This window comes from Candidatus Vallotiella adelgis, from assembly GCF_020541305.1.
In the GTDB taxonomy this organism is placed as follows: Bacteria; Pseudomonadota; Gammaproteobacteria; order Burkholderiales; family Burkholderiaceae; genus Mycetohabitans; species Mycetohabitans adelgis.
The window spans coordinates 865,073-922,743 of record NZ_CP047396.1 but is presented as its reverse complement, the minus strand read 5'-3'; the positions used below and the strand labels follow the sequence as shown (position 1 = coordinate 922,743).

Annotated in this window: 33 protein-coding genes, 2 tRNA genes and 5 pseudogenes (2 of these 40 running past the window's edge); 17 read left to right on the top strand and 23 right to left on the bottom strand. The window is 45.8% G+C overall.

The genetic code is table 11. The features are described 5' to 3' along the window. The 5 genes and pseudogenes from GJV44_RS03365 to waaA all read left to right on the top strand — a co-directional run. Window positions 1-1,206: the 3' portion of a phosphomannomutase/phosphoglucomutase gene (locus GJV44_RS03365; protein WP_226806337.1), read on the top strand. The gene continues 186 nt to the left of window position 1, outside the view; the window shows 1,206 of its 1,392 coding nt (coding positions 187-1,392); its start codon lies beyond the left edge, outside the window; it ends in the stop codon at window positions 1,204-1,206. A 170-nt stretch (window positions 1,207-1,376) separates the two neighbouring features. Continuing rightward, window positions 1,377-2,375: a lipopolysaccharide heptosyltransferase I gene (gene waaC, locus GJV44_RS03360; protein WP_226806336.1), complete on the top strand. Its 999-nt coding sequence runs from the start codon at window positions 1,377-1,379 to the stop codon at window positions 2,373-2,375. Window positions 2,376-2,631: 256 nt separating this feature from the next. Continuing rightward, a pseudogene (locus tag GJV44_RS04555) lies at window positions 2,632-2,856 on the top strand (Kdo hydroxylase family protein); the annotation flags it as partial. Then, window positions 2,807-3,112, top strand: coding sequence for a Kdo hydroxylase family protein (locus tag GJV44_RS04550; protein ID WP_420885741.1), 306 nt, complete (start codon window positions 2,807-2,809; stop codon window positions 3,110-3,112). The pseudogene GJV44_RS04555 and the gene GJV44_RS04550, both read left to right, overlap by 50 nt. A gap of 147 nt (window positions 3,113-3,259) precedes the next feature. Then, complete coding sequence (gene waaA, locus GJV44_RS03350) at window positions 3,260-4,594, top strand: lipid IV(A) 3-deoxy-D-manno-octulosonic acid transferase (protein WP_226806335.1); 1,335 nt, start codon at window positions 3,260-3,262, stop codon at window positions 4,592-4,594. 723 nt (window positions 4,595-5,317) lie between these two features. Here waaA and trmB read toward each other — a convergent pair. The 10 genes from trmB to ribD all read right to left on the bottom strand — a co-directional run bounded on the left by trmB (window position 5,318) and on the right by ribD (window position 15,225). After that, a complete protein-coding gene (gene trmB, locus GJV44_RS03345) occupies window positions 5,318-6,100 on the bottom strand; it encodes a tRNA (guanosine(46)-N7)-methyltransferase TrmB (RefSeq protein WP_226806334.1) in 783 nt (260 codons plus the stop codon). A 985-nt stretch (window positions 6,101-7,085) separates the two neighbouring features. Further along, the gene (locus GJV44_RS03340; RefSeq protein WP_226806333.1) at window positions 7,086-7,649 is read right to left on the bottom strand and encodes a YggT family protein; all 564 of its coding nucleotides are present in this window, start codon (window positions 7,647-7,649) and stop codon (window positions 7,086-7,088) included. Between the two features lie 284 nt (window positions 7,650-7,933). Then, a complete protein-coding gene (locus GJV44_RS04490) occupies window positions 7,934-8,092 on the bottom strand; it encodes a UbiD family decarboxylase domain-containing protein (protein WP_276310867.1) in 159 nt (52 codons plus the stop codon). A gap of 7 nt (window positions 8,093-8,099) precedes the next feature. After that, window positions 8,100-8,402, bottom strand: a complete 303-nt coding sequence (locus tag GJV44_RS04545) for a UbiD family decarboxylase domain-containing protein (protein ID WP_276310866.1) — start codon at window positions 8,400-8,402, stop codon at window positions 8,100-8,102. A 363-nt stretch (window positions 8,403-8,765) separates the two neighbouring features. Further along, the gene (locus tag GJV44_RS03330) at window positions 8,766-8,927 is read right to left on the bottom strand and encodes a UbiD family decarboxylase domain-containing protein (protein ID WP_420885754.1); all 162 of its coding nucleotides are present in this window, start codon (window positions 8,925-8,927) and stop codon (window positions 8,766-8,768) included. 1,172 nt (window positions 8,928-10,099) lie between these two features. Continuing rightward, window positions 10,100-10,564: a transcription antitermination factor NusB gene (gene nusB, locus GJV44_RS03325; protein WP_226806902.1), complete on the bottom strand. Its 465-nt coding sequence runs from the start codon at window positions 10,562-10,564 to the stop codon at window positions 10,100-10,102. A 2-nt stretch (window positions 10,565-10,566) separates the two neighbouring features. Beyond that, a complete protein-coding gene (gene ribH, locus GJV44_RS03320) occupies window positions 10,567-11,079 on the bottom strand; it encodes a 6,7-dimethyl-8-ribityllumazine synthase (protein WP_226806332.1) in 513 nt (170 codons plus the stop codon). An 88-nt stretch (window positions 11,080-11,167) separates the two neighbouring features. Then, window positions 11,168-12,310, bottom strand: coding sequence for a bifunctional 3,4-dihydroxy-2-butanone-4-phosphate synthase/GTP cyclohydrolase II (ribBA, locus tag GJV44_RS03315; protein ID WP_226806331.1), 1,143 nt, complete (start codon window positions 12,308-12,310; stop codon window positions 11,168-11,170). A 1,113-nt stretch (window positions 12,311-13,423) separates the two neighbouring features. Then, window positions 13,424-14,059, bottom strand: coding sequence for a riboflavin synthase (locus GJV44_RS03310; protein WP_226806330.1), 636 nt, complete (start codon window positions 14,057-14,059; stop codon window positions 13,424-13,426). Between the two features lie 14 nt (window positions 14,060-14,073). After that, a complete protein-coding gene (gene ribD, locus GJV44_RS03305; protein WP_226806329.1) occupies window positions 14,074-15,225 on the bottom strand; it encodes a bifunctional diaminohydroxyphosphoribosylaminopyrimidine deaminase/5-amino-6-(5-phosphoribosylamino)uracil reductase RibD in 1,152 nt (383 codons plus the stop codon). 2,185 nt (window positions 15,226-17,410) lie between these two features. Between ribD and zwf the strand changes: the two genes are divergently transcribed. The 3 genes and pseudogenes from zwf to glk form a co-directional block, all read left to right on the top strand. After that, window positions 17,411-18,868: a glucose-6-phosphate dehydrogenase gene (gene zwf, locus GJV44_RS03300; RefSeq protein ID WP_226806328.1), complete on the top strand. Its 1,458-nt coding sequence runs from the start codon at window positions 17,411-17,413 to the stop codon at window positions 18,866-18,868. Between the two features lie 83 nt (window positions 18,869-18,951). Beyond that, window positions 18,952-19,641, top strand: a complete 690-nt coding sequence (gene pgl, locus GJV44_RS03295) for a 6-phosphogluconolactonase (RefSeq protein ID WP_226806327.1) — start codon at window positions 18,952-18,954, stop codon at window positions 19,639-19,641. Then, window positions 19,622-20,629 (top strand): annotated as a pseudogene (glk, locus tag GJV44_RS03290) (glucokinase); the annotation flags it as partial. The gene pgl and the pseudogene glk, both read left to right, overlap by 20 nt. A 1,382-nt stretch (window positions 20,630-22,011) precedes the next feature. On the opposite strand, the gene GJV44_RS03285 reads toward glk, so the two are convergent. Then, a complete protein-coding gene (locus GJV44_RS03285) occupies window positions 22,012-22,275 on the bottom strand; it encodes a double-stranded DNA-specific endonuclease (protein ID WP_226806326.1) in 264 nt (87 codons plus the stop codon). Between the two features lie 214 nt (window positions 22,276-22,489). Here GJV44_RS03285 and GJV44_RS03280 point away from each other — a divergent pair. Then, window positions 22,490-24,259 (top strand): annotated as a pseudogene (locus GJV44_RS03280) (ABC transporter permease). Between the two features lie 7 nt (window positions 24,260-24,266). Then, a pseudogene (locus GJV44_RS03275) lies at window positions 24,267-25,414 on the top strand (ATP-binding cassette domain-containing protein); the annotation flags it as partial. A 367-nt stretch (window positions 25,415-25,781) separates the two neighbouring features. On the opposite strand, the gene GJV44_RS04510 reads toward GJV44_RS03275, so the two are convergent. Both GJV44_RS04510 and GJV44_RS03260 read right to left on the bottom strand, forming a co-directional pair. Further along, the gene (locus GJV44_RS04510; protein WP_320412813.1) at window positions 25,782-27,626 is read right to left on the bottom strand and encodes a glycosyltransferase; all 1,845 of its coding nucleotides are present in this window, start codon (window positions 27,624-27,626) and stop codon (window positions 25,782-25,784) included. Between the two features lie 847 nt (window positions 27,627-28,473). Further along, window positions 28,474-28,548 (bottom strand) — tRNA-Arg (locus GJV44_RS03260). A 423-nt stretch (window positions 28,549-28,971) separates the two neighbouring features. Between GJV44_RS03260 and GJV44_RS03255 the strand changes: the two genes are divergently transcribed. From GJV44_RS03255 to parC, 3 genes are all read left to right on the top strand, one after another. Beyond that, window positions 28,972-30,960 (top strand): ATP-binding cassette domain-containing protein, encoded by a 1,989-nt coding sequence (locus tag GJV44_RS03255; protein ID WP_226806325.1) that lies wholly within the window; start codon window positions 28,972-28,974, stop codon window positions 30,958-30,960. A 118-nt stretch (window positions 30,961-31,078) separates the two neighbouring features. After that, window positions 31,079-33,073 (top strand): DNA topoisomerase IV subunit B, encoded by a 1,995-nt coding sequence (locus tag GJV44_RS03250; RefSeq protein WP_226806324.1) that lies wholly within the window; start codon window positions 31,079-31,081, stop codon window positions 33,071-33,073. Window positions 33,074-33,162: 89 nt separating this feature from the next. Continuing rightward, window positions 33,163-35,505, top strand: a complete 2,343-nt coding sequence (gene parC / locus GJV44_RS03245) for a DNA topoisomerase IV subunit A (protein WP_226806323.1) — start codon at window positions 33,163-33,165, stop codon at window positions 35,503-35,505. A 303-nt stretch (window positions 35,506-35,808) separates the two neighbouring features. Here the strand turns inward: parC and GJV44_RS03240 are convergent, their stop codons facing one another. After that, entirely contained in the window at window positions 35,809-36,273 is a 465-nt protein-coding gene (locus tag GJV44_RS03240) for a RidA family protein (protein WP_226806900.1), read from the bottom strand. Between the two features lie 710 nt (window positions 36,274-36,983). Between GJV44_RS03240 and htpG the strand changes: the two genes are divergently transcribed. Further along, window positions 36,984-38,876, top strand: a complete 1,893-nt coding sequence (gene htpG, locus GJV44_RS03235; protein WP_226806322.1) for a molecular chaperone HtpG — start codon at window positions 36,984-36,986, stop codon at window positions 38,874-38,876. A gap of 924 nt (window positions 38,877-39,800) precedes the next feature. Here htpG and tal read toward each other — a convergent pair. From tal to rsxB, 4 genes are all read right to left on the bottom strand, one after another. Then, on the bottom strand, window positions 39,801-40,754 hold the full coding sequence (gene tal / locus GJV44_RS03230; protein ID WP_226806321.1) for a transaldolase: 954 nt from the start codon (window positions 40,752-40,754) through the stop codon (window positions 39,801-39,803). Between the two features lie 193 nt (window positions 40,755-40,947). Then, window positions 40,948-41,181 carry a benzoate/H(+) symporter BenE family transporter gene (locus tag GJV44_RS03225; RefSeq protein ID WP_226806320.1) on the bottom strand — a complete coding sequence of 78 codons (234 nt, stop codon included), beginning with the start codon at window positions 41,179-41,181 and terminating at the stop codon, window positions 40,948-40,950. A gap of 1,534 nt (window positions 41,182-42,715) precedes the next feature. Then, on the bottom strand, window positions 42,716-43,390 hold the full coding sequence (gene nth, locus GJV44_RS03220; RefSeq protein ID WP_226806319.1) for an endonuclease III: 675 nt from the start codon (window positions 43,388-43,390) through the stop codon (window positions 42,716-42,718). 217 nt (window positions 43,391-43,607) lie between these two features. Further along, window positions 43,608-44,405 (bottom strand): electron transport complex subunit RsxB, encoded by a 798-nt coding sequence (rsxB, locus tag GJV44_RS03215; RefSeq protein ID WP_226806899.1) that lies wholly within the window; start codon window positions 44,403-44,405, stop codon window positions 43,608-43,610. 1,096 nt (window positions 44,406-45,501) lie between these two features. On the opposite strand from rsxB, the gene GJV44_RS03210 reads away from it, so the two are divergent. The 3 genes from GJV44_RS03210 to msbA all read left to right on the top strand — a co-directional run bounded on the left by GJV44_RS03210 (window position 45,502) and on the right by msbA (window position 53,427). After that, window positions 45,502-47,001 carry a DEAD/DEAH box helicase gene (locus GJV44_RS03210; RefSeq protein WP_226806318.1) on the top strand — a complete coding sequence of 500 codons (1,500 nt, stop codon included), beginning with the start codon at window positions 45,502-45,504 and terminating at the stop codon, window positions 46,999-47,001. 1,031 nt (window positions 47,002-48,032) lie between these two features. Beyond that, window positions 48,033-51,638, top strand: a complete 3,606-nt coding sequence (gene dnaE / locus GJV44_RS03205) for a DNA polymerase III subunit alpha (protein ID WP_226806317.1) — start codon at window positions 48,033-48,035, stop codon at window positions 51,636-51,638. Window positions 51,639-51,711: 73 nt separating this feature from the next. Further along, a complete protein-coding gene (gene msbA, locus GJV44_RS03200; protein WP_226806898.1) occupies window positions 51,712-53,427 on the top strand; it encodes a lipid A export permease/ATP-binding protein MsbA in 1,716 nt (571 codons plus the stop codon). A gap of 773 nt (window positions 53,428-54,200) precedes the next feature. Here the strand turns inward: msbA and GJV44_RS03195 are convergent. From GJV44_RS03195 to purD, 5 genes and pseudogenes are all read right to left on the bottom strand, one after another. Next, window positions 54,201-54,274: transfer RNA gene (locus tag GJV44_RS03195), tRNA-Met, on the bottom strand. A gap of 701 nt (window positions 54,275-54,975) precedes the next feature. Continuing rightward, window positions 54,976-55,179, bottom strand: coding sequence for a 23S rRNA (pseudouridine(1915)-N(3))-methyltransferase RlmH (locus tag GJV44_RS04540; protein ID WP_226806897.1), 204 nt, complete (start codon window positions 55,177-55,179; stop codon window positions 54,976-54,978). Between the two features lie 328 nt (window positions 55,180-55,507). Further along, window positions 55,508-55,822, bottom strand: a pseudogene (gene rsfS, locus GJV44_RS03185) (ribosome silencing factor); the annotation flags it as partial. Between the two features lie 2 nt (window positions 55,823-55,824). Then, complete coding sequence (locus GJV44_RS03180; RefSeq protein WP_226806316.1) at window positions 55,825-56,718, bottom strand: nicotinate-nucleotide adenylyltransferase; 894 nt, start codon at window positions 56,716-56,718, stop codon at window positions 55,825-55,827. A gap of 730 nt (window positions 56,719-57,448) precedes the next feature. Next, window positions 57,449-57,671, bottom strand: the 3' portion of a protein-coding gene (gene purD, locus GJV44_RS03175) for a phosphoribosylamine--glycine ligase (RefSeq protein WP_226806315.1). Its footprint extends 1,052 nt past the window's final position; the window shows 223 of its 1,275 coding nt (coding positions 1,053-1,275); its start codon lies beyond the right edge, outside the window; the stop codon is at window positions 57,449-57,451.

The following is a 57,671-nucleotide window of genomic DNA, read 5'->3' as shown; positions in this document are numbered from 1 at the left end:
TGTGGCCTACGCTCAACAGGCGTTGACGTGATTGATATTGGCTTGGTACCGACGCCGCTCGGATATTTTGCAGCGAGCGTGCCGCTCTCGGGGCGGCAGGTAGATTCGTGCATTATCGTTACGGGAAGTCATAATCCGCCAGACTACAATGGTTTCAAAATGATGTTGCATGGGACAGCGATGTATGGCGCAAACATTCAAACATTATATAAACGTGTTGTCGACAAAAATTTTTCTACAGGCTCTGGCAGTTACAGCAAACATAATCTACTCGATGCCTACGTCGAGCGGATTGTATCTGATATTAAACCAGCTCGGTCGCTGAAGATCGTTATCGATGCAGGCAATGGCGTGGCAGGATCGCTTGCACCACGACTGTTTAAAGCGCTTGGATGCGATCTGGTCGAGTTATTTTGCGATGTAGACGGAAATTTCCCGAATCACCACCCAGATCCAGCTAGTCCAGGAAACCTACAGGATGTGATTCGGGCGCTCAAGGAAACTGATGCGGAGGTCGGCTTAGCATTCGATGGCGACGGAGATCGGCTTGGCGTTGTGACTAAGGACGGACAGATTATTTATCCGGATCGGCAACTGATGTTGTTCGCGCAGGAGGTACTATCGCGTAAGCCAGGCGGAAAGATTATCTATGACGTAAAGTGTACGCGTTATCTTGCTCAGTGGATACGCGATCAAGGCGGTGAGCCGGTGATGTGGAAGACTGGCCACTCACTAGTAAAGGCGAAACTTCGCGAAACTGGTGCGCTACTAGCTGGCGAAATGAGCGGGCATATGTTTTTCAAAGATCGCTGGTATGGTTTCGACGACGGCCTCTATACTGGTGCAAGGCTACTAGAAATCTTGTCTCGCGTAGCTGACCCAAGTCAATTGCTCAACAGCTTGCCAAATTCAATCTCGACGCCCGAATTGCAGATCACTCTCGATGAGGGTGAAAGCTTTGAGCTGATCAGAAAGCTGCAAAAATATGCGTCGTTTGACGACGCCATTGATGTAATTACGATCGATGGGCTACGCGTGGAATACTCAGATGGTTTTGGGCTTGTGCGCTCATCTAATACTACACCTACGGTTGTGATGCGCTTCGAGGCAGATAACAATGCTGCGCTCAAGCGAATCCAAGGGGATTTTGGGCGTGCAATTATTGCACAGAAGCCGGAAGTGAAGTTGCCATTTATTTTAGGCTAGCCAGCGATCTGTGTAATCTATTTTCTACTATCGATATTTTTATCTCATGCGGTAGCAGTGCATATCTGCGATAGAATTAGCTATTCTATGTTCACGAAAGTCGAGAATTTACCGAGTATCTTTTATACCGGCAATATAGCCGGATTGACTACCGTAACCAATTTATTCTATTGTATAAAATATTAATCGTTCGGCTGTCGTCACTAGGCGATATCGTTCACAACATGCCAGTAGTCGCAGATATTCGGCGATATCATCCCGATGCAATCATTGATTGGCTAGTTGAGGAAGATTTTGTCGAACTTGTCAGCCTTGTTCAAGGCGTGCGCCGAGTTATTCCGTGCTCCCTGCGTCGCTGGCGTAAGCGACCGTTATCAGTAACAACCTGGCGTGGAGTGTGGAAATTTAGGCGCACATTAGCCGCAGAGAGGTACAATATAGTAATTGATTGTCATGGATTGATCAAGAGCGCGTGGGTTGCTAGCTGGGCATACGGCGACCTTTTCGGGCTAGGAAATCGTACTGACGGATCTAGCTATGAATGGCCAGCATGCTGGTTCTATCATATATGTGTGCCAATTCAATCGCGCATACACGTTGTTGAGCGATCTCGGCAATTAGTTGCTCGTTCGCTAGGTGATCCACTGCCAGGATCAGAAAGCCGTGACATTAATTTCGGAATTGACCGGCGCCGCGCCGTGCTTGAGCTGGCGCGCATAGGGCTGAACTTATCGATGGTATATGTGATATTCGTGCATGCAACGTCCCGCGAAGACAAGAAATGGCCACAGAGTTGCTGGATTGAGTTAGGCCGAGTTCTTATTTTTCGCGGTTACTCGATCGTGCTGCCCTGGGGCAGTGATGTGGAACGTATCACTAGCGAACGGCTCGCACAACAATTTGGTTCCGCTGCACTTGTTCCGCCGCACCTATCGCTTACGGCAATCACAGGGTTAATTGATGGCGCGTCAGCAACTATTGGCGTTGATACTGGCCTAGTCCATATTTCCGCAGCACTTAGGCGGCCAACAATCGAGTTATACAATTTCGCGACAGCATGGCGCACTGGTGGCTATTGGTCGCCAAATATTATTAATCTAGGAACAGAAGGCGCGCCACCGAGCCTTGCTGACGTAAAGTGTGCACTATCCAGCTTTGGATTGCTGTAGCGATTTTTGCATGAGCAAATCACAAATTACCACGGCTTAAATTGCTGATTAGCACAGATAATATTCTCTATACCGCGCGAGATACTGTTATCCGGAGCAGCGTTCGGCTCATGTTATATTTTCTACTCTTTTCTTGTTTAGTAAAAAGCGAATAAGTCCCTTTAGATTTAGTGATCGCTAATCTAACCAAAAGAATGCAGCTGGAAGCGGGATAGCAGGGGTTATATGGCCTCTTAAGCGATGCCTCTATGCAGAGTTGTTAGCTATACATTCGTTGACGGCGCATTATCAACTCTATACACGTGAATTAGTTAAAGGATGGTTCCTAATATATAAGAATAAGCTCTGCATCGCGCCTACCAGGATGTGCTTGCATTGTGCCGAAACGTATAAGCTATTATGGCATAAATACGCTAGTCGGTTGCATGTAGATGTGCTGCCCTTTCGAGCAAATTATGATGAGCGAATTCTATGCATATTCACAATATTTAACCTGTACAGTAAGGATGAACGAGCTTTTTCAGGAGGTTGCACACCGGTTCTCTTGCCTTATATCCAGACACTTTATATGTCTTCTGAAAACGCTAAACGTGACTCAAGCGCAGTGCAGCGAATACGACCATCTGATGTTACATCTGTACGGAGCGATTAAAGTAGACCTAGATGACCTGCACAACGCATTACAGCAAATAATGCTATTTTTACTGGGTAGCGTCTGGGTATGCTGTTCAAGCTAGACTTCGCGTGCTGTGATTTCTAGCCAATTCATATTTGAGCAGACCGTGTTGTGCCTATTTGCTTAATAGAAAATCCACAGTGTACCCCAAGGTGTCTTAGCACATCCTGTTGGTTACCCAATCAACTAACCTGTTAGCTAACAATTGATGTTAAGGATTTTATATCGCACACTCTGGTATATTGCAGCGCCGCTGGCTGTGGCACGTCTGTTAGTTCGATCACGGCATGAACGCGGCTATATCGAGCACATCGTTGAACGATTTGGCTATACAGCGAGCTATGCAGCGCGGAACAAAGCTCCGCTGATTTGGATTCATGCGGTTTCCCTTGGCGAGACGCGTGCTGCTGAGCCACTGATTCTAGCAATGCTCGAGGAACATCCAGACGCGCAGATACTAATCACGCATATGACGCTGGCTGGTCGGATGATGAGCGAAAAACTATTCGGCGCGCGTGTGTTGCGCTGTTATTTACCATATGATATGTGTGGCCCAGTGCGGCGATTTCTTCGCGCATGGCGTCCAACCCTAGGCATCGTACTGGAAACTGAAGTCTGGCCAACGCTGATCGATGAATGTCGCTACGCGGGTATTCCGCTAGTGCTAACAAATGCACGAATGTCGGAGCGCTCATATCAGCGCGCAGCGCGCTTTAGCTCGGTGGTGCGCCATGTATTCGGTGGTTTTTCGCGTGTTCTGGCGCAGAGTGCGGCTGACGCGCAGCGTCTAAGTGCGCTCGGCGCGCATGACGTGGTGGTACTCGGAAATCTGAAGTTCGATATTGTTAGAGCGGCTGAGTTGAGCGATCAAGGCCGCGCCTGGCACGCGGCAATTGGTCAGCGTCCCGTATGGGTAGCAGGTAGTACGCACGAGGGCGAAGAAGCGCTGGTGTTAGACGCATACCGCCAGCTCCATATTGCTGATGCACTGTTAGTGCTCGTGCCTCGACATCCCCAGCGTTTTGATGCGGTTGCAGAGCTGGTTAAGTGCACTGGACTTAAGCTAGCACGCCGCTCACAGTGGCCTAAAACATCGATGCAGGCGAGCGCATCCAGGCCAGTCGCTATCGATCCGCTGCCAGACGATGTGCAAGTACTACTCGGCGATTCAATGGGTGAAATGAGCGCCTACTATGTCGCGGCAGATGTAGCCTTCATCGGCGGAAGCTTGCTACCGATCGGTGGTCAAAATCTAATTGAGGCATGTGCTATCGGCGTTCCAGTTGTAATCGGACCACATACGTTTAATTTTGAGCAGGTGTGCTTTGACGCGATCACGGCCGGCGCTGCGCTACGTGTGCGAGATCCAGCTACGTTAGCGCAGGCTGTGCACACGGTACTCACCAATCGAGTGTATCGTGTGACGATGGGCGCTGCCGGGGCTGCCTTTGCGGCGCGCCACCGTGGTGCAACCCGTCGCACGCTCGATGAGTTGGAGGCGCTGCTACCCGCCCCACGGCAGCGAATAAGCGATTCTTCTTAAAGAAATATATTTCCTGCGCTGAATTGCCTTACGTCTTTAGATTGATTATTAAAAATCGGTCGCCTCGCATTTTCTGAAACTTATACGCTATCGTGCTAAGGAAGATATTTCTTATGTATTAGCAAGACAATAGAGCATGCACTAAACATCTTCAGTCTAGAAAAATAGGTTAGTATTAAAAATACGTATATTATGTGATATCAACGCACTGTTTACAGATTCTGCCCATTAGATATTAATCCGTAGGCGATTTTCGCTATCATCTCTACCAAGAAAATTTTTATAACCGCGGTACTAAATTAACTGGAGGCAAAAGAATAGACCTGTGCCGTAAAAATAGAAGGTAGTTCGAGGTCAGATCGAACTGATAGCGGTATCATGCACAACATTAATATAAAAAGTGATTAAACTTTTTCTTTATATAAAAGAATACCGTTAAAACAAATTTTTCGTCTAAAAACTATCTTTAGATAACCTAAGAATGACTATGACTCTGCTGTTGTAGCATATAAACGGATTATTTAGCTTGTAATCCGTGAACGTTTTCTTCTAGCAGGTTTAGAGTGTGCAATTCTTTGAATACAGATATGGTTCTAGATATTTAGCTAGATTACATCCGTTACTGAATTTGTAGGGATATATCTGCATTTTTGATCGTAGCAGATTAGCTATAGACTACTTAATGCTAGTTTTTCGCTATCCGGTGAGAGATATGTTTAGATACTAACCACTATTTTTAATTCGCCTCGTGAATACAAGATCCCATACGCTGTGACCAAGCTCTAGTCCACGTTGTTCGAATTTTGTCACCGGACGGCAATTAGGACGTAGCATATAACCACTTATCTCGTCTGTTTGATTAACGAGTTCTGGCTCTGCAAGTAGTACGTTCAGCATCTGCTCCGCGTAGTTTTGCCAGTCTGTTGCCAGATGCAAATATCCGCCAGCACGGAGTCGCGACGCGAGCAGTTTGATGAATAACGGCTGAATTAGTCGGCGCTTATGGTGCCGTTTCTTAGGCCATGGGTCAGGAAAAAAGACGTGTACACCATCCACGGTATCTTTATCGAGCATATACTTGATTACCTCGACAGCGTCGTGCTGAATAATACGGATATTACTTAATCGTCTTTCCCGAATAGATCTTAATAGCGCTCCTACACCCGGCTCGTAAACCTCGATGCCGAGAAAATCTTCCATTGGGCGCTGTTCGGCAATATCAGCAGTTGTCGCTCCCATACCAAAGCCAATTTCAAGCAGGCGAGGCGCATTGCGCCTAAAGATTGCCTCCCAGTCGATCGGGACGCCGGTATAAGGCAGTTTGAATTGAGGACTTAGTTCGTCTAACGCTTGTTTCTGGGCTGTAGATAAACGCCTTGCTCGAGTTACGAAGCTCGGGATATGCTGTAGAGTCAAGATTACATTAGTAGCACGCCCGACGCCGCATCTTCTTTTTTGGGCGTTCGGAGTATTATCGTCGGGATAATTTAAAACTCTATGAGTCATCTCTCAACTTCCTCGCATTCTATTCTTCTTGGCCGGTACATGGAGTTGGAATTCGGATAAGAAGGAAAATGTTTTTGTTTGATGAATAAATATTACACAGTTTTTAACCAATTAAGATAATTAAAATTAATATATCTTGGTTCGAGTATCTCGTCTAGCAGATAGATATTTTTATTGCTTTTTAACAGCAATGCGTGCTAGTAGAGCACTGAGCTTATGCCAGTTAAGTACAACGCAATACTATTTCTTATTTTCCCACCAGCCTCCATTTTTACCCAATGGCTACCTTGGGTTAGACAAAAGATCTAATACTGCAATAAAAAAGGATTTCGGAAGCGGCTTCGTCAAAATATTATATATCCATTTAAGAGATAAGAAATCAGCGTGTTTTAGATATTAAGTAGGAGACAAGATTCTTGAAGAATAGATTCAGATTCATATCTAAAAAATCTATTTTTTAAAAATTTTTATTCAGTTTATAACGACTAGCTGTATTCGTTGTGCACAAATTTTTTTGAAGTGATTCTATATCATGGCCAGATTTTATCTTTATAATTTAGAGAAATTTATTCAGACTAGCGTTATTTTCAACAGAAATTCGAAAGATAAGATTTCGATTAGTCTACTGCGTAACTAGTAAGAAAAATCGCTAGGCAGAAAAAGCAGTGCGCGATTTAGGTTGCAGTAAGTGCATATTTAGGGAGAAATTAATATGAGGAGGACGATGACTTATCAGATCAATCCGACATGATAGAGGGCTGAATTAGGTCTTGCATAATCACACTCGTTTAAGGGAGATGATGATACTTGTGAGGGCTTTAGGAAACCATACTTTTTCTTGACTGTAGTAGAGCCATTTAATCTGGTTAACAACCAGTGTGCTGAGTTTAATTTCAACAAAAAATGTCATACGAAATTCAACGGAATCCGTCCCGTAGTCTAGTTCTACGCGAGAACCAATAGCGTAGCTATCCCTCTCCCGAGCTTAGATCTTAAACATTGTTATTGATACGGTAATTCGTGTAATAAGCATTAATAATAACTCAACAATTATAAGCAGAACTAACGGCGAGAGGTCGATTTCGCTGAGAGTTGGTATCGCACGGCGCAGTGGATTTAGAAGTGGTGCAGTTAATTGCAGCAAGATTGCTATCGCTGGGGATCGTGGGTTAACCACCGCAAGCAGTGCTAAGATTAACGTCAGCCAGATCGTTAGATTTAACGCCCACTTGACTGTTGTTAACAGCGCGATAATAAATCCAGCAGGAAACAGTAAGGCTGGGTTACCGCCAGAGATAGCTACCATCAGGCTTATGAATATAATTGCAGCAAGCCAGGCGGCAAATAGACTTATCCAGTCAATGCCACGGGCAGCTGGAATGATTCGGTGCAACGGCGTCACTAACCAATTAGTTGCTCGGAAGATAGCCTGTGATAACGGGTTGTACGGCGTAAGTTGAATTACAGTGAGCCACGTCCGCAGTAGCAGCGCAGAACCAAATACTGTAAAAATTATATTGAGTAAAAAATGGATAATATCGTCGAACATCTTATTTTCTCTTTAAGTGGTACAACCGACGAGTTGTAGGGAAATTGTGACTACGCAGCATATGATCTCTTATAAACCATATAGTTTTTAGTAGGATAATAATTTAGTAGGATAATAAAAAAGATTGATCCAATCTGCACTTGAAGCGAGCAGCAGATCTTTGTAATTATAGTAATAAAAACAGCGCTACCCTAGGCCAATCTCCGTTCATAGTACGTCGACTCGATGTTTAACAGACTCGCTCATTATGAGCGGCCGACCCCTATTCGAGAGGTTACACTAGGCTACTTATTGGTTACGTCGATGCCCATCTTAGAGTTAAGTCTAAACACCAGTGATGCCAAGTTAAGATAGTCAATTGGTGTGTTGTTGACTAATACCATGTCGCGCTTTGGATCTAATTGTGTGGTTAGAGCCCAAATCACATCTTTCCAGTTGCGCATATTTACATCATCGTCTACCTAATGAACTTCGTATACGTATACTGCCGTAAACACTCCAGGTACCGAACATTACGCATTTAGCGCGGCTAACATAGCCGTTCTTTATCTGTATGACGGCCATACGGTAACTGCTTCCTTCAGAAAGAAGATAGCAATTGGTGAGCTCGAGAAACTGTTTTAGCAACAGAGGTACGAATATCTTGCTTAGCGCACTGCTAATGCCAAGGATAGCCGATTCATCTGGCGGTTTACCTGCATATGTCGCGTGGTAAATCGAAAATTGGGAATGACTGGATTGTAATGAGCTCAATAGTAAATCTAGAAACCATTTCTATTCGTAGCAATAACTGGTCTAATCCCCATAGAAACCCTCCAAGGCATGTTCGTAGTAGTTAGTTAGTTAGTCCGATTACATGGGTACGTTGTGATATAGATCCTAGTTGTGTCGAAATCTCTTGCGCTGCGCTGATATCTAGAATCTAGATAGACGAATCTTTCTAAGATAATTTTAGTCCGAGCTGGCACTTGTAAATGTGCTAGCCCGGGCGGGCGTCCAGCAATTAGTTCACTCGGTTTTGCTACCGCGCATCAAATTAGGCACTGGCGTGATAGCACTCTGAGAATTGTCAATTGTCGCTGGATCGGCACCGAGCGCGACAGAAACTAGATAAGGCTAGATAGGATGAGTTAGTGCAAATTCGCGACAATCTAATGCACCGCCGCGATAGGTGAGCCAGCGCATAATTAGTTTGTTCCGTCTAATTACTTGTTGCCGATAGATGCCCAAGTTTTGACGTGGCTTGTGCAGCCCCTGCGTGACGGTATGAGACCTCAGGTGTAATTAGCGGCGCTACGTCGTTCGACCAGCAAGTTTGTATGGGAAGCTGTGCCAGGTCGATATTACTATCTTCAGTCACGATTTCTTAGTAAGGTGATGCGCTGACCGTGCGGGGTAATATGTCCTATATGACCGGCCCTCAGCAGAAAAAATCTTGTTTTTCAACCTTAAAGCCTTTCGGTAACTTAGTCTTCTTCAGAGAGGTCAATAAATGACCGATGTCGCGTAGCGATGTTAAAGTTTGTTATCGGCATCGATACCTATACCAAGCGCGATGTGACGTATTGTACTAAATAGGTTGCTAAGCACGAGCATCGCATACCTTGCTGGATTTTTATAGATATTGCCAGTTATTCCGGAAAAAGGAATATATTCCAGCTTAGGCTAGAGCTGCATGACGCATTGCTTTAGATGGGTCCCGCGCGCCTCAGAGGCGTTCCGCATACTTTTCTCTCATTTATTTATTATTTCTTATAACTCAAGTGTTGCTTTTTTGGCCGTGAGTATTCGGATCTATATAACCTTACTAAAACATATCCCTATTAGTAACTGCAATCCTGTGACTTGTAACTTTGTTTGACGGGTCGCATGATACCGGCTGATAATGGAAGCGCATGCAGCTTGATTAATATCATTCACGTTATATAGAGGTATACGCTAAGTTATAAAAACAGACAGTGTTTAATGCCGATTGCGCGATTAAGAGTTACTCGATACTGTTTCTAGTAATCACGGCGATTAAATTAAGACTTAATCTATATTTAAGATATTTTGAGATCGCATAGCATCGGTATTAATTATAGAATCGGCGCTAATAATCTGATGTGGGTGATATCTCTGCAGTACATTCTAGTACATTCGATTAGTATCGATAAATAAGATGCCCTGTTGTATCCGATCGTCAAGATATCTACCAGGCAAGACCACAGACTCCAGCCTTGTCGCTAAAAAATTTTTATGCTTGTACCGGTTTGGTAGCTGGCGGATGAAGATGATATGATTGAAAAATGATGCCGAGACGGCAGATGTGGCTAGCAGTCACAGGAGTTAATATAATCGGACTTGCTAATACTTAAGCCAAATAAATCACATTATCAGCCCATCCTCTATATGTACGTAAAGCGAGTGAGAGCGGGTATATAGCGGGTTCGGCATTGAGTCAATATCGATTATTGAGAATTCTTAGCGGCGGCGGCCGCGCACGTTTTATCTCGCGCCCTTACTTCTTCGGTGCGCATTGTTACCGAAAGCCTGTCGAGAACACCATTTACATACTTGTGTCCATCAGTGCCACCAAATGTTTTAGCTAGCTCTACAGCTTCGTTTATTACCACTCGGTATGGAATTTCCGGATGATTTTGTAATTCATATGCCGCGATTAGTATCACTACCCCCTCGACTGGCGATAACTGATTAAAGGGGCGATCTAGGAACTGTATCAACGCTGCAGTCAGTGTTGATGCTTGTTGAATGACACCATGCAGTAGATCTGTAAAATGTTCGCAGTCCGCCCTATTAAAACTAGGTTGGTTGCGCATAGCTGCATCGATCTCGCTCACTGCTGCACCTGACAGCATCCACTGATATAAACCCTGCGTAGCTAATTCGCGCGAGCGGTGACGAGCACTTCTTATTGTCATGCCAGATCCTTGTCTGCTGCCTTGGCTTCCTGATCGTTATCAGGATTGAGTTGAGCGAGTGAAGGTAATAAATTTGCCATTTCTACCGCGACGCGCGCGGCATCGCGGCCTTTCTCGGTCATCCGCTCAAGTGCCTGTTCATCATTCTCTGTACTTAATACAGCGTTGGCGATTGGCACGCCGTGGTCTAGTGCAATCCGGCTAATACCCGTGCTGCTTGCGTTAGACACGAGTTCGAAGTGATGTGTCTCGCCTCGAATCACTGCGCCGAGTGCGATCAGCGCATCGAACTGACTACTTTCAGCAAGCTTGTGCAGCGCGAGTGGTATCTCAAGTGCGCCAGGAACTGTAATGAGTAGAACGTCTTTACCTGCTACACCAAGACTCTCAAGCTCCTCAATGCACGCATCGACTAATCCGTTGCAGACTGACTCGTTAAAGCGGGATTGAACGATACCGATCCGTAGTCCGTCACCATTGTAATCTGGTTGAGATTGTCCGATTTCCATAAATATTCCATTATATGTCGGGCTAAGTAAATATCAGCCGCTAGTGTATGTTTAGAATAAGAGATACTTGTGTGCTGATTTATTCGTGTCAACGAAGTCTTCTGCTCGCGAATCTGTGTTCAGCTGCTGGCATAGGCTCGAAACCAGTTACCTCAAGGCCGTAGCCTGAAATACTGCCTATCTTACGAGGATTTGACAAAACCCGCATTTTTCCAATATGCAACTCATGTAAGATTTGTGCGCCAACGCCATACGACTTGAAGTCAACCGGACGGCGCTTAAGTTCATCTGCTTCGTCTTGTCGTTTGAATTCCTTGAATACATCCAGCAGCCGCTCGCCGGATGTGTGCACGTTTAACAAAACAACAACGCCAGTTTCTCGCTGGGCAATCTCGCGTAGCGCCGCATCTAATGTCCAGGAGTGTGTGCTGATATTTGTTTCGAGTAAATCTAGAACTGACAGCGACTCATGTACTCTTACCGGCGTTTCGACTTCAGGCGATGGTTGACCGCGCACCAACGCCAAATGCGGAGCATTGCTCAGCTTATCATGAAATAACACCGCATTAAATGGTCCGTACGCGGTATGTATTGTACGCTGTGCTACACGCTTGATGATCGATTCGGTGCGACTACGGTATTGGATTAGATCCGTAATGGTACCAACCCTTAACCCGTGCTGTGCAGCAAACTTGATGAGGTCGGGCCATCGGGCCATTGTTCCATCATCCTTAATTATCTCGCAGATTACCGATGCCGGTGTGAGCCCACCTAGCGCCGTTAGATCGCAACCGGCCTCAGTATGGCCAGCGCGCACCAGAACACCACCAGGCTGTGCCATGATTGGAAAAACATGTCCGGGTTGCACAATATCCTCAGCACGCGCTCCGCGTGCGACGGTCACCTGAATCGTGCGTGCACGATCGGCAGCGGAGATGCCGGTGGTCACGCCTTGAGCAGCCTCAATGCTGACCGTGAACGCTGTGCCATATTGCGTGCCATTACGATGCGTCATCAGGGGCAAATTCAATGTGCGGCAGTGCTCCTGCGTTAACGTCAGGCAGATAAGCCCACGGCCATAGCGGGCCATGAAGTTAATCGCTTCCGGCGTGACAAAATCAGCAGCCAGCATCAAATCTCCCTCGTTCTCGCGATCTTCTTCATCGACGATGATGATCGTGCGGCCGGCCTTGAGTTCGGCAATAATCTCTTGCGTGGAAGCGAGTGTCATGGTGGAACGATAGCAAAACCGCTATTCTACGTCACACTACGTCAAGAGCCGATTTCTATATCGTTCGTACATTAATATCGGTGGCACAAAACTTTGTGATAATTCATTCTTTTATTCGGCATCCGGGGATACATATTGCATATCGGGGAAAAATTTGTCGCAATTTACGGATGACGTCGTGATACTCACAATGTTAGTGTACACACTTAGCATTGTGCTAAGTTAGAACGACAAGAAGATGATTTGTATGCGCCAGTAACTGTTCATACTCTTTATGATGAGTAGCGCCCCACGCGATGAAAGATCTTTCGACAGCATTGTTGTGTGGCGACCCAGCAATGCTCTCATAACCTAATAAAGTCGCCAGTTAACCATATTAACGTATTGCGCTAGCGCACATTTGGCAGCGGCTTTGCTCATTAATTCAGACAGCTTGCTAGAGGAACACAGCCAGATTCTAGATCAGTAAGCTTCATCCTCAAAATGAGAGAGACAAGCTACTGACCTAAAGAATCTGTTGGCGCAGTGCATTAATGTCTACGTAAATACAGTTGAGTGTAAAGATAATTTCGATGCTCAATCTAATAGCAAATGCTCCTACCTAATTCCGTAGGACATAAAAAGAAATTTATCTCTATCAGAATACTGTCTTGTACTATAAGTGCAGGGAAATTCTAACAAACGTCAGTTTTCTGTGGTTTAAAAAAGAAACTAGACCTACTCTTTCTAGCTTGACTAGGTTGGAAATATCACGTGAGCAATTACTCACCAGATATGGTTAGAGTCAGTAACGAGCTCTGCTCGTTAACCTATCAACTAGTATTAACTTTTAAAATATTATCAGTATTGAGTAATAGGCATATACGTTGTTAATCTATATTTTATAGCATTGTCGCAGCGACTGGGGGGCTATATGTCTTTCCTCTGAAGATGCCTGGTGTCGGCTTCGTATGAGGCATGACATACGATGTATTTCTGTCGTTCTAAGTATAAAGAACCGAGATTTTGATTGCACATTTACTGATATCGCATAATGTAGCTGTCGAGGCTTGGTTTCCGCCTAAATCTGATATTTAGCACGATTCTAGTAGATTATTCTGGAGTAGTGCTACTCTACCTTAATAAATTACAACTATTTTCAGATGCACTGAGCATCCGTCCCACATAGCGTGCAATCATATCCACTTCGAGATTAACTGCTTCTCCAATACGCAGTTGCCGTAGCGTAGTCATCTGTATCGTGTGTTGGATTAGGTTGATCGAAAATTCACACGCATCATCTCGATCGTGAACAGTATTAACTGTTAGGCTAACACCGTTAATCGTAACAGACCCCTTGTACGCGAAGTACTTCGCAAGCGAAGACGAAACGACAATGCACAATTGATATGATTCACCTACTGGATTGAAGTGAATAACTTCACCGCGCCCATCCACATGTCCGCTCACTAAGTGTCCACCCAAGCGCTGATTCGCACACAACGCTTTTTCGAGGTTTACCCAGCCGAGCTGTGCGAGTCCAACAGTACAGTTTAGCGTTTCTCGAGATACATGGGTCTCGAACTGTCGAGATGTCTTATCGACGACTGTCAAGCATACGCCTTGCACCGAGATACTATCGCCTAATTCTATATCGGATAGATCAAGCGCGCCGGTGGCAATCGATAAATGCACGCCACTCTCGCTAGACTCGCCTAGCGGAGTGACCGATTCAATGCGCCCGATCGCTGCGATAATGCCTGTAAACATACCAAAAGATCCCCTTATTGTAAGTGCAGATCATTGATTCTCCGTACGTTGTTAGATGTATTCGATGCAAGCCTAGCAAGGACCCGTAGATCCTCACCGATTCGCTTGATTGAATAATAGTGTAGCAACATCCGTTGATCTAGTGCTGACGGCGGCTCGAAATTAAACATGCCGGTCGTATTTCCGAGGATAGCTGGAGCAATGTAGAGGAGTAGCTCGTCGACACAGTTTTCTTGTAACAAGGCTCCGTTAAGCGTGTGACCTGCCTCGACATGCAATTCGTTCACACCTCGCGTCGCGAGCAGTCGTAGTACCGCTGGAAGGTCTACCCCCCTGCCGCACGAGTTTGGTAACGCAATTACTTCAGCGCCCGCCGCGCGTAACGCATGTGCCTGCGTTATTAATTCTTTATTATCATGCTCGCAGATAATCAGCGATGGCGCACCGGTTAAAATTCTTGCATCCCGGCGAACATTTAGTTGGCTATCTACCAGAACACGTAGCGGTTGACGAGGCGTAAGCACTCCGCGTACAGTCATCTGCGGATTGTCCACGCGGACTGTGCCAATGCCAGTAAGGATCGCGCATGCGCGGGCACGCCATGCGTGTCCGTCTATGCGTGCAGCATACGAGGTAATCCACTGGCTTTGACCGTCCGGCAAGGCTGTGCGACCGTCTAATGTCGTGGCCATCTTGAGGCGAACCCATGGAACGCCGCGCGTCATTCGTGACACGAAGCCAATATTTAGCTCTTGAGCCTCATGCGCAAATAGTCCGCAGTGTACATCTACACCTGCATCGCGCAGCATGGCTAAACCACGTCCACTGACTTGGGGATTTGGATCTTCCATTGCGACAATTACTCGATGAATCCCGGCTTCGATCAGCGAATTTGCACATGGAGATGTTCGACCGAAATGACTACAAGGCTCCAGCGTCACATAGGCGGTAGAGCCAGTAGGAGTATACCCGCGCATACGGGCGTCTTTCAGTGCGCAGATTTCCGCATGATCTTGCCCAGCTGGCTGCGTGAAGCCTTCGCCAATGACTGCATTATCCTTGACAAGGACGCATCCTACGCGTGGGTTCGGCGATGTCGTGTATAACCCGCGCTTCGCGAGCAAAAGCGCGCGCTGCATCTGTCGGTGATCAAGATCCGAGATCATAGCATGAAAGGGTATTTTGTATTTCAACGCAGCAAACACGATGCAAGCGTTTCACAGCGTTTCGTTAATGAATGACTCCATCGGGCACGCGATGGACACAAAGTTAGTCTCGTATACCGAAGGGGCAAAATACATGTTCGCATCAGGTATCGCGTTGAGAAACGCGATATAAAGTGAAACATGTTATATCGTATCCTCTTGTTACGGCGGAGCGATATATGCAAGGCAAAATTCAAGCTGAACATGCTGTTCCAACGAACTTCGATAAACAATATTTTGGCGCTTCACGCAGTCTCATGTGATGAGCAAAGCATAGAAGCTTCCGGGCGAGTGAATCTGGTGCAGAATTTCGAGACCAGCAGAAACTTTACATGGTTTTCCGCCTGGCATTCTGCCAGGCGGATAGATACTGCCCAGTAGTACTAGGTGTACTATGATCTCGAGCTAGCTCACCGTTTTCGAGAGCAGTTAGGGATTAGGTTCGATACTCGCCCGAGGTAACGCTCGTTCGATAAGTGGTAGCATGACCGTCCAAACTAAGCGGAAATCTTGTACTAGCGAGTTAACGTCAGCAGGAATTATGCATTGGAGTTGTTCGAAGAGAATTGGCTTTTAGACATCGAATTTATCTTGCGCTACAGCAATGACAGCTATTGATTACACTAGAACGGTTAGTGAACTGTTGCCTATTATAATAAGGCTTTTAATACATCAAAATTTATATAATAGCTTCATGTCTAGCTCTTAATTTCCGGCTACTCATCTGGGTTGGCGCTAAATTCTCTAGATTGATGCGCTTGTTGCAGAATTGCGCGCTATTAGCGTATCGACTTTATGTTTAAGGTCGACCAATTCTATGGTCAATTTCTCAATTTCCATGCTTTTTATAGAGCACTATTCGATATCTATAATCGGGCGGTATCATAATATCGATTGATCAAATTTATATCGCATGCACTATTCGTTATGCCCTGCGACAACAGGGCAATACATATTTTCATATCTATAGTCTTAAGTAGTCTGCTGCATACAAGCGATATGAAAATATGCTCAGTGCGTAATTCGCCTGCATGTTTTTCTAAAAATAGAGTGAATCTACATATTATGTGGTATGCCTATTCGGTATAAAGATCACGCTGCACTGACGTGCGATAGATAGCCCGTCCTACTTATCTATTCAAATGCGCTAGACGGGATCAAATGTACACGATTTTTGCCATCACTTTCCGATGTGAATTGTCATTTATCGCATGCATGATGTGCTATTGTTACTCGGCTAGCAAGTATGTCGTAGGTGTCAGGAAAACATGCTGATCACGCTTTTGCGATTTTGGACGATCCCGGAAGCGGATTATCGCACAGCATAATGCCGGCTAGTGATGCCTGTTCTTTGTGTGAGTCGAAGAAATAGTTGTAAGCCAGATATCATGCAGTATACCACTCTTCGTGGGTGGGTCGAACAACACCGCTTTAGATACTGTGAATAGCAGTACTATAAATTCTAGTCGCAGACGAAAAGCTAGCCATAATAAGATCGCTCAGTATGTTTGGCTATTATGAATACGTAGTCGATAGATGAACGACATATTCGCCATCTTAGAAATATGCGAGCGCCCTTGCTATCTCTAGGTTAGAATAAAATGCATGAAGACTATAATAGTCTCGCGCCGTCGATTCTTAAGACTTTTATAAGCTCACTCAGTACACTCACCCTGAAATTATTCCAGAACATTATTCTGGATGTAATGCTGTATGTTTGTGGTTCACATACATCAGAAACTCGTCCTACCAACGAGTTCGAGAGACCACAAACATTTATACTTAGGCTTGCCCAGGCGACCTATTGCCGCAGGCACAAATTAAGCTAGTCATGTACGGGACCACTAATCATTACATGGATCTTCATCATCTATTTATTTTAAAATCTGATATCAAGTCTTTGGGCGACTTCAATGCCGTATGAAAAACGGTGTTAGGGGGGGGCTATTTCTTGATTTCTGGACATCAGCATATAGCACTGCAAGCCATGGATATGAATAAGTTTCAGTTTTGCTGAATATGCTTCTTTCTTTAAAGTCAAGTGTAACTACACGGTTTTAAAAATATTTGTATCGGGATATAGTAGATTGTTCTACTTGCTCAACAGTCTACTTGAGCTATGTTCTTATGTTACTGTCAACATATAATGCAAGTTGATCTAGGCTTTACATTTGTTCTTTTTGGCGGCACCGGCGATCTATCGATGCGCAAGATTCTACCAGCGCTATATCAGGCGCACCGCGGCGGAATGCTGTCTGCAGCTGGTAGGATCGCTGCAGTCGCACGTGGCCTTGTTGACCGCGACGCATATATACAATGGATGTGTACGTACGTGCGCCAGCATGTGAATCCGGTCAGTGACGATGCATCGTGGAACAGCTTTCTCGAGAGAATCTTATTTGTTCAGATTGATCTTCGACAGCCAGAAGACTATATATTGCTACGCGATGCGATTTTACCGCTGCCGGGCATTCTAGTGTTTTACCTAGCTACGGGACCGTCACTATTTGTGCCGATTTGCCGCGCACTGGCAACCGTAGGTTTAAGCGATGATGCGCATATTGTACTAGAGAAGCCACTTGGCTACGACCTCAAGTCATCTAATGCAATTAACAATGCGGTCGGTGAGATTTTTAAAGAAAGCTATATCTATCGTATCGATCATTATTTAGGCAAGGAACCCGTTCAGAATCTGATCGCGCTGCGTTTTGGTAGTGCACTGTTTGAGCCCCTATGGCGCCGAGAGTGGGTCGAGAGTATCCAAATCACAATTGCTGAAGAGTTAGGCGTCGAGGGACGGGGTGACTTTTACGATAATACCGGTGCTTTGCGTGACATGGTACAGAACCATCTTTTACAGCTGCTGTCCATCGTAGCAATGGAACCGCCCCACTCGATGAGTGCCGATGCAGTACGTGATGAGAAACTGCGTGTACTGCGGGCACTTAAACCTGTGGATCCTCGCGACATCAGTCGCGTCGCGGTACGCGGTCAGTATTATGGAGGTGTAGTTAAGGGTGTTACGGTGCCTGCCTATGTAACTGAGCGCGGCGTAAGCACATCTAGCACAACTGAAACCTTCGTCGCGTTAAAAGTTGAGATTGAGAACTGGCGCTGGGCCGGCGTTCCGTTTTTCCTTCGCACCGGCAAGAGGCTTGCTGATCGCGTCGCGGAAATTGTTATCAATTTCCGGGCTGTTCCACACTCGGCACTCGGTCCGGCGGCATTGCGTAACGGTGCTAATCGTCTCGTGATCCGGCTGCAGCCCAACGAATCGATCCGGTTGTATTGTCTAGCTAAACAACCTGGTGAAGGGATGAATTTACAAAGCGTTCACCTAGATCTAGCGTTTGACCAGTTTTTCAAGGAAGAACGTATGGAGGCATACCAACGTCTATTATTGGACGTGATCAATAGTCGATTAGCATTGTTCGTGCATCGGGGCGAGCAGGAGGCGGCGTGGAAGTGGGTGGAACCAATCCTAAGTGCATGGGCTCGTCCCGGTACGTCGCCAAGGCCGTATACTGCAGGAACGTGGGGACCAGCTGCAGCGAGCGCGATGCTTGCTCAATGTGGAACATACTGGCTTGAAGAGGAAAACTAAACAGTGCGTTACGCTTGCTTAAATAGCAGAAGATCGATCCACCTAAAATATTGCTGGTTAGTTAAGGAGACTTCGGAGGAAAAGTGATTAGGCTTCATGTTTTTGACGATGCGCATGCTCAGAAAGACGCTCTATCAGAGGTAGTCGTCGATTCCTTGCAGTCGACGCTGGCTGCACGTATCGGTGGAACGCGTTCCACCCTCGCAGTGTCAGGCGGTACAAGTCCGCAGCTATTCTTGCGGGATTTGTCGAGTCGTACGCTCGACTGGTCGCGCATCGACGTCACCTTAGTCGACGACCGTTGGGTCCCGCCAACACATGCCGACAGCAATGCACGACTTATATGCGATACCTTGATGCAAAACGCAGCACGCGATGCAGTGTTCCGGCCGCTAGTCGATATTGACCAGGCACCTGAGGCCTATGTTATGGAACTAAATGCGGATTCCTCTCGTATGCTACCTGACGTGGCCGTGCTCGGTATGGGCGAAGATGGCCATACTGCGTCGATCTTTGCCGACGCGCCGCAGTGGGATTTAGCTACACGAGCAGTCTGCAAGCGCTATATGCTTTTCCAGCCCCAGCAGGCGCCTCATCTGCGGGTTAGCTTATCTCTAGCAGCACTCAGGGAAGTTGGCCAGCTGTTTTTATTGTTCTCCGGACGCCGTAAACTGGACGTGCTGCGTACCGCAATCAAGCATCCACAAAATAACGCCATTTCTCATCTAGCTAACGATACTGGAGTGAACGTCGATGCCTACTGGTGCGCTTAAAGCCGTGCCCTCTCAAGAGGGTGCACATCCGGATAGTCCGTGGCTGCTTGCTGATGTAGGTGGCACCAATGCACGCTTCGCACTCGAGTTCGGACCAGGCCAGATTGTTGATATTCGCGTATATCCTTGCGCGAACTATCTGGGCATCGCCGACGCGATCCTTCAATTCATGAAGGACAGTAATATCGATCACGTAAACCATGCGGCTATTGCGATCGCCAATCCCGTATATGGTGACCAAGTACAAATGACTAACCGAAACTGGAGTTTTTCTATCGAAGCCATACGTCGCGAATTTGGCTTGGATACGTTGTTAGTGATAAATGACTTTACCGCATTAGCAATGGCGCTTCCAGACTTATCCGATACGCAACGTGTAAAAATTGGTGGTGGCATATGCCGGCAGAAAAATGTGATTGGATTGGTCGGTCCAGGCACCGGTTTAGGCGTATCAGGCTTGATCCCAGAAAACGACCGCTGGATAGCATTAGGAAGTGAGGGTGGGCATGCTACATTCTCGCCACAAGACGAGCGAGAAGATCGAGTGTTGCACTATGCGCGTAGGAAATGGCCGCACGTATCGTTCGAGCGTGTTTGCGCGGGGCCGGGCCTGATACTAATTTATCGTGCACTTGTTTCATGTGATAAGAAGCAGCTGCGCTTGCCACTTGAGCCGGCTGACGTTGTGCGTCTCGCGCAAGAGGCCGATCCGTTTGCTTTGGAGGCAGTAGAGTGCTTCTGCGCAGTGCTTGGCACATTTACTGGTAATATTGCAGTGACACTCGGCGCGTTGGGTGGCATGTACATTGGCGGTGGTGTTATATCCCATCTAGATGGGTTATTTTTGACTTCCTCGTTTCGTGCTCGGTTCGAGGCAAAAGGCCGCTCCCAGACATATTTAGCAAACATTCCGACCTTTATGATTACTGCGAAATATCCGGCTTTTCTCGGTGTATCCAGGATACTAGCTGAGAAGCTAGGGCTGCGTGCGTTTTAGTTCAGCGGCGCGCGGCTGATCTGAAGCATGAATCATCTCTACGCTTAATCTTCGATGCTTCGGCATAACATCTTGAGTAAAGTCGATATGAGCCATTTAGGCTAACCAGCACGGATTTTGATTGACTATAGCTAAACCAGCTTCTTAGTCGATTTAGTGACTTATCTTATAGCAAAGATACATGATGATACCGTGTTGGTTATCTTACGATAACACGATAAATAGTGTTCTATGTATAGCTATACTATACTATAGCTTAACAATTCTAACATGTTTGCTGAGGATAAGCGTTACTAGTGCTTCGGCTTTGGTATGAATATACTATATACAGTATATGTAAATGTAGATCTTATCTTCGTATTTAAGACTATCTAAGAACTGGAGCGTCTACAAGTTATAGAAGTGGTGATGGGGGGCTCGGCAGTGCAAATCATTGCAGGCATATTGAAGAATATATGACTAGCTAAGTATGTATATGTATATCGCTGGAAATAAACTATGCGATATCTGTACCTCGAAAGCTATTGATTAGCTTATACATGCTGAATCTTCTAGTCGTATCGATATTAAGTGGTTAGCATGCATAATGCGGCGTTTGTTAATAGACGATAGGCATGAAATAGGTATGCAAGTAATTTTTCGGTATTCTGACGAAGATACTAAAGTAATTCTGGGCTTGCCCTCTTTCGATCGGGGGAGGCAGTATCTGATACTGCTCTTTTAAATATAAATTATACAGCCGATGGATTCATCACCCGCCGCCTAGTATAGCTTTAGTTGAGTTTCATCGCTCTTAGCGTCCTAAACACTTATACGCCCCTTCTGTACTCAATATGCTCGAGCGCGGCTGGATCGAGTTACGACAGCTTACGCTCGATTTCAATATAATATTAGCGTTTTTTCGTAGATCTAAATACGATGTTTGTTAGTATTATGCGAAACGCTGACCGAACAGTCTATATTATTAAATGCGGCATCGCACATTAGAGCCGCTGCAGTATGCAGCTCAAATAGACCTACTGCTAGGCGGGCACTAGATACTATGAGCCGCGGACGCCGTTAGATCTCGTGTTGTTTAACTATTAGACTATGCATAGCAGGTATGACATACCTGCTATGCTGATAAAAACTATTTATATGGCACATAGCTTTTCATTGTTGAGAAATTAGTGCTTAATCAGCGGGTAGTAGAATTGTGCTCTAGGATCTACTCTATGCCAAGCATCTATTTGTGTATCTAGATACTAGATACGTTATGCAGCAGCCTGCGCGTCAAGCTGCATGAGACGACTTAATTAGACTTCTTAGTAAGTCTGATCATCTGGTGCTACAGCGTTTATCTTCAGCAGGCTGAAACAGCGTAACCGCCCTCATTACCCAAACAAAGCATTTAATGCTGAAGCAGATTCGCTATCGATTGTGTTATACGTAACACTATTAGCCTCAAAGATATAGTGCGTAGTGTATTTTCCTAGCCGTACCAGAATTGCTTCCTGGATGACATCTGGTGCCTCATCTAACTTTAGATACCACGCGGTCGACGATAATCTTGTCTGGAAGGCACCGTATTCGGTCATCAGGGCGTCGAACTCATGGGCATCCTGGTCACGGCAGATGATGACGAGATTTCCTTTCATATGGCCTCCTACATTCTATTCATTCAGTGATCCATCATCATAACCGTTAACGAATAACGGTGTGAAACCCAATGAGTGCGACTAGACTATCTAGAATAAAAGGTTATAACGACGTTTCGTGTAGTATCTTGTCGGCCTTGAAAATAGGCGTGGTTTTCCATCTCGCTTCGGCTTAAGTTTATCCGCATGCCGAATCGTTGGGGGGGTTTCTATGATGGATTTCAGTTTTAATTTCGGTTTTTGCTTTGATCCGAACAATAAGGCTCTAGTCGCTGTAAGACGATTGTTGCCCAATCGATGGGATTTTGTGGTCTTTCTGTTAATGATTGGTCTAATTACAATAACTGCTATTGGCTTCGAGCAAACCATAGTGTCGATTTCGACACCGAGAACTTAGCCGATCTTACTAAACCCAATTTATTTGCCGGAGTATGCGCTATACACTACTTTAAGGATGTTCATCGCGATACTCGCCGCGTTTGTCTTTACGCTTGTTTACGTACGTTGCGGCGCATTTGCTACTAAAAGTAAGCAGGCAGAGAAAGTGCTGGTGTTGATGCTTGATATTTTACAGTCGGTACCAGTATCTGGATATATTCCGCTGACGATTACTTTCTTCATTTCAATATCTCTAATTCAAGTAGTCGCAGCAGAGTGTGCGGCAATCTTCGCGATATTTACCAGCCAAGCCTGGGGAACATGACATTTAGCTTCTACCAATCGATTCGTGCAATACCGCGAGACCTAGACGCAATCTCGCGTAGCTTTCATCTGACAGGATGGCAGCGCTTTTGGAGGCTTGAGGTGCTATTCTCGATGCCTAGCCTCATTTGGAACATGATGATATCAATGTCTAATGGTTGGTTTTTTATCGTCGCTTCTGAGGCAATTACTATTAATAATACAATTAGGGTGCCTGGCGTAGGTGCGTACTTGGCGCAAGCAATTACCGAGAGCAATCTACCGGAAATTAGTTGGGTGATCTTAACGATAACGCTTGTGATCTTTTCCTACGATCAGCTTCTGTTTCGGCCGCTGGTTTCCTAGGCTGACAGTTTCGTATGGAGAACACTTCATCGGTGCATGCGTCCCGGTCGTGGCTACTGAACTTGGTATGCCGTACTCGGTTAATTTGCCAGATTCTATTGCCAGTCGAGTGGTTGTTCATACGAATATCGTACGTACCGCTTCGCTGGCATAAGCTACCGCTTATTAGACCAGCTATAAAGCTACTCCACTGGCTTTCACGACTTAGTGATTACGCCTGGGGTGGGTTAGTGCTGACTAGAGCATATATCGGTCATCATGTGTAATGAGCTATATAAGAACTGGCATGATATGGAACGAAGTTTATCATGTATTACGCTAGTGCGTTTGCTGGCTCTGATTGCGATGGCTTCGGTTGTATAGATCCCGCTGGGTGTGCATATTGGCTTGTGCTGCTCAGAGCTAGTCAAGAGGTTCCAGCCGCTTGCACAGCTTCTCGCGGCGCTTCCGGCCAACCTGTTGTGCCCGGACTTTGTGATCGCGATTATGCGTTTCAAGCTGAACCCGGATATTTGGCTTTCTCCTCTAATTGTTCTTGGCACCCAGTGATATATATTATTTAATATAATTGCTGGCGCAAGCGTATATCCAAACGATTTTAAAGAGGTGTCGACAAAATTTCGCATTCGCGGCTGGCAATGGTGCCGTCAGGTGACGCTACCTGATATTTTTCCATACTATATAACGAAGGTAATTACTGTCTTTGGTAGTACGTGGAATGCAAGCTTCATATCTAAAGCAGTGCAATGGGCTAATACACACGTTGTTGCGCATGGGCTTGGTGCCTATATCGTGCAAATGACAGTGGATGGCGATCATCGTAAGATGATCCTAGGTATTATCGTAATGTCGTTGTTCGTAGTACTTTAATCTCTTGTTATGGCGCCTAATGTACGTTTATATTGAGAATCAGCTGCGCTTAGATTCATCGATATAGTAGAGCTATGCAGGGTACTAAAAATACCAGCGTACCGGTAACGGAAGAACCTATCATTCGCGTGCCTACGTTCAGTTCCATTTTGCTATCTGTCGATCACGTGCGACACGGGTTTGAGAAGACCCAGGGCAAGCACTGGTGCTTGATGACGTTAATCTATCTATCTGCGAGAGCGAGATGTTGGTTTGCTCGGGCGCTCCAGTTCTGGAAAGTCTACGCTGCTGGTATCATGGCGGGGGGCTTATCTTGCCGTCCGGGGGGCAAGATAATCTATCGTAGCTATCCACTGTGTGGTCAAGCGGATGGCGTCGCAATGGTTTTCCAGATTTTTTCGCCATTTCCATGGCTCACTGTGTCACAGAATATCGAAGTGGGTTTAGAGGCTAAGGGTATACCCGAGCGCATCCGGTATAAGCGCGCGTTAGCTGCGATCAATCTAATGAGGCTGGATGGGTTTGAGAATGCATATCCACGCGAACTATCTGGTGGGATGCGCCAGCGCGTGGGATTGGCTCGTGCGCTGGTGGTAAATCCGACACTGCTGCTGATGGACGAACTGTTTTCAGCGCTAGACATTCTGTCTGCAGAGACATTGCGTACCGACATGCTAAATTGGTGGACGCAAGAACTCATGCCGATCAAGGCGTGTTCTAATCGTTACGCATAATATCGAAGAGGCGGTGCTGATGTACGACCGGATTTTAGTTCTCTCGTCTAACCTGGGTCGCATATTAGCAGAGATCCAGGTGCCATTTAAATATCCGCGCAACCGGCTGAATCTAATGTTTCGCCGTCTAGTTGATGATATCTACTCGAAAATGCCATCGCGTCCGATTACTAGTATGCTTCGCAAGGGCCTGGAGTTATACAGCTGGTTACCATGCGTATCAACCAGCTTGATAGCTAATTCAATTGAGACGCTCGAAGCTGAACCGTACTATGGCCGAGCAGATATGCCGGAGATAGCTCGCGCACTGCATCTAAAGATTAACGACTTATTCCTACTTTCTAAAGTGCTGTAATGGATCGGTTTTGCCGATGTGCGTAATGGCGATATCTTTCTAACATCACCAGTCCGTATATTTGCCAAATTCGGCCCGCGGGAGAGCGAAAGATAATATTTTTGCCGACCATCTGCTGCGATACGTGCCGCTAAAAAATCTTGAGCCTAGAAGGCATTAAATCCTAATTGAGATAGTTATTGTAACAGGCATGGTCAATATGCCTGTTTAGCTTGGTTTATAAACCTCAACAGTAGTAAAAAATTTACTCAGTTATTTTCGAAAAATTACAAATAATTTTATAAGACGTTTAATCTTAGTCGCTTTCGAGTAATTGCGCAGTCGATCTGTATTTTATTCATATAGCTCAAGAAAGACTTAGCGCTTGGTTTGTCTAAAATGTAGCTATTATGCTCTAGTCCATTAACGGACGACCAGCGCTATAATTTGACGCTATCTGCATAGCATTTTCCAAGCAGAGCGATGATAGGGACCGTAGGAGGAGACGAAAAATACAAGTGCTACGCACGACGACGGTCAGCGAGCTCTGAGGCCAGCGTCAGCAAGTGTGTGGTATGGGATAGCACATTATAATCGTATAGTAAGTGTTCGCTAGGTCTAATAAGCCGCGCTGTTCCGGCACGCCAGCGAGTAAGCGCTTGTTCAACTGCCGCGGAGAAACTGCTTGCATCTAGGTGCGAGAATCGCCATTGCGCATCGTTTCGAATAACTTCAGCGCAGCCGACATTATGAGCAGTAAGAACCGGTGTACCACATAAAATCGATTCAACGCCTACTAACCCGAATGGTTCATAGGGCGCAGGCACAATCGTGAAGTCGGCTGCGCCGAATACATATTGCATATCCGTGCGATAACCAAGCGACACAATCCGAGGTGATGAGCTAGCAATAAGACGTCCTGTGACCAATAGACAAACTGGCTCGTCGGTTACCTTGAAGTGTTCGTGTAGTAGGTCAAATCCCTTGCCGGTGTTAGCCACGAATACAAACGCAGCATGTCCGACCGGGATACCGAGCTGTGCCCGCATTGCATTACGTTGTTCCGGTGCCATCGGCACGAATCGGTCACTGCGTACTGGAGGATAAATGACACGAATCTTGTCCGGTGTAATATCGAAGTACTGATGGACTTCTTGCGCCATCATTTTAGAATGAGCGATGATTATTCCAGCGTTATGATAGATACGGCGCTCCAACTTGATTTGCCAGCGGTCATTCCACTTGGGTTTGTTTCTACCATAGCGTAATGCACCCGGATGCGTTCCTCCGCATATAACAATATCAGCGGAGTCGACCCGATTGCACGCAATCACAATATCTGCCCGGCTGTGTATACGGCGTGCGCGCAACCGCCAGGAGAACGCCGCGTCACGCAGCGCACGAGGAAGCCAGTTGACGCGAATAGCTTGCGCGTCAACAAGCCTGTATTCAGACAGAGTTTTATCTAATTTTCGGGTAAACACAATAGGACGGACGCCTACTTCGGCCATTGCGCCAATGATATCTCGCGCGTAGCGCTCAAAGCCACCAGCGTGACCTAAGGTCTGGCACGATAACCCAATCCGAAGACCCTTCCAGGTATTAATGGTACCGCTATCTTCGCAATCTGATGGGGTTGCGCGTCGCGCATAATAGTACTTAAGAAACGTTGCCCGCGCATTCATTTGCGCGATGCGCAGGCCAGTAAACCCATCGAGAAATCCAGCTTGTAATATAAAGGTACGAATAAAGGCAAAGCTACTACGCATAAGTAGAGGCAATGCAATAATTTTGTGCGTCTGTTCACGTAACATCCAGGCACCAGCACGAGCATAAGCGAGCGTCTTTTTCTCTACCTCCTCGCTAGAGCGATAGCTGTAGTGCAATAATTGACCATCAAGGCGGCCAGTATGGCCTTCGATGATTAGACGCTCGTGCACGACATGGTTAGAGAATCTAGCCGCTTTACGGCGGAACAACCGAACTACCCAATCTGGTGACCAACCGGAGTGCTTGACCCAGCGGCCACAAAATTGTGAGTAGCGGGATATAGCATATGCCATATATCTGGGTAAACTGCGCCCAGATAGAACTGCTTCAATCGATTCTTTCAAATATGGTGTCACGCGCTCGTCAGCGTCTAACGACAGCACCCACGGGTGAGTTGCAAGCGAGAGCGCTCGATTTTTCTGAGGGCCAAACCCCGGCCAGTTTGTTATAACGACTCGCGCACCGAAGCACTTACAGATCTTCACCGTTGCATCGGTGCTACCAGCATCGAGCACCACAATCTCATTGGCTAACCCTTGCACAGACGACAGACATGCCTTAATGTCATGAGACTCATTAAGTGTAATAATGATCACGCTAAGCGATTCGCGATGCACAGTTATAATAATAAAAGGGAATTAACAGCGACACTGGAAATATTAATAAATCTAGTTTCAGGTTACCCTATACATCGACAATTTCTCAACCTAGGAATCGGTCGCACATAATAGAGCTTCGTAATAATTTAATTTCTCTTGTCTGCGAACTCCGGTTTCCGCGGGGCTGGTTATAACGGATTTATTTATCTCGCAGCACAGTCCTAAATAAGACTGGTATATATCTTAATCTGGATAAGTTGCGCAACATGTTAGTCTGTGTCTAGTTATTAGACTGAGCTATTCGCCATCGACATTTCCATATTTTATCTCGATGATTGTCGATTAATTAACTATATTGCTCTGGTGGAGATGTTTATTTAGCACTACTATCTATGCGTCAGTCTTATTCAGAGAGCTCAGGTAGAGCGACTGCGCTTTTGTGATATTGGACGCAATCAGGCTAGATTTTAGTACAGGAAATAGTTTTTCTCGTGTATCGACTATCATGTACTTATAATAGACTGTAATGTTTCATGATGCTTATCAGGCGATAAATACAAATATAGTGCGTCAGCCTATACGAATTACTATAAGTTTACTTACTTCTACAGTATACAATAAATATTATTATACGTAATTCTACCACATCATCACGATAATATAGTATATGTACAGTTCTGCTTAAATAAGAGCAGATAAGATTATCGAATCGCGAAAGCTGCTATAAATTTAAGCTAGGCAAAGAAAACCTATCAGAAAAAGAAAATACTCCCCTAATGCGAGGCGGTATGCACGCAATGCAGTAGAAAAAATTGTCGCCTTTTCGTTGGGCTGTGGAACAGTGTGGCCTCGCCGTCAGGAATCGAACCTGAATATCACGCTTAGGAGGCGTGTGCACTATCCGTTGTGCTACGGCGAGCTACTATTGATAATGAGTATCCCGAAGATACCACGAGCACGCCTCGTGAACACATCAGCTGCGTTTAGAATTTCGCCGCGGTGCTATTGGCCTTGCGACATCTGCAAGGCCAATAGATCTATTGATTCTAGGAATTAAGTGAAAGATAGGAATAGAATCAATACTATTTCCAGAATTAGGATCTGCCTCGCTACGGCTTTACTCGCGTAACTACTCTAGAGTTGCGAGATTTTATATCAATGATGATAGATATAGTTACAACCTTTATTATGACTAGCTTACTCGGAAATCTGCTATTGAAGCGCAACATAAAGTTTAGCATATATCCTTGTATCGACGAATCTCTTCAATAAGAAATTAAGCGCGCAATACTTAGTATTGCGCGGGGTTACAATTAATATTTTCCATCTTTTCTCTGACCAAATGTCGCTGTTCACTATTACTGGCGCACAACTCGCGTTTGGCCATATTCCTCTACTAGATCACGCAGACTTCTTGATCGGACCAGGCGAGCGCGTAGGCCTGATCGGCCGAAACGGTACAGGCAAGTCTTCATTACTGAAGATCGTCGCTGGACTATCTGGTCCCGACGACGGTTTGATTACTCACGCTCAGACGCTTACTACCGCCTATCTTCCACAAGAGGTGGATTTCGACCCTGGCATGCGCGTGTTTGACGCAGTAGCTACTGGGTTACAACATACCCGCTCGCTACTTGATGAGTACAGCCGTGTTACACACGAGGTGGCCGGTATACCCCAAGGACTGTCGCATGATACTTTGTTAGAACGTATGAATGTTCTGCAGAGCGCTCTAGATGCGCATGACGGATGGACATGGCATACCCGGGTTGTAACTACACTTGCGCAACTAGGTTTAGAGGGTGACGCACGTGTAGAGCAGCTCTCTGGTGGTTTACTTAAACGCGTTGCATTAGCGCGTGCGTTAGTGATGCGGGTTGATGTGCTACTGCTGGATGAGCCGACTAACCATCTCGATTTTGATTCGATACACTGGCTCGAGACGCTGTTGTTATCACTGCCTAGTAGCGTGTTATTTATTACGCATGATCGTGCTTTCCTCGACCGCGTAGCGACTCGCATTGTCGAACTCGATCGCGGGCGCTTATTGTCATACTCGGGCAACTTCTCGGCCTATCAGGCTCGCAAGGCACAGCAGCTCGAAGTGGAAGCTGTCGAACATATAAAATTTGATAAGTTGCTTGCTAAGGAGGAGGTCTGGATCCGCAAGGGTGTCGAGGCTCGTCGCACGCGCAGTGTCGGGCGTATTGGGCGTCTTATTCAGATGCGAAACGAGCGTGCGCAGCGGCGCAAGGTACAAGATAACGTACGCCTTGATGTCAGTCGGGCTGATAAGCCCGGAAAGATTGTCAGTGAACTCACTGACGTGACGAAAGGCTACAGTGGACAGATGGTTGTCTCGCATTTTTCAACAACCGTTATGCGTGGCGATAAAATTGGTCTAATCGGCCCGAACGGTGCGGGTAAGACTACGCTGCTTAAGCTAATTCTCGGCGAGATCGCACCGGATGAAGGCTGGGTTTACACCGGCACCAATCTACAGATTGCATACTTTGACCAGATGCGCGTGCAGTTGGATCCTGCTCGCAGCTTAGTAGATACGATTAGTCCAGGCGGTGACTGGGTGGAGATAAGTGGTGTTCGCAAGCATGTGATGAGCTACCTAACCGATTTCCTGTTTTCGCCGGAACGTGCTCGTGCGCCAGTTAAACTATTATCCGGTGGTGAGCGTAACCGGTTATTACTAGCGCGACTGTTTGCACAACCCACGAATGTGCTGATATTGGACGAGCCGACTAACGACCTGGATATTCCAACGCTCCAACTGCTCGAGGATCTATTGATCGACTATGATGGTACAGTGCTACTGGTGAGCCACGATCGTACGTTTCTCGATAACGTTGTTACATCGGTAATTGTGGCGGAAGAAAATAGTCAGTGGCGCGAATATATCGGCGGTTTCTCGGACTGGCAGACGCAGAGTGCACGCGCTAATTCACTGGCTGGCCAAGCGGGTACCGTGTCGCCTGGGCGTGTCGCCCCGAATATGCTGAGCGCACTGAACAGCGATAGTATGTTGCATATTGAGCCTAATGGGACCTCGAAGCGCAATAAAAAGCACAACGAGAACCGCAGCGTTAAGCCGGCGATGAACGAGCAGCGCGAATTAGATTTGTTGCTAGAGAGGATTACCCAACTCGAAGTAGAGCAGAGGTCCATCGGTGTTCAGCTGGAAGATGGGTCGATTTTTATGAAAAATCTAGCCGAAGGCACGTGGCTTGCCGAGCGCTATTCGGCTATCGCCGATGAGCTATTAGTTGCGCTTAAGCGCTGGGAAATTCTGGAAGATAAACTCAAGCCGCTCAAATAGAAAGTACTATAGGAATCATTCTACTCTCAGTATACCAATAGCATGCACGATTCGCAATCATCATGAGAAAAATCAGGTATCTCGTCATAGTAGAGACATCAGCGGAATGTATGAGAAAATGACTATAAAAAAATCCGCTCTTACATATAGTGAAGCCTCTATCAAAGTGCTCAAGGGACTCGAGCCGGTAAAACAACGGCCCGGTATGTACACGCGTACGGAAAATCCCCTGCATATCGTGCAGGAAGTGATCGATAATGCGTCGGACGAGGCGTTAGGCGGATTTGGTACACAAATTATTGTGACACTACATATCGACGGCTCAATTAGCGTCGAGGATGACGGACGAGGTATTCCTTTCGGTCTACACCCTGAAGAAGGGGTACCAGTAGTAGAGATTCTTTTTACTCAGTTGCACGCAGGGGGAAAATTTGATAAAGCCAGCGGCGGCGCATACACGTTCTCTGGCGGTTTGCATGGCGTGGGCGTGTCTGTTACTAATGCATTATCTCAGCGACTCGATGTCACTGTGTGGCGAGATGGTCAAGTGGCCGATATCGGCTTCTCGTACGGAGATGTGGTGCGTGCACTTACCGTGCGTTCAGCTAATAACCGCATAGATAAGAAATCCGGAACGCGTATCACAACATGGCCTGATCCCAAATACTTCGACTCGGCTAACTTGCCACAGTTTGAGCTGCAGAATTTATTACGCTCTAAAGCAGTGCTCTTATCTAATGTCAGGGTAGCGTTGATCATCGAGAAAACCGGAGAGCGACAGTCATGGAAATACAAGGATGGGCTACGCGGTTATCTGCTCGAGGGTTTGGCCGGTTATAGTACATTAACCCCGATTTTTGAGGACGAACGGTATGCTGGGTCAGCGTGCATAATGCACAATACGTTTGCCGAAGGCGAAGGTGCATCGTGGGTTGTCGCATGGTCTGAGGAAGGTCCACTGCTGCGCGAATCGTATGTAAACCTAATTCCAACACCAGGTGGCGGCACTCATGAGTTTGGTCTGAGAGACGGCCTGTTTCAGGCCGTCAAGAGTTTTATTGAGTTACATAACCTGCAGCCTAAAGGCATTAAGCTGCTCGCTGAGGACGTATTTTCGCGGGTTTCTTTTGTGCTATCAGCTAGGATACTTGATCCTCAATTTCAAGGTCAGCTAAAAGGGAAACTCAATAGCCGCACTGCAGTTCGGCTAGTATCTTCATTAGTACAATCGAGTTTAGAGCGATGGCTCAACCAGCATATTAAGCATGGATACATATTAGCTGAATTAGTAATGAAGCAGGCACAAGCACGTACTCGCGCTAGCCAGAAGGTCGAGAAGAGAAAAAGTTCTAGCGTAGCAGTATTGCCCGGAAAACTTGTCGATTGCGAGTCGACTGATATAGCGTATAACGAGTTGTTTTTAGTTGAGGGCGATTCCGCGGGTGGATCTGCGAAGATGGGGCGAAACAAAGAGTTGCAAGCGATTCTGCCGCTTCGCGGAAAGGTTCTCAATACATGGGAGACGGAGCGAAACCGTTTATTTGCGAACAATGAAGTACACGATATTGCGGTGGCGATTGGCATTGATCCGCACACGAGAGATGATGTAATCGACCTATCAAATCTGCGTTATGGAAAGATCTGCATTCTATCGGATGCAGACGTAGATGGTTCGCATATTCAGGTGCTGCTGCTTACGCTATTTTTTCGTCACTTCCCTCAACTCATCGAGCGCGGTCACATATATGTAGCGCGCCCGCCGCTATTCCGTGTAGATGCAGCGGGCCTGGGTAAGAGACCGGCTGAGAAGCTCTACGCCCTAGATAAAGCCGAGCTTGAGGTGATAATACACAAACTCCAAAAAGATGGCGGGCCTGGGTCGTCATCTACGTGGACGATTTCGCGATTTAAAGGACTGGGTGAGATGAATCCCGAACAATTATGGTACACAACAATGAACCCAGATACTCGGCGGTTGATATTGGTACAACTAGGCCGTCTAGATTTCGATGCAACCATCAGTCGCATGACGATGCTAGTAGGCAAAGGGGAAGCAGCCGCTCGGCGCGCGTGGCTTGAAGAAAAAAGCAATAACGCGCAGGCAGATATCTAACGCGTGTGATATGCAAAACTACTAAGCACTGCTACGCACTACCTTACAGTAGACTGAGATTTGAGGCCCTTATTTGAGGCCGTCCTCCGATGAATGAAGAACTGGCATTGAATTTTTCGACGCCCTGTGCAAGCGAGTACTTAACACTAGGTGATTATGCTGAGAGCGCGTATCTTGACTATGCGGTATCAGTAGTCAAGAGTCGCGCACTGCCTTATGTGGCCGATGGCCAGAAGCCGGTGCAACGTCGTATTCTGTACGCAATGCATGAGATGAGGTTGGTGGCCAACGAGAGGCCGGTCAAATCGGCTCGTATAGTCGGCGATGTGCTAGGCAAATACCACCCGCATGGAGATACGTCTGCGTATGAAGCGCTGGTACGGCTGGCGCAGAATTTCTCCATGCGCTACCCACTTATTGATGGGCAAGGCAACTTCGGCTCGCGTGATGGCGATGGTGCTGCAGCCATGCGCTATACTGAAGCGAGGCTCACGCCGATCGCACAGCTGTTGCTCGATGAGATAAGCGAGGGTACCGCCGACTTCACTCCAAACTATGATGGCTCGCTCGAAGAGCCTAGGTCACTGCCAGCGCGTTTGCCGTTCGTGCTTCTTAATGGTGCATCCGGCATTGCGGTCGGTATGGCAACTGAAATTCCGCCACATAATTTATGTGAAGTCGCGCAGGCAGTCATCGAGCTGGTCGGCAATCCGAACCTAAATCACTCAGTACTGATGGGGCGGATGCTAGGACCGGACTTTCCAGGCGGTGGACAAATTATCTCAAGTCCAGCGGAGATTTTCGCAGCATACGAAAGTGGTCGCGGAATACTGAAGGTACGTGCTCGTTATAATTTTGAAAAACTAGCACATAGGCAGTGGCAACTAGTTATTACAGAGCTGCCACCTGGAACGTCATCACAGAAAGTGCTAGAAGAAATAGAGGAATTGACTAACCCGAAAATCAGGCCTGGCAAGAAAGCGTTGACATCAGAGCAACTGCAGACTAAGCAGAGCTTGCTCGTATTGCTTGACGCGGTACGTGACGAATCTAGTAAAGATTCGCTAGTTCGGCTTGTATTTGAACCAAAGTCTAGTCGAATCGACCAGATTGCATTTGTTAATATCTTGCTTACATATACAAGCTTAGAGTCTGGAATGCCGATCAATCTGGTGATGATCGGCACCGATGGTCGGCCGAGACAAAAGGGGATAGGAGAAATCCTGCGAGAATGGATCGGCTATCGTTTAGAGACTATCACTCGGCGCACGCAGTTTAGGTTATCTAGAGTACAAGATCGAATCCATATCCTTGAAGGTAGACTGACCGTCTTTCTAAGCTTAAACAAAGTAATTTTAATGATTTGCGAGTTGACCGACCCGAAAGTAGAGCTCATCGCGGCTTTTGGGTTATCTCAGCGGCAGGTAGACGATATTCTCGAAATCCGTTTACGTCAATTAGCGCACCTAGAAAAAATTAAGATTGAGAAGTGCTTGGGTGAGCTGCACGACGAACGGGATCGTCTTGAAGAATTACTCGGTAGTAACGTAGCTATGAGACGGCTGATCATTGGGGAGATTGAAGCTGACGCGAAGCAGTTCGGCGATCCGAGACGCACACTAATTCAGCCAGACAAGCGTGCGGTGACCGAGGCGCTGATAGTCGACGAACCAGTCACAGTGATTGTTTTGAGGCGTGGCTGGGCTCGAACCATGAAGGGACATGGGCTAGATTTATCAGGCCTCAAACTTAAGGACGACGACAGTTTATATGCCATATTTCAGTGCAGTACGCTCGATATGCTTCTAGCGTTGGGTAGTAATGGTCGCATGTATTCGGTGCCAGTTTCGGCGCTGCCAGGCGGTCGTAGTGATGGCGTTCCGATTACATCATTGATTAAACTAGAAGTTGGCACTTATCTCATGCACTATTTTGCTGCACCGCAGCAACAGCTGTTACTGCTTGCAACGAATAATGGCTTTGGTTTTATCGCGCGGATCGGCGATATGATTAGTCGTATAAAAACCGGAAAGTTATTTATGTCGCTTGACACCGATATAAAGCCGCTCGCGCCGATGCCTGTATGGCCGAATACTTCGCAGGTTGCATGCCTAGCGCTTGGCGAGAAGAACAAGACGCGTTTGCTTGTGTTTGAGGTAAACGAGATAAAGATATTGTCCAGTGGTGGACGTGGCCTGAAATTGATTAGATTATACGGCAACGAACAGTTGCACCGGGTGCAGGTGATCGGTCAAGACGGGCTTATACTTAGCGGTGTTGGGCGAGGTAAAAAACAGAAACAGGAAATTTTGATTGGCGATACGCTGGCATCTTATGTTGGCAAGCGTGCATATCGTGGCAAAGTGCCGGCGGTCAAGTTTAAGGTATTAGACATATGCTCAGCATTGGGATGGAAAGGAAAAACATGTTGAATTTGTTAAAATATATCGATTATCGCAGTTTTATTCATGTGATTTTAAATATCAAATTCGCTTAATATTGAGTACGCGCTATATTATATAACCAACATATTTATATAATTTCGCTTGCCATTGTATCTGTACTATTAACGCCGGACGGCGTACAGGAAAATCAGTCTAACCAGGGTTAATGTACTAATGATGATGCTACTTGACCACATCTGCGCCGTTTTACACCCTCTGCTATGGCGCGTTGCTCCATTGCAGAGCTAGTAAGATAGACAAGCGTCTATGGCTTAATGTAGGGATGACCCGCTATTCGATTTCAGCAATCAGTTCAATTTCTATGCATGAACCTAGTGGAATCTGCGCAACACCGAACGCAGAACGCGCGTGCTTACCTTTTTCACCAAATACCGACACGAATAGCTCTGACGCTCCATTAGCCACTAAGTGTTGCTCGGTGAAGTCCGGTGTCGAATTGACCAGGCTCGTCACCTTAACGATGTGCTTGATGCGGTTTAAGTCGCCTATGTGAGAATGTAGCGTTGCGATCAGATCGATAGCAACGCTGCGCGCCGCTTTCCGACCTTGCTCTATGTCGAGCACATCACCAAGCTTACCGGCCCAGACCTTCCCGTTTTTTTTTGCGATATGGCCCGATAAAAACACTATTTTGTCTGTTTGTGCGCTCATCATATAGGCGGTTGCTGGTGCGCTGGCTGCTGGTAGCTCAATGCCGAGCATTTTTAATTGATCGTATACATTTGACATGGGGATGCTGAAACAGGGCAAGAAAATACAAGAGATACGCGCGGCTAGGTCACATATTCCATGAATTCTTTTGTCGATGTAGTCGAAGGAGTGTCTTGGTAACGAATAACAAGATGAACAAGACTACCATGCTGCCAATAATTACGCCGAAAATGATTCTCATAGTCACTGATAATGATATTATCATTAGAAAATATTATCTACGTCAAGTTTGAAGACGCTTCTTGATGAGTCTTGTTATCAACCCAGGCCTGTAAGATATCTGTTGCGGTTATCGCAAAGCGGTCTCCGTGCGTTGCGCCGGGAAAAGCACTAACTCTGGAGTAAGCACTGAATCAACGGGTGTGTGTTCCGAGCCTTAGGTATATAGGTCATTGATTGCACGCGCGAGCTGCATAAGAAAGTGTATCGCATCTTATAATGGTTGATGTAAGATTAGCTGATAGATCTCTACCTAAACGAGCAACAGCGATGTTTAGTTAGTACTATACGCGCATGCGAAACAGCGTTATTTGTTTACACATTGCCGCTGAACGTTTTTCTGGTGCATACATGCTAAGCCGACGGAACTCTATATCGTAAGCTGTAGCATCCTAATACTGCTCATGTTCCGATTGTGCAGTCTTGAATTCAGCATAGTTTGGCCCTATTTTAAGCCGATGCTGACAAATCCGGTTTTATATTGTTGACGTACACTCGCTGAAAGGACTCAGATTATGGCGAAAGAAATTATGGGCTTCCAAGCGGAAGTCAAGCAGCTTCTTCAACTCATGATTCACTCGCTGTACAGTAATAAAGAGATTTTCCTACGTGAGCTAATTTCCAATGCATCTGACGCTGCAGACAGGCTGCGTTTTGAGGCAATCGCTAATACTTGCCTGTACGAAGATAACCCAAACCTGTATATCCGAATCGGGTACGACAAGGTCGCACGTACGATTACAATTGAAGATAACGGGATTGGCATGAGCCGCGACGACGCGGTTTCACACCTTGGAACGATTGCGCGCTCGGGGACTAAAGAGTTCTTTTCCAGGCTGTCTGGCAATCAAAAAAAAGATGCAGCATTGATCGGCCAGTTCGGCGTCGGTTTTTATTCTGGATTTATCGTCGCAGACCGAATTACCGTAGAATCACGACGGGCCGGTTTTCTGACTGATCAAGGCGTGCTCTGGGAAAGCACTGGCAACGGCGAATTCAGCGTCGAGCAGATTCAACGCGCGCAACGCGGCACATCCATCACACTGTATCTACGCGAGACAGAAGATAAGCTTCTGTCCTTCTACTGGCTTAGGTCTATCATCCAGAAGTACTCAGACCACATAAACTTACCGATCCTAATGAGGAAAGAAGAGTGGGATGATAAAAAGAACGAAATGGTAGTCAAAGATGAAGATGAAACTATTAACCAGGTAAGCGCATTGTGGACGCGTGCCAAGAGTGAGATCACAAATGAGCAGTATAAGCATTTCTATGAGTATCTATCTCATGATGCCGAGGCACCACTAGCTTGGACCCATAATCACGTCGAAGGACGTAGCGAATATATTCAATTACTATATATACCTAGTCATGCCCCCTTCGATATATGGAACCGCGACCACCGCGGTGGTCTAAAACTTTATGTAAAGCGCGTATTTATCACGGATGAAGCGGAGCAGTTGCTACAGAATTACCTGCGATTCGTGAAAGGTGTAGTCGATTCCAGCGACCTACCGTTAAACGTATCGCGTGAAATTCTACAGGATAGTCGTGATGTAAAGGCTATCCGCGATGGCGTTACTAAACGTGTACTATCCATGCTTGAGGAGCTAGCAGATACGCCTGATGGTAAGCAACAGTACAAGATATTCTGGCGCGAATTTGGTCAAGTGTTCAAAGAAGGATTAGGCGAAGACTCTGTAAACCGAGAGCTCATTGCTAAGCTTCTACGCTTCACGTCGACGCAAACTAACAGCGCAGAACAGAATGTATCTCTGGCTGACTACATCTCGAGAATGAAGCCAGAACAGACAAAGATCTACTATGTGACCGCCGATAGTTGGCAGGGCGCGTGTAATAGTCCGCACCTAGAAGTATTTCGCAAGAAAAGTATCGAAGTACTATTATTGACTGATCGAATTGACGAATGGATGCTGTCATTCCTGCCTGAGTTTAACGGTAAACCGTTAGTTAGCGTAGCCCGCGGTGATCTAGATTTATGTGCCGTAAACGACGAGACACAAAAAGCTCAAGAAAAGGTTGGCGAAGACCTGAAGATGTTAATCGAGCAGATGAAGGGTGTACTGCGGGAAAAAGCCAAGGATGTGCGTCTCACGTTCCGGCTAACCGATTCGCCGAGCTGTCTGGTGGCCGACGAGGGCGAGATAAGCGGCCATCTTCAGCGGCTATTAAAAGCGGCCGGCCAGAAAGCACCTGATTTCCATCCAATCCTCGAAATTAATCCGGAGCATACGTTAATTAAGCGACTATCACCAGATAAGGCAGATTTTGCCGACTGGTGCTATTTACTATTTGATCAGGCTCTTCTTGCTGAAGGAGGCGCACTCGATGATCCAGCAAACTTTATCAAACGTATCAATATATTGCTGCTATCAGGTACGCATTGAATAAAAATCTCGCGAATAGTCTTATACGTAGTGATGCAAGTAGTAGCTACAACTTCAGGGTTACTATTTGAGTGCTGAGCAGGAAAGACTGAGTCACAGCGAACACATGTTCTCGCACGCTAGCTAGCAGCTCAGTTGCTGTTTTATGAAGTTTAGAATAAGAGTGAATAAAGTATAGAATCTAGAAAAGTATTATACTTCCCCGAAGTCTATAGTATGCAGCAGCGTGAATCCTGTCTTAAATCTGGCAGCCGCGTAATCGGCATCCTTAGTAAGGAGATAGCATCTGCTGCAAGAACAACACTACGTTTACTACCAAGTCCGTAGAGTAATACACACAAGAAGTCTTTAAAAGATTAAAAGTTCTTATTAGATACCCGCTAGCTAACTTAGCAGAGATTTCCTCATTCTGTAATGAAGGCCAATCTTAGCAGAGGAAAAGTTTGATCAATATCTACTCAACGCATTCTGATCAAGTCACTTTAAGTCCCTTGATACCATAACTAGTATCTATTCAGTTTCAAATGATGGTGGTGTGCTCAAACAACCGCCATACGCTATAGTGTCAGTAATCTGTACCTATTTTTATCGCTATTACAGTTAGCAAATGTAGCACGAAAATCTTCTGCTTTCTGAGGATAGTAAGCTACCCAAGTCCGGTCTATCATCCTTCTTAAAGCATAGATTAATCGATGGATGGCTATCATTTTCGATCAGAAAACCATATTTAGTCATGATAAGCGCTTGCTCTCGGTGTTTGCGTGTCTCACCAAGTAAAGTGCTATATCAGCTACTCTAGTGTGCGAACTAATCCGAATGCTGATCGGATTAGTTCGCACACTAGAGTAGCTGATTATTGGCAGCTTAGATTGATCTTAATATAGTCAGTTGACTATTCCGCAGCTGGGCAAATGCTAGATTTACTTAGCGTAATGATTGAATTAATTGTTCGAGTTTCATCACGTCGGCCGAAAATAGGCGAATACCTTCAGCTAACTTTTCGGTAGCCATAGCATTGTTATTAAGCTGATAGCGGAACGTCGGCTCATCATATGTGGCACGCTCGATCGGCACATTATGCGACGACTGTGGGTAGAGTTTGCGCTGAATCAGTTCATTGCTCTTATGAAGATTTTGCAGTAAGTCTGGGCTGATCGTCAGTAAGTCGCAACCAGCAAGCTCGACGATTGAGCGTATCGATCGGAAGCTTGCGCCCATTATTTCTGTTATATAGCCAAATTTTTTATAGTACGCATAGATATTCTGAATCAATTTCACACCAGGATCGTTGGTTCCTCCGTCGCGGGCTTCGTCCCATTCTGCGCCAGCATTTTTTTTATACCAATCGTAGATGCGGCCGACGAATGGTGAGATCAGCCGGGCCCGGGCTTGCGCACAAGCAATTGCCTGGGTAAGCGAGAATAACAACGTCATATTACAATGCACTCCTGCTTGCTCCAATACTGTGGCAGCGCGTACACCTTCCCACGTCGACGCGAGTTTAATTAACACACGCTCACGTTCTATACCAGCAGCTTTGTAGAGTGCGATCAGCTGATGTGCTTTCGCGATACTGCCTTGGACATTGAAAGATAGTCGTGCGTCGATTTCTGTCGATACCCGTCCCGGGACAATCTTCAGAATCTCGACACCAAATGCGACCAATAATTGATCTACGATATCTCTGATAGGAAGACACGAATAATCGCATACTATTTTTTCAAGCAACGGTCGGTAGCTTTCTTGCTGAACCGCTTTTAGAATCAGGGACGGGTTTGTTGTTGCATCTTGAGGTTTATAACGGGCGAGTTGCTGGAAATCGCCAGTATCGGCGACAATAGTTGTGTACTGCCGTAATTGATCTAGTGTAGTTGTCATGGCTAGGTTTTTGTAGAGCGTATCGCGAAATGCTACGACAATTTCTGCTGTTAGCTTGCAGCCTTATGGAATCTAATAATTGTTAGAGCAGCTAGTGTTCTGTAAGCTCATTAAGGGCGCTAACTTGCCGGTATATGCGGCAGTGCTATTATGGGTTCGCAATTATTTAGCAGCTAGTTCTCTACAGGCTAAGTCAATCGACAGCAACGCGAATTCTACTAAGGTGGTTAGTATAAAGTTCAGAAAGTTGCTTCACGTTGCCGAGCAGACTGTACTCCATGGGTCTTAGACCGGTTATTTTCGAGTCAAACAGTGCCATTATCGTCTCACCGAAGATTCTAGTTAGTAAGTAAACGGCACATAATGCGGAGATATTGTAGCGCTTTACTGGATGCTCGTGTGCGTCACAAAGAGTGTGAATCGTCATGATAATGGCTATATATCGATGAGTATGAGCCAAATGATGCGGTCAGCAGCGACATACGGTAGGCGGTAGGCAATATCCAATAAAATTCTCCGCTATAGCGCGCATGAGAATAGTGTAGACTACCTCATCGTATATGGGGAAAACGTGCTGAAGCGAGCTAGTAATAAACGACACAGCGGTGGAGTACGTGCTGTATAGCGACAGCCGGCTAGAGAAAGTATAGCTATAAGTATATAACTATGATCGCCATACTAATTGGCAGCATAAAGATTATACCTACGGTATGAGATCTTAGCTAGGCGCTGCTCAGATGCGAGGCGCGGTATAGCAGATTTATGCGATTACGTTAGTGTAAGCATATCATGATGCAAAATTAGAGACTATCGCTACCAGTAAGGTATTACAAATCCGCTAGTAATCTTCTAATCTAGAAGATATTCTATCGTCTGATACGGAAAAAGTTCTTTGCTGAGAATACGCATTACATTTTTTAAATCTATTTACGCCACAATATACAACTTATCGGCAAGGTCAGATAGCCACGAAGCAACAGCATTGTTATGCTCGACTGCTGTTGGTTAGTCTGCTAACACTTGTTAGGTCGATATGCATTCCATATTTTTCTGATGCTTATTTTTCCGGGAGAAGAGTTATAAATGTAGTTTGATAGATAATAGAATCTTAGATTCTTGAGCTCGGATTTTTACCGCTAAGATTTCTGGTAGAATCTGCCCGTATTATAAGCAGTACTGTAGATTATTTCAAGTGAGTATCTGGCTCTTCGTCGGCGATGTCACCCCTCCAGTAGCTAAAATCATCTTTTAATCATAGTTAGTGATAGTGTATTTTCTAGCTTTATCATCTTCGTGCGGATTTTATTAATCAGGCAGATGGTTTGAGTTTTTCTATAAGCTTGTTCGGCTTGACAGCTTCCTCCTAGATCTGTGCTTCCGACTGAGGAGACAACTTTCTCTAAAGTTTCTTTAGCTGTGTTTCGTCAATCTTTATAGGCATGTCGTGTAATTAGTGCTACATACGCCTATGTGTACAGCGGGAAGTTGTTACGTAGCTCTTCCCACATTTTGTAGCCAAAACACTCTAATCATGACATGATGGGCATCGTTGCCAGATTCTAGGCGTACATACGATGTACTCATATACGGCTCAGATACCGGGCGGCTAGTTGATTGACAATTGCTCTCTGATTGTCAAATACATCGACAAGCAAAATAATAGGTTTTTATAGCCATATTATCTGGCTATAAGTTTGGCTCGGCTACGGGGGGCAGATCTTAAAACTGCTTAGCATACTCGATGCTATAATTTTCTGAGCCGGAGTCGGGATTTCATAGGCGTATTGCTTACGCTATATCTCGATGAAATAAAACAACGAACTTTGTCGCGACTTAGATTAAACACTAATCACTCGTGGATTGGCATGCGGAGCTATATAATCTTGTATTGTTGTAGAGCTGAATTATCGTACAGGCTTGTCGCCGTACAGTTTATATAATAAAAGTACTGGGCGGCGCATCTACGAAGCTTGTCTAGAAGAAGCATTGCTTGATTCAGTAGGAATACGGGTTTTGTTCGTGAATTCACATATCGATTCGATGGCACAATTCCAGCATGTAGGTAAGCGGGCGCGGCATACATATCGGCCGTGTAGGAGAAGCCAGTGGTGAGCGTTATATCGGAATTTGGGCGGCGTGAGTTTTTCTAGCATTGCTTCTACGGCCCGTACGTCCTTGCCAGGTGCTATTCCGGTGCGATTTGCTACACGGAAGATGTGTGTATCAACGGCAATCGTCGCGTGACCGAATGCAATATTCAGAACGACGTTCGCTGTCTTTCGGCCTACGCCCGGTAGACTCTCAAGCATTTCGCGATCAGCTGGCACTTCGCCATAGTATTTGTCAAGTAGTATTTTACAGGTCAAGATGATGTGCTTAGACTTGGTACGATACAATCCCACTATTTTAATGTGCTGCGCAACACCGTCTTCGCCAAGCGCAAGAATAGCTTGTGGTGTATTAGCAACCGCAAACATCTGGCGCATTGCTTTGTTAACCGAGATGTCCGTTGCCTGTGCTGATAGCATGACTGCAATTAGCAATTCAAATGGTGTGGTGTACTTAAGCTCCGTCGTCGGATATGGGGTCAGGATTTGTAAAGTTTCATAAATCGCACGGCGATTTTTTGGATTCATCCTGGTTAGTTGATCTAAGATATAGTGGCATTCGGATAGCAAATTATCGGTCTTGGTTAGACCCGATTTTTATGCATAAAAGCGGCGGTGGTTGGTCTTGTGCAGTGAGGCTGTGTTTATCTATGCCCCTCCTGGATCACTGTTGTTATACTGCGGCTGTATAAGTTTTCGATTCTATACCTGAGTTGCTATGCGATGTGTTGTGTGACCACTGCTTCTAGTCAGGCGGTTCTTCTTTTTTCTTTCGGATGCGCGCTAGCGCTGCCTGAATAATCGCTTTTTTCTGTGACGTGATATCATTTTTTTTGGCTACTATAGATCCGGCTTCTGACATATTTATCATAGTAGCAACTATATGTGTTGTGTCGAGCGGGTGACCGGACAGCTTAGTACTTTTGTGCGTTCGTGCTATGTTCGGTGATTCTAATCCCGATTCCGGTAACACTGGCACGACTTTCTGATCTCTCGTTACTCGGCGGCCGGTAGCACGCTGCCTATCTATATCACGCTTTTTTGCAAGCCGAATATTGCGCTGTGCGTACCGATGTCGAGCAGCATTAGCTTGCTGCGGGGACCATGCATTCCATCCAGTAGCGGTGCCGGTCATCAGAATCATCTCGATACAATCAACAGGGCAAGGTGCAACACATAAGTCACACCCTGTACACCAATCTGCTAGTACCGTATGAAGTTGTTTCGGGGCGCCGATAATAGCATCAACAGGGCATGCTTTTATACATAACGTACAGCCAATGCAGACGGTTTCATCGATGACCGCACGAGGTCGTGCTCGCTCAACGCCATTTTCTGGATTGAGCGGGATAATCGGCTTATTGAGCAATATAGCCAGTCGAGCGACACCTTGTCGTCCTCCGGGAGGACACTGGTTGTAGCTCGCTTTTCCATTAGCAACAGCTTGCGCATAAGGGCGACAGCCACTATAGCCGCATTTCGTGCATTGAGTCTGGGGCAGCAAATCATCGATTTGATCCGCGAGCGATGGAAGAGCAGTCACAGTATTAGAGCCTAGACGTGTAAAATAGCGCAATGTATATTTTAATCGATATGCAATTATCACCTATTTCTAATAACGATACTAGATTCATGCACCTTATTGGTAGTGTATACGTTGATTAACGTGGCTACTGCATTATGGTTGCACATGAACAAGCTAAAAAAGGAAACCCGGGGTATAAGATGCAGAATTTTCGCTGCTACTACCTAGTAATCAGTGAATAATAACTGAGCTTTGCGGTTGAAAAGAGCAGATTTAACTACGTTTCTCAAGCAAGTATGTCATAGATTACCTTAAAGCGACGCTCATTCTGGGGCCGAGTAGACCGGGCGCTTGCGAATGTCTTCACTTACCTAAAGGTATTTTATTATCGAGATCCTATGTTATAAACCGGTGCACCTACTTACAATCGACTAAAGGCTCTATTTAATCATCTAAACTAGCGCGCTATAGAAGTCTGCTTATGCTAGAGTAAGCTTGAAAGTTTACTGAGTAACTTCCACCTCTATTGGTGGAGATGCTCCTATGCTCATCGAGTTGTTCTACTGCACGATTAAGTTTAGTTTTCTAAAATGTACTTTCCTTTGCATGAAGTCGGTCTCGTGACACGCTGCCTATGCAAAATTTTCCGAATTTAAGCTGCAGCTGCGCGAGATCTTATGTCTCGAATTAATCTCATATTATACAAGCCCGGTGCATGATGAAAGGCATTAGCTCCGACGGTGTTACCAATGTACGAGAAGTGCTACGTCTAGTTAGACGCGTAATAGAGGTGTGACATTATTAACATCGAGCATTAGGGGCGAAAGTACATATGTATGGTGGGCGCGCAGTATGTAAGCGAATTAGTAGTATATGATTAAGTAATGCAAGAGCGGTAATACACCATAGCGGCAGTAATGCGCATTAGATAATTCAGCATAAGATATCCGATACAGCATGGAGATAACCGAGTTGCACTTGAGAATACATAGAATCTATGCGTCTCATCGCCGCAGGTTCGGTTTTTGGTATATAAGATGCTATAATGTTAGGTTATTTTTATTAGCTTACTAGAAGCAGTCACGCGCGGCTGCTTGAGCGGAAACGCCCGAATATGTCCTCAAATTTAGCGATTACTGCACGTACTACACATTCCGTTCAGCTTGGCGCATCGGAGGGCCATTCTCCGGTAAGTGCTGATGCCCCGTTGTCGTTTGCCGAATTTGGCCTGGACGCGTCGATTCTGCAAGCTATCGTCGAACAGGGCTACATGAAGCCGACGCCAATCCAAGAGAAAGCCATTCCTATTGTGCTCGCTGGCCGAGATGTCATGGGTGTGGCACAGACTGGAACCGGTAAAACTGCTAGCTTCTCGCTTCCGATCATTCATCGCTTATTGCCGCTTGCTAGTTCTAGTGCATCTCCCGCGCGTCATCCGGTTCGAGCACTAATTTTGACACCAACGCGCGAACTTGCCGACCAGGTAGCTGCTAATGTGCATGCGCATGCTCACCATACCTTGCTACGCAGCACAGTTGTATTCGGTGGCGTTGATATTAATCCGCAGGTAGCCGAATTGCGGCGGGGTATCGAGATACTAATTGCTACACCTGGGCGCCTACTTGATCATGTACGACAGAAAAGTACATCACTGGCACAAGTGCAAATCCTTGTTCTTGATGAGGCCGACCGTATGCTTGATATGGGTTTTCTACCCGATTTGCAGCAAATTTTGAATTTGTTGCCGAGCCACACGCAAACATTGCTGTTTTCTGCAACATTTTCTGCTGAAATCAAAAAACTTGCATCGACTTATTTATACAATCCAGCCACGATCGAGGTGGCTGGTAGTAATGCGCCAGCGTCGAATGTACAACAAATCGTCTTTAAAGTAGCGGAGCAAGATAAGCAGGCAGCAGTTATACAGTTAATCCGTCAACACACATTGAAGCAGGTAATCGTTTTTTGCAATAGTAAGATTAGTGCCAGCCGGCTTGCAAAGCAGCTTGAGCGCGGTGGTGTGGTAGCCACCGCAATCCATAGTGACCGCTCTCAGGGTGAACGTATGCAGGCATTGCAAGCGTTCAAGCGAGGCGAGATTAAGGCCCTGGTTGCAACTGACGTGGCCGCGCGCGGTCTGGATATCGCAGAGTTGCCAGCAGTGATTAATTTCGATTTGCCATTTAACGCGGAAGACTATATTCATCGGATCGGGCGAACGGGTCGTGCTGGGGCATCCGGCAAAGCACTTTCGTTGTGTAGTGGCAATGCAGGAAAACAATTAGCGGATATAGAAAAATTAATCAAGCAGGTGTTAACGATCGAACCGCTCGAGTTAGACCGGCTAGCGCGTCCAGGTTTCTCGCGTTATTGTATTGATCGTGAAACCAAAAGTCGTGCTCAATATACGCACACTATTGCCCGCGTGCGCGCATCAATCAAAGATGATATACCACCAGTCGATGACTTCTTTACAAGACCGTATGAGTCTTCGTTTTCTGCTCATCAGATATCAGAATCTGATGAGTTCAGCCCCTTTAATGCTAAAAAAGTGCCAAAGCGGCCGCTAGCTGCACTGCTGGGCGGATTTGGCATGCTTCGCCGAAATACATGACAGTGTCACATATGCCTTACGCGGTCATGAGAGGCCTTATTTCATTAAACGCTTTAGTGCTGTATATCTGGGGCAATGCTCACCTGAGCATGCAACGCTGTTATCCGATATTAATTACCTGAGTAGCTGATGGTCAGGTGCCTGCCAGGGCAATCCTCGTCACGCAGTCGATATTTCGATACACTATTCTAGTATGAGAATACTACTAAAAATCGCTGAAGATGATTATCGAACTCCCTCTTCTCGCACCCAGCACACCACACACACGCTAATTTTCCATACAGGGTTCCTTGCAATAAATTCCTAGATAAGCGAGTGTCGCGCACTAAACATGTATGCACTAAAAAGCACTAAAACATGCGCATGCAGCATGGGAATCAGAAATTTCCGCGTATGCATTCGCATAAATACATCAGACACACTATACCTGACTACGTAAGTAATTAATGGTGTAGTGTCAGTGTTTTGCTATATCGATATTTTTGTCGTAATGTATGCAGTATATTCAGAATAATACGACAGCAGACAAAATTTTTTGAACTGCATCAACCGATAGATAGCACGGTTAAATATCTCTACATCGATTTTGAATTTATTGCACTGATCACTGATTGAGCGAGAATCTCAGCGTGGTTCTACTCTTAATTGAGCTATTTCTTCACGATAAACAGATTGATCTCTCGTGATTTTATCATCATGATCTAATAATTGAGTCAGACATTGAGGCAGTGAATGGTTTAATGGGCTTGCTTATATGAAAAATTTGCCAATTGTTTACTGAACATCTGGTAAAGCGGCAGGTAGTCGATTTTACCCATGCATATGTATAGCGAAATAAATAAGCTCGTGAGCAGTAAAGTAGTCCATACAAATGGAACATCAATACAGCCGTACGGCAACCGTTGCCCGGACTATGTTTCGGCTCTCATTAATTGTAATAGCACCGACGTAGCATCGACTTCAGATCCCATCCACCGGATGGGGTAGCAGCATGACGGAAATCGGCATTCCCCGAAAAGTACAATACCTATATGTCTGATCCACGTTTTATTCATCTGCGCGTTCACTCCGAGTTTTCTATTGTTGACGGTATCGTGCGCCTTGAAGACGCGGTAAAGCGAGCGGCAGAAGACGGGCAAGGTGCGCTTGCGCTGACCGATCTCGCTAACGCATTCGGTCTAGTGCGTTTTTATAAGACGGCTTGTGCGCACGGTGTTAAGCCGATTGTTGGTGCCGATGTCTGGATTTCAAATCGCAATAATCGTGACAAGCCAGCTAGGCTGCTATTGCTCGTTAAGAACCAGCGTGGCTACCTAAATCTTTGTAAGCTGCTTAGCTGCGCGTGGCTGACGAACCAGTATCGCGGCCGCGCTGAAGTTGATTTCCAGTGGCTCGAAACAGGACTTGCCACAGGTCTGCTAGCATTATCCGGTATGCAGGGCGATATCGGTATCGCGTTAGCATCTGGTAACGTACAGGCAGCTGCACGTCATATGCAACGTTGGGCGGCGATCTTTCCACATTCGTTTTATATTGAGCTGCAGCGGATACGGCAACCGGGTGTCGAAGCTTATCTACAGCAGGTAGTAGAGCTTGCTGCACGGTTTGGGCTTCCTGTGGTGGCGACACATCCAGTACAGTTCATGACTCCAGAGGACTTTGCCGCACACGAAGCACGAGTATGTATTTCTGAGGGCGATATACTGGCTAATCCAAGGCGCGCGAAGCAATTTTCGCCGGATCAATACTTTCTTACGCAGCAACAGATGTGTGAGTTGTTTTCTGATATCCCATCGGCGCTTACAAATACAGTAGAAATCGCTAAGCGCTGTAACCTGACGTTACAGCTAGGAAAGCCTAAGCTACCATTATTCCCGACACCGGATGGGATGTCGCTGAATAATTACCTCCTTCAATTGTCTAGAGCTGGACTCGAGCGACGCCTTGAACAGCTATTTCTAGATGCGACTCAACGTAAAACGCATAGTCAGACATATCGAGAGCGCTTATCATTCGAGTGCGACACTATTATTAAGATGGGTTTTCCGGGTTATTTCTTAATCGTTGCGGATTTTATTAACTGGGCTAAGAATAACGGGGTACCTGTAGGGCCAGGCCGAGGGTCGGGCGCTGGTTCGTTAGTGGCGTTCGCACTCGGGATTACGGATTTAGATCCGTTACGCTATAATCTGCTATTTGAGCGGTTTTTAAATCCTGAACGTGTATCAATGCCGGATTTTGACATTGATTTTTGCCAGGATGGCCGTGATCGCGTTATTCAGTATGTGAAAAGTAAGTATGGTGCTGATTCGGTATCGCAGATCGCTACATTTGGTACGATGGCTGCAAAAGCTGCGGTACGCGATATCGGCCGAGTATTAGACTTAGGCTACAACTTTACCGATAGTATTGCAAAGCTAATTCCGTTCAAGCCTGGGAGGCATGTAACTATTGCTGACGCAATTAAAGAAGAGCCACAACTACAGGAGCGATTCAATAACGAAGATGAAGTTCGCCAGTTACTCGAACTGGCGCAACGCGTTGAAGGATTAACGCGCAATGTTGGTATGCATGCTGGTGGAGTATTAATCGCGCCCGGCAAACTCACTGATTTTTGCCCCCTATACGCGCAGACTGATGATGGAAGTGTTATTAGTCAGTATGATAAAGACGATGTCGAGGCCGTTGGACTCCTGAAGTTTGATTTTCTAGGATTAACTACGCTCACAATTCTTGATTGGGCCGAGCGCTATATACGGAAACTGAATCCGTCTAAGCAGAACTGGTCACTCGCTCAGATTCCACTGGACGATCCCGCATCGTTTATGATCTTAAAAAATGCCAATACGGTAGCGGTGTTCCAGTTAGAAAGCCGCGGCATGCAAGGTATGCTTAAAGACGCACAGCCCGACTGTTTCGAGGAAATTATCGCGTTGGTTGCGCTGTACCGGCCGGGCCCGATGGATCTGATTCCCAGCTTTTGTGCGCGCAAGCACGGACGAGAAAAGGTCGAATATCCAGATCCCCGAGTCGAACCTATCCTAAAAGAGACCTATGGCATTATGGTCTATCAAGAGCAGGTCATGCAGATGGCACAAATTATCGGCGGTTATTCGCTTGGTAGTGCAGACTTGTTACGTCGCGCGATGGGCAAGAAAAAGATCGAAGAGATGGCAAAGCATCGCGAACTATTTCGTGAGGGGGCGGCCAAAAATGGCTTGAGTGCAGAAAAAGCCGATGAAATCTTCAATTTGATGGAGAAGTTTGCTGGCTACGGATTTAACAAGTCGCATGCGGCAGCGTATGCGCTACTTGCCTACTATACTGCGTGGCTTAAAGTACATTATCCGGCCGAGTTTATGGCGGCCAATATGTCGCTTGCAATGTATGACACTGACAAGGTAAAGATCCTCTTCGAGGACTGCATCGCAAACCATTTAGCGATGCAGCCACCTGATATTAATCAGTCAGCTTATCGCTTTGAGCCGGTAGCCGATACGCTAGGCAATCGCGCAAAAACAATTCGCTACGGTCTTGGCGCAATCAAGGGTACTGGGCAGAACGCAATCGAAGAGATTTTACGGGCCCGAGAGTCGAGGGCGTTCAGCAACCTATTTGACTTCTGCGAGCGCGTTGATCGTCGCACTGTGAATCGCCGAACGATTGAGGCATTGATCCGAGCCGGCGCATTCGATGCGTTACAAGAGAACCGGGCGCAATTACTTGCGTCTGTGCCGATGGCAATAGAGTTTGCCGAGCAAGCGAGTACTAATACGCTTCAGGGCGGTCTGTTTGATATGCTTGATGGCTCACGCGGCTATCAGTATAAGCTAGTCGACGAGCCGGCATGGACTGGGCAGCGTAAGCTGCAAGAGGAGAAAACAGCGCTTGGCTTCTGTATTTCTGGACACTTATTCGACGCATACAAAGTTGAAATTCGATGCTTCGTATATCAGAAGATTGGGGATCTGAAAGACGGACGAGACAAGGTGATTGCCGGCATAATTACTGCTATGCGAACACAAATGACACAGCGCGGTAAGATTCTGTTCGCGGTGCTGGATGATAGTACCGGCCAGTGTGAGGCTATAGTTTTTAACGAGCTCTACGCAGCAAACCAGGCAATATTTAAAGAAGATGAGTTGCTAGTTGTGCAAGGACAAGCGCGCAATGACAGCTTTACGGGTAAAATTCGCTTCACCGTCGATACCGCTATGGATCTAGAGCGTGCGCGCAGCTGCTATGCAGACTCGATACTCCTCTCGATCAATGGAAATTCAGATCCGAGACGGCTACGCGATCTGCTTGAGCCGTACCGAATAGAGCTAGCACCGCAGTCTAAACAGATACCGACAGTTACCGACAACGCAGACCGATCCCACAATTCCAGTGATCTATCCCGCGATCTAGCGGGTGGTGGCGATAATAGGTATAGCAACAATAATGCGCATAGCAGAAAAAAGTCAGTCGGACTAAAGATTAAGATTCGCTACCGGGGTATTGGCGCACAATGCGAGTCAACGCTCGGCAATACCTGGTGTGTAAGGTCTAGCGATAAACTTCTCAACTTGCTTCGCGCGGAATTCGGCGCAGATGCTGTCGAAATACAGTATTCGAAGCTGACACGAAAAAATTGACTTGACAACACTCGAGAACTGTATTGCTAGCGGCATAGCTAAGCCCATCGGACATACTGATGTACTAGCTCGAATCAGCAAGATTGTGAAGCCGTATTGGCTGGCTATCGTGCTTGCGATTATATCGATGGGAATTGTAGCGGCGACTGAAGCGGGCATTCCAGCGTTGCTGAAGCCCTTGATCGACACGCGTCTTGGCACGACAAACCCGAGTTCGTCCGTTCACTGGTATATTCCGATGACGCTCATTGGGCTCGCGCTCGGTCGTGGGTTTTCCCAGTATGCGTCCGGTTATTTACTATCTTACGTTTTAAATCGTACTTTGTTAGACCTGCGGTTAAAAATGTTTCAGACAATGCTGTGCGCGCCAGCTATTTTTTTTCAGCGCGAGACAGCTAGTACGATTATTAGCGCGATTGTATTTGAAGTGAATCAAGTGCTTAACGTATTAAATAACGTGCTAGTCACGCTCGTTCGAGATTCATTGACTGTAATATTCTTGCTGAGCTATTTATTTTACTTGAATTGGCAGTTGACGCTGATTGTTGCAGTAATCCTGCCGGCAATTGGCTGGCTGGTTAGTAAGATTAATCAGCGCTTGCGTCGGCTGAATCGTGAGCAGCAAATGTTGACGAATCAGCTTTCGTACATTGTTGAGGAAACAGTCAGCGGATATAAGGTTATGAAGGTACATAACGGTGAACCATACGAAATGGATCGCTTCATGTGCATGAGCCAACGCCTGCGTGGCTATGCAATGCGGATGACAGTTTCCGGGGGGCTAGCCCAGCCAATGACCCAGTTCTTCGCATCGATTGCTTTGGCGGTGGTGATTGTCATTGCCATAATCCAGTCAGCCAATAACCAGACAACAGTGGGTGGATTTATCGCATTCGTTACATCGATGCTATTAGTAATTTCGCCGTTAAAACATTTAATCGATATTAATCAACCATTGACACGTGGCATGACGGCCGCTGAGCTGATTTTTGGCCTTATCGATGAGCCAGTGGAAAACACTGGTGGCAAACGGAAACTCGTCCGTGCAAGAGGAAGTGTAGAATTTGAGAACGTAAGCTTCGACTATGGAGTCCAGCGGTCGACGCTTAACGATGTTTCATTAAAGATTTTTCCAGGTGAGGTAGTGGCGCTGGCTGGGCTATCCGGAAGTGGTAAAACTACATTGGTTAATTTATTACCCCGCTTCTTCGATCCATCCACTGGACGTGTATTAATCGATGATGTACCATTGCCCGAGTATCGATTGTCAGACTTACGTAAACAAATTGCATTTGTTAGTCAGGACATCATTCTTTTTAATGATACGATTGCAGCTAATATCGCGTATGGGCAGCATATAGAGCATGATCGAGTAGAAAGTGCACTGTATGCTGCGAATCTTTCGGACGTAGTTGCACTAATGCCTGCGGGGATTAATACGATTATTGGCAATAATGGTATGCGTTTATCCGGTGGCCAACGCCAACGACTTGCAATTGCGCGCGCGATTTATAAAGATGCGCCAATCTTAATTCTCGATGAAGCGACGTCGGCGCTTGATTTAGAGGCAGAGTGCCATGTGCAAGCGGCAATCGAAGTACTAATGCGTGGACGTACTACGTTGGTGATTTCTCACAGATTATCGACTATTGAACGTGTCGATCGTATCTTAGTGCTTGATGGTGGTCGGATCGTCGAACAGGGCACGCATGCAGAGTTGTTACGCCGGAATGGATTATACGCAAGCTTACACCACATCCAATATCAGAATAAGTCGGCGTATGCGTAGTGTGTATACATTACGCATACTAAGCTTTTTTGCTGAGGTTAGCATAACTTCATTCCGCTAAACGCTAAAAATTAAGGCGCTATTCCGGTATAGGTTCGTGATTCAAGGAGCGATATTAGAAGGGTAGTTTAAATGTCACATCCACAGAAACAACACTAGCACATGTTTACATGCATTTAGTACTTTAAAGGTTGTGTGTTTATTTTTAGGGAATAGTAGAGAAGACTATTCTTGATTAAAATCTCTACCTCGTTCCAGTAGTTTATTTCTGAATTGACTCCTAAGTTTTAAGGATTAAAGTTGTTTATAGAAAATAAACATCTATTGACATGAAAATAAAAAGATATTGTCATTCAAATAATATTGGAGAAAAATTTAACAAATCGCCTGATTTACCAAGCAGAGAAGCCGATAAAAGTGTTGTATCGAATTTTATAATCAAACACTTGAAGCATTGATAGTAGCCTAATGTTGAGGCGTGGCAATCCTCTTTAATCGATTGACACTATTAATGCAAAAGATTTCTTTTTTACATCAGAATTTTTTAGCCTATTTTCTATTTAACAGTTTTGTTATAGCTCTATATTACTTTGACTTCTTCCTCTAATCTTAACTGGAACGTGTTATCACGTTATAATAAATAATTATACTTTTATTGAGTTTAGAAAACTTGATAAAATTAATTTTTTTTTAAAATAATTATTTATTTTTCTTCGAAAATTTTTACTAAAAAATAACTATTTTTTGATATTAATTAATATTTTAATTTTTTGTTGCGGGGGTAGGATTTGAACCTACGACCTTCGGGTTATGAGCCCGACGAGCTGCCAGACTGCTCCACCCCGCGCCTGAAAGAATACATAATAGCGGGTTTTAAGAAACCAGTCAATAGTTATTGATGATCCACATATATCTTTACTCCAGAAAAGCGACTACGTTTGAAGCTATATCTAGCTTTAGTACTTATTTAGTCAATTTGATCTCTATTAGGAGTAGACCACGTGCGTCTTGGTCAGACTTCTATGCAGGGTAGTGCTCTCTATAGAGCTTGTTGAGTGCTATGTAAGCATCTTCTCGGCTTTATTTGATGAGTTAGTGGCTGCTGACCTATAATTTCTTCATTACTCTAAACTCTAAATAGATTCCTTGAATCTGCCTCATGAATCCCGCGGCTCTGTTTTGCTAAAAAGCTTGTCTACCATGATGTCTCTCACTGAATACTGTAGGCGAAACATAGATAAAGCATAAGTAAGAGTCATTGTTACCATTAGTTTTTATCAGCAAATAGCAGCTTTCAATGTAGCAGTCTTGGTCAACTCGCTCTTGAACATGCACAATGTTCAAGATATTTTCCTACTTACGCTGTCTAGTACTAGGATTATTGCCAATACTAGATGAGTCTCATACATCAACAGTCGGTTCTGGTACATGCCGTTAGCTATTACCTTAACGAGCATAGTATACAGGCGTAGTCCTCCGCCAAGATTCAGCGAGTCCTTCGGATTCTAGTTTTTCTGGGGTGGGGAGCAATCAGAGGAATACGTTGATTCAACCTATTAGCAGAACGCGTACTAGCGCATGAGGCAAGGTTATACTAGAAGAGTACCGTAGCAGAAATTTTGCCCGTTCCTTAATATCCGGAACGATCTTATATGGGCCACCGATCATAAATGTCACGTTGACTCTATCACGTTGCCAGAGCTGCAATAATTGTGCCAGCTGTATTGTAGTGTAGTCATAGCCACGCGCTATCTAGCGCGATGAGTTGGGTCTTCCCTTGAGGACCGCCGCTTCAATACGCGCTCACTCGGAGGTTATTCTGCAGTCTGCTGAGAGACTCCAGGAACGTTATTGTTTTTTTAATTTCCGTAACTTAATGCAAAGCTTAGGTGGCAGTATTCAGTTCGCGTATTTATCAAAGACGCGCGTAACTCAGTCCGGTATTCGATGCCTAACTTCTACAATATAAAAATAGAGGTGGTCTCTCTTATATACATTACGTTGTCAGATATGATGAGACCGAGTCGTTCTCTTATATGCCCCTCATAGTCGATGAGCTCTATGCACACCAGTTGCTTCCTCCCCAGATTTCTTCAAGTTGATAGTATTGGCGCACCGCGGGTTGCATAATGTGTACAACGGCGTCACCGCAGTCGACTAGAATCCATTCTCCTGTGTTCGCGCCTTCGGTACTTATGATCTTGCCGCCACTTACTTTAACCCTTCTTCGAACACTATTAGCTAATGCCTTGGTGTGCTGATTAGAGGTACCGCTTGTAACGAGTAAGCGGTCAAAGAGCTCGGTTAGATGAGTCGTATTAAAGACACGAATATCTTGAGCCTTAACGTCTTCGAGTGCGTCGATAATAACTTTTTGTAATTTACAGAGATCCATGTTTATTTATGATATAGATGATGTTGATGGATATACTGCCAGACCAAATGAGGCACGTAGGCGCTTCCATTGAGGTAGTTACACGTCCGTTCGCGCAGCAACTGCCTTACATGTGTAGCCGATACGTCCAGCGATAGCGTGGTGTCAAGAAAGATATAGCCATGGGTCGTCGTATGTAGTGTACTGGCTGATACACTGCGACGCCCGAGCTCGCTAAATACTGTAGCATCTGCCTGTAATATGTCGAAGCCAGGGCGAGTTGCGACACCGACATGAGCAAATTCGAATAATTGGCGCCAATTTTTCCATGTATGCAAACTAACGAGTTGGTCGGCACCGATTAATAGTGTTAAAGAAGCCTCTTCGCCGTAATGTACGCGCCATGTAGCGAGCGTTTCAGTCATGAAAGACGGGCTAGAAGTATTAATTTCGTTGGTCGAAACTGTCACTCGCGTGGTTGGTAGCACGAGCGATGACGCCGCTAAGCGCGTCATTGCTAGCCGGTGCCAGGCAGATGATACGTCGTTTTTTTGCCATGGCCGTCCCGCTGGTAGCAGAACGAGTTCAGTTAACTTGAGGCATTTTGAAAACTGGTATGCAAGAGCTAAATGGCCTACGTGGATCGGATCAAACGTGCCACCTAATATACCTATCTGAGTAGGTAAGATAGGCGAGGAATCCGTTCCAATAGTGTGTGCTAATAGGTTCGGCAACCGCCGATTTGCATCCTTAAGCAATGCAATCTGGTAGCGCCTATTGCAGTTCAGGCTCAATTTCGTATAACCAGAAAATCTTAATGCGGCTAGGCTACGGATAAACCCAGTAACCGGTCCTCCAATCGCTATTCCATTTTTACGCCGGGGGGGCATTAATGCCATAATGAACGTAGTTTTCACCCACTCTGCGGGTGGAATCGCGTTCCTCGGTCGAAAACCGAATGGCACTTAACGTAGAAGCTAGGACAGTTACCGGAAAATATTGTTGTGCTTACTATAATATACTGTTCGACACCGCTTAATAGTCGGAAAATAAGCAGGCACCGCGTTGTCTCCGAAGTTTCGTTTCCTATCGAGGTCGCATATAAAGCCTCATTTAGCTACTGTATGTAGATTGCCATTAGTCTTACGCGGCTTCTCTCAGCTTATTCGAGTCGTAAGGAATAAATACTATTCATCGCCGAATGGCGCTTATGCAGCGTAGCATATGAAGCAGAAATGTCGCGCATATTGCTTAAAGCCGTAGTATGGGCGTTAGATTTATGTTGCTATCTGCATAAGTTTCGACGCAGATCTGTACGTTTATATGTGTGATCGGATAGCGAAATAGATTTTTCGCGCATAGGGCGTCATTATGGTCTGCGTCACTTCACAGCTCTGCCTATAGTGGTAGGGTGGGTACGGTGGGATAAGGCTGTATATGATGGTTCTGATTACGTACAAGAAACTGATTATGCTGCGATAGAAGAATTAACCATTTTCAATTATATACTAATGACTATCTCCTTGAGGGAGGGTCATGTAGACCTATATCCGCTTTCAAAAGCTTGGTATTGAATTAATCAAACATATTAAAAGTGTAGGACTAAGTCAAGGAAGATACTTACGTACCGAGGTAAGATCTAACAAATCACTCATTGAAATTCAGTGCGCGATAACCGATATCTCGACGATACTGCATACCATCGAATTGAATGTGATGAATTACTTCATAGGCGGCCGACTGTGCTTCACGTACCGAAGCAGCTAGTCCAACTACGCATAACACCCGGCCGCCTGAGGTAACTAGCGTGCCGTCGACTAAAGCAGTGCCTGCGTGGAATATAGCAGAAGTTTCAGTTTGCGATGGAATA

Bases quoted from the DNA above. Each gene is read 5' to 3' on its own strand.
- parC (WP_226806323.1), top strand. From the start codon at position 33,163: ATGAATGAAGAACTGGCATTGAATTTTTCGACGCCCTGTGCAAGCGAG.
- GJV44_RS03310 (WP_226806330.1), bottom strand. From the start codon at position 14,059: ATGTTTACAGGCATTATCGCAGCGATCGGGCGCATTGAATCGGTCACT.
- GJV44_RS03255 (WP_226806325.1), top strand. From the start codon at position 28,972: ATGTCGCTGTTCACTATTACTGGCGCACAACTCGCGTTTGGCCATATT.
- trmB (WP_226806334.1), bottom strand. From the start codon at position 6,100: ATGACTCATAGAGTTTTAAATTATCCCGACGATAATACTCCGAACGCC.
- waaA (WP_226806335.1), top strand. From the start codon at position 3,260: ATGTTAAGGATTTTATATCGCACACTCTGGTATATTGCAGCGCCGCTG.
- tal (WP_226806321.1), bottom strand. From the start codon at position 40,754: ATGACAACTACACTAGATCAATTACGGCAGTACACAACTATTGTCGCC.
- ribD (WP_226806329.1), bottom strand. From the start codon at position 15,225: ATGATCTCGGATCTTGATCACCGACAGATGCAGCGCGCGCTTTTGCTC.
- nth (WP_226806319.1), bottom strand. From the start codon at position 43,390: ATGAATCCAAAAAATCGCCGTGCGATTTATGAAACTTTACAAATCCTG.
- GJV44_RS03340 (WP_226806333.1), bottom strand. From the start codon at position 7,649: ATGTTCGACGATATTATCCATTTTTTACTCAATATAATTTTTACAGTA.
- GJV44_RS04490 (WP_276310867.1), bottom strand. From the start codon at position 8,092: ATGCGCAACTGGAAAGATGTGATTTGGGCTCTAACCACACAATTAGAT.
- GJV44_RS03250 (WP_226806324.1), top strand. From the start codon at position 31,079: ATGACTATAAAAAAATCCGCTCTTACATATAGTGAAGCCTCTATCAAA.
- ribH (WP_226806332.1), bottom strand. From the start codon at position 11,079: ATGGAAATCGGACAATCTCAACCAGATTACAATGGTGACGGACTACGG.
- zwf (WP_226806328.1), top strand. From the start codon at position 17,411: ATGCAAGTTGATCTAGGCTTTACATTTGTTCTTTTTGGCGGCACCGGC.
- htpG (WP_226806322.1), top strand. From the start codon at position 36,984: ATGGCGAAAGAAATTATGGGCTTCCAAGCGGAAGTCAAGCAGCTTCTT.
- GJV44_RS03285 (WP_226806326.1), bottom strand. From the start codon at position 22,275: ATGAAAGGAAATCTCGTCATCATCTGCCGTGACCAGGATGCCCATGAG.
- dnaE (WP_226806317.1), top strand. From the start codon at position 48,033: ATGTCTGATCCACGTTTTATTCATCTGCGCGTTCACTCCGAGTTTTCT.
- GJV44_RS03210 (WP_226806318.1), top strand. From the start codon at position 45,502: ATGTCCTCAAATTTAGCGATTACTGCACGTACTACACATTCCGTTCAG.
- ribBA (WP_226806331.1), bottom strand. From the start codon at position 12,310: ATGACACTCGCTTCCACGCAAGAGATTATTGCCGAACTCAAGGCCGGC.
- GJV44_RS03225 (WP_226806320.1), bottom strand. From the start codon at position 41,181: ATGACGATTCACACTCTTTGTGACGCACACGAGCATCCAGTAAAGCGC.
- GJV44_RS04550 (WP_420885741.1), top strand. From the start codon at position 2,807: ATGTGCTGCCCTTTCGAGCAAATTATGATGAGCGAATTCTATGCATAT.